We start from the raw sequence: 57,671 nt of genomic DNA, 5'->3' as shown, positions 1-57,671 counted from the left end.
TCTACTGTATGAATTAAGTGGCTGTATAATTCAATTTGGCGACGACCAATCACTTGTACTGAGCCAGGTTCACAGATTCGGGATTTGTCATTGCGATCGACATCAGTACACATCGTCAACTCAGCTTCGTCTTTGTGGGAGTTGAGTAAATGACGAATTTGCACTGCATCATCAAGAGCATCTTGTCCCCGGCTAATGGTACCACTAATTGGACAGGTTTCTACCCGCTTCCCTTCAACCCGCACAAACATTTCTGGAGATGCACCAATAAGATATTCTCCACCTAGATTAAAAATAAATCCATAAGGACTAGGATTTATTTCTTTTAAAGTTTCAAATAACTTGCTGGGTTGGTCTTCATAGCTTTCAAAAAAGTTTTGACTAGGAACAACTTCAAATAAATCGCCTCGGCGGAAATAATCGAGTGCAACCTCAACTTTTTTGGCATACTCCCCTACTTTATGGTCAGCAGTTTCATTTGGGATAAGATGTTTTCCGCGATAATCTACAGACTCACCTGTTCGAGGAAGATTCTTAGTACTACCATGCGCTGTTTCAAATTCATATTGGAGACGAAATGCGCGTTGCTGATAATAGTCAACCACTATCAATTCATCTGGCAGATAAAGCACTAAATCCCGCTGATCTGTAGGACGTTCCAAACGTTGGGTTATTGGTTCAAACTGGAAAACTAAGTCGTAACCAAACGCACCATACAATCCTAAATGCTCGTCTTCTTCACTAGAAAAAGTATATAGAATATCCCGGATAACAGTAAATGCTGAAGGTTGTTTACTACGTTCTTCTTCAACGAATAATTTTTTGGCAGGTTTAACAAAGCCTACGATATGGTTATTATCTTGGGTGACTTTCTCAAGTTGTTCTGACTGGGATAAGCGCTCTAAGAGGAATGGTAAAAGGACTTGGCCGCGTTCATTCAACGCTATCAAAGTAAAAGTATTCTCCTGTGTAGCCAATTCCAATGGTGGATTGACAAATCCGATCGCCCATCTTTTGTATCTCCCTGGATATTCGTAGCTGCTCCTTAGCAAGCCTCCACGCTGAGAATTTAAGTGAAACAGAATATCTTCGAGGGCAGTGTCTATCTTCACTTCTGTCATGGAGCGATAAACAGTTACACCACCAAATGTTTTGTAGCAATAGGAATCAAAAATCATGAGTAATTTCTCTGGAGTAGTTATTAATTAGTCATTATTTGAGAAAAATCATTATTATTTTTTTATAGATAAATAACAAAATTAGATGATTTTATTTCCATGTAATTCATTTTTTTTAATCCGCCGATTATTCGTAAAAAATATAAGTAAAGTTTTGTTTCTTATTTAAGAGTACTGGATATCAAGCAGACAATACATTGGATAATTTTTCGATTGGGTGTCAATTTATTCGGTTTTTATACTGCTTTTCTAGTACTTTTTCTAAAAACGCTATTTAAAAGTCTTCGCCTCCCTCAAAAGTATTAGATGCTCTCACAAGTTGGTAGCAAAAAAATTACCTTGCATCAAACCTCTGGATTACTCAACTACCCTGCGGAAAGGCGAAGTGCCTATACGTTTAAAATTCACCCCTCAATTTACCACTAAAAAGAACCCTAAAACTTCCGCAACAGCGATATTGCTTGCCTGTACAAAAACAAATCCGCCTCGTGAACTTCAATTCCTTTTCCAATGTGTTGTAACAGCGTTAAAGTCAATTCTCCACCCAAGTGTTCACGGAACTCGGTTAAACCCCGGAACAGACAATTAGGATGTTCCAGTTGTGATAACTTCTCATCCATTTCTGGCACATACAACGTGAAACCCAATGCCAACAAAGTATTTAATATCCGTTGCCATTCTAAACAATCCAGCAGTCCTAAAAGATAAGAATAGGTGCTATCCAAAGCAATACCGATCCCAACTGCTTCGCCATGACGCAAACGATAATCTGTCAAATGCTCCAGTTTATGAGCCGCCCAATGTCCAAAATCCAGGGGACGAGACGAACCCATCTCAAAAGGATCGCCGCTATTGGCAATATGTTCTAGATGTAACTGAGCGCAACGATAGATGATCTCTTGCATAGTGTCCATGTCTCGCTGCACAAGGGCTGCGGTATGGAAATGGATAAAATGAAAAAAGTTAGCATCCTTAATCAGCGCCACTTTAATTGCTTCTGCGATTCCAGAACGCCAATCGCGATCGTCTAGGGTTGTCAAAAAGGCAGAATCATTTATAACTGCATAAGGTGGCGCAAATGTGCCCAGAAAGTTCTTTTTACCAAAGGCATTGATGCCGTTTTTTACTCCAACCCCGGAATCATTTTGCGCTAACACCGTTGTCGGAATGCGAATCACGCGAATTCCCCGGTGAGCAGTTGCAGCAGCATATCCTACCAAATCCAACACAGCCCCACCCCCGATCGCTAATATGTAGGAGTGGCGACACAATCCGGCTGCTTCAATCTGTTGGTGGATTTGCTCTAGCAAAGTGGGATCATTTTTGGCAGCTTCTCCTCCCGTAATTATCATCGGTTGGGCTGCGATCGCTAGCACCTCTGCATAAAACTTGGTATACGCTACTAATTGCTCAACCAATTCAGGTTGATACTGCAATATTCCTGCGTCTACCACTGCAACTACTTTCTTGGGCTTTGTCTCCCCATCCGCTGTAATCACTTGCGCTAGCGTCGGGTTTTTCAACTCAAATAAATTTTGGGTGAAGTAAACCTCGTAGTTGAAAGTAACCGAAACACGTTGATGAATTGGTTGCAGATTGAATCTACTTTTTTGCTTGATCTCAACTACCATATTTTTGCTGATCTATCTATAAGTGCGGCACGATTCAAAGCTTGAAGAAACATTTCTACTGAGTGAGAACCATTTATCTTGACTTTGTTATTGATGATGAAGAACGGTACACTGTTGATGCCATTCGGCCGAGCAAATGTTGATTCAGCCACAAAGGCTTTAACCGCAGCATCATCATTTAATTGCAGCCATAATTCCCTATAATCCATTTTGTAAGCTGTACCTATGGCAACAAGAACGTCAATATCTCCGATGTTCAAACCGTTTTCAAAGTAAGCTTTATAAATGGCTTCTACGACATCGTTTTTTACATTTACTGGTGCGAGTGCAATCAGTTTGTGAGAAAGCTTAGTATTGACAGCCAAACGAATTTTGTCAAAATGTAGCTTGACTCCAGCTGCCTCACCTGCGCGTCGTGTAGAATCAAACAGAAGTTGCAGTTCTTCTGCTTTGATACCTTTTCTATTTCGCATAAAGCTGTAAAATTCGTACCCGTCAGCAGGAACGGCATTGTCGAGAATAAAAGGATGCCAGCGGATATCTACTTCTTTTTCTTGCCATTGTGCCAGTGCATCAAACAGATTCTTTTTTCCAATTCTGCACCAGGGACAAACAGGATCGTGAAAGATGTCTATCAGCATATTTTTTGTTCCTTAAATGCTAATATTTGTGTGCATCTGTGGTTTAAAATCTGGTTGTAGAGACGTTTTAGCTGTTGTATTTAAAGGCTGTAGCAAAGTGTTATTTTTATCTTCAAAAAAGGTTTGAGTATTTTCAAATTCTTGAATTAATGCGTCTCTATCTTTCCTCAACACCAGTTTCGCTAAACGGCTGTAAGTATTAGCTAAAGACCTAATTGCATCACACCTCTCTTCTGTAGCTAACATAATATCAACACATAAGTGAGGATTTTGAGAAAATAAACGTTTAACAATGTCAATTTCTTGACGGTAGTTAGGAGTTGACATTGTTAGACTTTGCTCTATGTTAACTCTTGTTTGTGCTAAGAAAACACCAAGACTAAATCTACAAAAATGCTGCGTTGCTTGAATAATCACCATCATTTGATCATGTTCTTCAGGCGTGCAAACAATCAACTCCCCACCTTGACTTTTAAGAAAATCTAATAACCATTGAAATGAATCATCGTTTCGACCTGGACACACTACCACTTTTTGTTCTAAAAACGATTTTATATTTGGCCCAAACATTGGATGTAAACCCATGACTGGGCCTGAATGGTGTTCGAGCATTGCCTGAGTTGGCTGAGTCTTTACACTTGTGATGTCACATAAAGCTGTATTTGGGGCAAGGTATTTAGCTGCACGCTTGATAACATCAACTGTATATTCAATAGGAACGCTTACTAGTACTAATTCTGCCTGACTTAACAGTTGATCTGCATATTCCCAATCTTCATGTTCGAGAACACTAACATTGTGACCTACTTGCTGAAGCTGCTCTTTAAATAATCTTCCCATCCTGCCACATCCACCGATGATGGTAATTTGTCGGGCGCTGAGATGATTTATTGCAGATTTAGGAATTAGAGTGGCATGACAACTATTTACTACACCTGCCCAAACAGACTCAGGAATACCAGCTTCAGCAAGTAGGGGAGCCACACTAGCCAGTTGTTCATCTAAAGAAGGAAATTCTGATGCTGCTAATAATGATAGGCGATCGCTCAGTAAGGCGATCAAGCTTTGGTCAGTTTTTTTAAGCTGATCTGAATAAGAGGATTTCAAAGGCATTTTTGCTGTCCCCAATTTTCAAATATCAACAAGTGATTCTTTAGAACTCATTTCGGGCAAGATATCCAAAGTTGTTGCTCCTTTGGCAATCACATCAGAAAATAACTCTTCATACCGATCTAATGCTTGCTCAAAGGAATAGTTTTCTACCGCAAACTTTCTTCCTCTACGCCCTAATTGCGCTGCTAATTCCGGCTGATTATATAAATCCAATACCGCCGCAGCCAAAGCATCTGCTGACTCTGGCTCAACGATAATGCCACCGTCACTTTCTCGGATAGCTTTGCCAGCAGTCCCAGTGGCGGGAACTGAAGCCACAATTGGGCGACCACTGGCTAACAGCAGTGGTATTTTAGAAGGCATATTGAAGGAAATCACATTGCGCTTTTGCACAATCAACCCGACATCTGTGGCTGCTAACATTTGTGGTAGTTTTTCTCGCGGTTGCAATGGTAAAAGCAAAACGTTATCTGCTCCACAAGCAAGACAATGTTTTTGCAACCTTTCGAGAGCTTGGGATTCGCCAGCTATGACAAAGACAATTTCTTTTAGATGACGCAAGTGAGCTGCTGCTTCTATTACTGTTTCCAAACCTTGCGTCAGAGCAATATTACCTGAGTAAAGCACTACAAATTTACCATCGAGTTGATGGGTAGCTCTCCAAGAATTCTTCTCCTTCGGTAAAGGGCGGATAAAATTAAGATTCACCCAATTGGGAATGCAGGCAATTTTATTAGCAGGTACACCTTTATTTATTAAATTATCTACAAAGCCATCGGCAATCACGCTAACGGTATGTGCAGTTCGGTAAGCAAATTTTTCTAGCGCTTCCAGAGCGAGAATCATTAACTTATTTTTAATTAACCCAACACGCACGGCAGCTTCTGGGAGGATATCTTGCACATTCAACACTACTGGGCAGTTGTATAACCAACCTATTAAGGTTGCAGGTAAGCAAACTAATAGTGGCGGTACTGTTAAGAGAATTACATCAGGTCGTTCGCCCTTGAGCGCTTGTGGCAAACTCGTAAAGACAAAGCTCAACTCTAGGAGTAGCCGATCTACAAGGTTGGGTTTAGACTTAATCCGCAGGTAACTACGCTGAATTCTGACACCATTTTTTTGTTCAGTAACGTATAACTTACCCTGATACCCATCGTAAATCTGACGCTGAGGATAGTTAGGCATACCTGTGATTACCCGTACTTGGTGCCCTCGCTTCACCAGCCCTTCTGCTAGTTCAGTCATCAAAGGTGCAATACCAATTGGTTCTGGATGATAGTTATATGAATAAATCAGAATGTGCATGAGCTAGTTAATGTCCTGGAAGCACCTTGATAATGTTGGGTTTGTTGTGTTACCCAGTTTTTATCTCCCTTGTTTTGAAAATTTCTTAGGGGAGCCAGTAGGGTGTGTTACCGCCGAGAGTACGGCACCAAAATTATTGAGATGGTGGGTTATACCCTTGGCTAACCCACCCTACGAAACTGTTACTCAAGCATCAAAACTCAGCACTGTTTTTGCAGTTCCTTCTCTAAACTGAGGACTGGCTTTTGTTGCCCACGTTTCTTCAATGTAACCGTAGCAGCCCCAAATCCAAGTAATGCTAAACCCAATATTGAACTAGATTCAGGTACTTGAGTTCTGCCTTCTACGTTTAGCACTTGGACGCGACCTTGGAAGAAATCGCCCACATAAAGCTTGTTATCTTTGAGGCTTGTGCCACCCGTCCAGTTAAATTTGCCTGGAGTGAGGTCGAGGGGATTGCCAAATGGGGGGTCAGTTAATCCTGGAGGCGGGACTGGTTTACCTGATGCATCTAGGGCTGGTTGACCATAAGAAGTCAAGAATTTACCGTTTTTATCAAATACCTGAACGCGGCTGTTGATAGAATCAGCTACATAAACATTCTCTTGGTCGTCCACTTCAATGCCAATTGGCTGAAGAAGCTGTCCAGGTCCGCTACCTGCTGAACCAAATGTGTACAGAGGTTTACCATTTGGATCGAGTACTTTAACGCGGTTGTTATACTGGTCAGCTACAAAGATATTTCCACTAACCGGGGAAATTCTTATACCTGCTACACCTTGAGTTTCTCCAAGTGCAGTGCCCACCTTGCCACCAATGACACCAATTTGCTTTCCGTCAGGTGTGAATTTAAGGATTCTTTCGCCGTTAAAATCACCAGCGTACACGTTGCCAGCTTTGTCAAATGTTACACCAGATGGCCCAAAGAAAATCCTACCTGGTATGAGACCGGTAAATTCTCCATTTGCAAAGGATCTAATAAATTTACCCTGAGAATCGAATTGATTAATGCGGTTGTTGTAAACATCACCTGCATACAAATCCCCTGTTACGGGATTAAAGTCTACAGTTGTTGGCTCGTCAAACTGTCCGGGCCCTGTGCCGCCGGAGCCAATTGCTCCAATATACTGACCGCTGGGACTAAATTTTTCAATTTTGTCACCGAGGTTGTAGTTAGGAGTACCATCCGGGTTAACACCGCGTCCGTTAGATATAAGGGTATTCCCTTGGCTATCCACCGCTATGCCTTGGGGAACAAACAGTTGCCCAGGGCCGAAGCCTGGTTCGCCGATACTTCTGTCGAAAGTTAATGTTACAGCCTTGGCTTGGGCTGCTGTTGCCAACACCAAGAATCCAGTACCGAGAATGCCGATTGACAAATTTTTGACTAAACCCATGAGTTTGAAGTCCTGGTTGTATGAGTTATACTTTTTCCTAGACTAATTTTGTTCCCAGTCCCAGTTTGGGAACCCTGGAATTTTGGCTGCTGCCTGTTGTTTGAAATGCAACTTTCTGTATGAGGCAGCAGCCTATTTTGTAAGCATTTTCTGACAGAGCCAGGGAAAGAGGAATTAGACAGTCTCTGCTTTGGCTAGCAACTCTTCATCCAACTTTTCTTGGCGTTTGCGCTTGGCGCGAGCAGCAGTTGCACCCACACCAGCAAGTGCTAATAAGCCAACTATTGAACCAGGTTCGGGGACTACTCGTGTAACAATACCATCCACCCGAACAACCTCTCCTCGCCCTTTGCCGACACCCTGATTGGTAATATAAATCTTGCCATCAGGGCCAATAGTAATTCCATCAGCCGAATCTAGCCCTTGACCAGCTGCAACGAGTGTTGTGCGAGTGCCATTAGGAGCAACTTCGATCAGAGAACCGGGTAAATCTGTGATGTCACCCCCTAACTGGGACTTGTCGCTGAACTGTAAAACCAGCAAATTTCCATTCTTATCAAAGGTTAAGTCTGTGATGTGCGTAAACCCATCTAGAAAAACTTCTGGTTTGAGATCATCGCCAATGCGGAAAATCCGTGATTTACCTGCTGGATAAGGAAAACCCGTATATTCACCAACGTATAAAGCTCCATCGGGACCAATTGTGCCACCAGTGGGTACTGATTGAATTGCTGTTTTTCCTCCTGGAAGCTGCTCTAATAGCCCAGGAGGTAATTGTAATCCTGGTGGCAAGTCGGAGTTACTAATGACGTTTTTAGGAATTGCGATCGCCTCAGACTTACTTCCGTCAAGTTTAATTTTGTAAGCAGCGTTCCCGCCCCCGTCAACCACATAAGCATTATCGCCATTAATAGTCAGGTCATAGGGATTGGTAACTACATCCCCTTTGTCTGGATTTTTGGTGATTTCATTCTTGGCAAAGTCAAAAATACTGTTGAGAGCTCCAGTCTTCAAGTCAACTTTGTACAGTTGTGCTAAAAGCGGGCTATTCAGTACTTTATCGGCTGTTGATGGCGGGAAACTACCAAGTTGATTTTGTGGGATAGGGGATTGAGTACCTAGTTTAAATGTTTCTGGATCACGGTTTCCTGGATAACCAGCATACCCAGTCAGAAGATAAGCATTCCCTTTAGAGTCGAATTCCACGTCTTCAATACCGGCCCCTTGATTGCCTGTAGGTTGTTCTGCTAGAGACTCAAAGTTATTAAGTAGACGCTGTTGGGTGCCGTTTGGTGAAACTTTGACGAGTGAACTAGTGTTACCAGCACAGATAGGCTGAAACAGCGTACTCGGAGATGGTTGGCAATTTCCGTTTCCTCCAATACCTGGCTCTGCTACGTAGAGACTGCCGTCAGGGCCAAAGCTAACACCCCGTGCATTACTGACTCCATCGACAACTGTCGTTAGCGTTGCAGCTTGCACAGATGGTATTCCACAAATAGCGGCAAAACAAAATGTAACAGATGTAAAAGCAAATGACTTGAGTTTCATACCTTTGGAGATTGAGAATTAAATAAGTGGAAACTTTTATGGTTTTAAAGACAACGAATCCCAGTCTTTGAGAAACGCAGAATAGACAATGCCCTTTTTAAGAGGCACTGATATTGGTTTGAAACTCTTTACTTGAGCGCCACAACTCTATCTATGAGTGGTTGGGTAGCTCTCTTCTTGTGCAACAAACCAACGCCCAAAGCCCCGATCGCTAATACACCTAAAGCAGAATCAGGTTCAGGGACAGATTTGGTATTTTCAATTCTGAGAACTTGTCCAAGTCCTGGGCGATCGCCTCGGTTAGTGACGTATACTGCACCATCAGAACCAATAGTCAGGGCGCTAGGTGACTCTAATCCATTGCCACTTAGAAGAGTTGTGCGTGTCCCATCAGTAGCTATTTTGATTACAGAACCATCAAAATTACCCTTCCAGGCTGACTGATTGGCGTACTGCAAAGCATATAAATTGCCCTCAGGATCAAATTGCAAGTCTGTGAGTTGGGTAAAACCATCGGCATATACTGTTGGTTTTCCATCAGCACCAACTCGATAGATTTTTGCCCCACCTTCTGGGAAGGGAAAACCAGTAAATTGGCTGACATAATAAGCACCATCAGGGCCTTTTGCCACACTTGAGGGTACTGCTTGAGTTGCAAACTGCGATTGCACCGCTTCACCTTGAGATGGCACCTGTGCTGGTTCATTGGATGGAGTACCAGAGGGTGGAAAGATGGGATTAGTCAATATGTCTTGGGGAAACGCGGTAATTGCCTGCAAATTACTGCCATCAGTGTTAACACTGAGTAAATCATTTGCGCCTGCATCAGATGCAACTATTTGCTTGCCATCTATTACCAAACCCAAGGGATTGCTATCGACATCACCACCATCGGGATTGTTGGCGAGTTCATAGTTAGCTAAATCAGCAATAGTCGTCCAGGAATTGGTATTAAAATCGGGAGCGATGATTTTACCGAGGTCAGTGTTACCTAAATTGCGATCGCGAAAGGCTGGATTAGCCCCATACCCAATCAGAACATAAGGTTTACCTGTAGCATCAAATTTGATGTCACGAGGCCCAGCGCCTCCACTACCATCCGGTAATGCTAAAGAAGGCAGTCCTGTAAGTATCCGCTCTGTCTTACCATTCTCAATTTTGGTAACTGCACCACTTCTGCCATAACATAAAGAACCCCCTTGACCACTTGGTGGTGGAACACAAGCTCCACTTCCCCCTATTCCCGCCTCTGTAACATAGAGATTACCATCAGGGCCAAAGCTCAGACCTCCGGCATTATATAGACCATCGGCGATTACCGAAAATGATCCAGCTGAGGCAGCTTTCATTCCAGAAAAAGTCGCAACACAAAAAGTGAGAAAAGTAATAGTAAGTGGTTTCAGTTTCATGTGTTGCAATACAGCTTTGAGTAAAATCGTGGGAAATTCAGGGGTAAATTTTAAACGCAGAGGGAAGCGCAGAGGTTTTAATTAGTAATTAGTAATTAGTGTTTCTTGAATTTTTGGCAGATAGCTCATTCCCCTATCAAATGATTTGAGATTGCCAGCTTTGGCTTCAAGCAAACGTTTGATGTTCATGCTTTCAGCGCCAAAATCTTCAATTTGAAGTTTGCCGTGGCTAACAGTTCCATCTGTTTTCCAGAATGTGATCCGATGTAGGATAAAACCAGAAGCTTCGGGATCAGCGAAAGCATAGGCGGTTGGGATGAGTAGCGCTACAGAACGCTGATAATATTCGTAGTCTGGATAAAAGTGTTCTTGTTCGATCAAGTAGTATTTACTCAAACTATGAACTCGCACAGAAACTTTTACTTTCTGGTCATATTCATCCTTGAATTCACCTGATTCAAGATTAATCTCACCATTTGGTCGCAGTAGATGCGCCCACTCATCTATGTTTTGTAAGTCTTTTAAGTATTCAATGCCGATTTCAATGGGAGCATCAACATAGATGGTGTCAGTATCGATAAAGTGGCTTCCTTTGGCTGCTGCGGTAAGACCAGTCTTGCGTTCCAAATTACCTTTTAAAGACCGACACTCGGAAGTGTGTACTGTGTGAATTCCCTGCATAATCATCTGAGTCTGCCGTTTTGGATCAACAAAACTCAACCAGTGAAAATACACACCTTTTTCATCTGTCCCAGGCTCAATGTAGTCTGTAGGAAACAGCAAAACAGGGTAAACCTGAAAATATTTCTGATACTCTAACCCGCAGTGCCACTCAATGCCGTAGAAAAGTGGGTTTTCTAGTTTTTTAACGTGATAATAGAGATTTTTGTGATAACCAGATGCAGTTCCCAGCCAGGTATCTTCATCAATTTGCTCTTTCATCCGGCTATAAAGCGTCCATTCATCCAAGTTCTTTAAACTACAAAGGTAGTCAAAGGCGTTCTCTGGTGAAGTAGCAATGTAAGCTGATGTTGCAAAGGTATTTTTTTCCACTTCTCACTCCTTAAGATAATAACAATTAAGCTGCGATCGCCTTAATCTTGTTTCGCTTACTGCCTTGAATGCGGTCTTCTGCTAATCGTTTGGCAGCATCGTTGGTAGTAACTCCCTGCTGTTTAGCAATATTAAAAATTGCTAATAGCGTGTCATAAATGTTATGCACTTGCTTGAAAGCTTTTTCTTCGTCATAACCAATCATTTCGTTGTAAACATTGATTAGCCCTCCGGCATTAATTACATAATCGGGGCTGTAAAGAATCCCTTTTCTGGCAAGCATTTGACTATGTAGTTGCTCATTTTCCAATTGATTATTAGCTGCACCAGCAATAATGGAAGCTTGTAGAAAAGGAATTGTATGACTATTCAGAATTCCTCCTAAAGCACAAGGAGCAAATATATCTACATCAAGAGCGTAAATTTCGGTTGGTTCTACAATAGTTGCGCCAAAAAGCCGTTTTACCTCTTCTGCTTTGGCTGGATCTACATCGCTAACAAAAAGCTTGACATCATGCTCATGTAAGTGTCGGCAGAGATTTTTACCTACATTTCCTAAGCCTTGAACTGCAACTTTCATGCCATCAAGTCTTTTGCTCTGCCAACGAGACTCCACAGCAGCTTGAATTCCGAGAAAAACTCCTAGTGATGTTATGGGAGCAGGCCCACCAGACTTTTCTGATACCCCAACAACATATTTAGTTTCTTGACTGATTGTCCGGACATCATCAGGGGTAATATTGACATCTTGTCCGGTAATAAAACGCCCATTCAGACTATTAACAAAACGTCCATAAGCTCTCAACAGATCATCTGTTTTATTTTCAGGATTAGCGATAATTACTGCTTTGCCGCCACCAGCCGGAATGTTGGCACAGGCAGCCTTATATGTCATACCACGACTCAGACGAAGCGCATCTTTTAAAGCAGCTTCTTCGTTGACATAAGGCAATAGTCTTGTCGCTCCCATTGCTGGGCCTAAGGTCGTGTCATGGATAGCAATAATTGCCTTAATTTCTGGATTTTTACCATGACAGAAGAGAACTTGTTCGTGACCCATTTCTCTAACAGTTTCAAATAGCAGCATTTTCACCTCTCGATATTGTTTGGGATTGGTTAGAGAAAGTAATGACCATTACGAAATATAAAGATATAGACATAAAAACACTCTCGAATATTAAGATAAGATGAAGTAAGGAAAGACTAATGTTCAAAAATCAAAAATTCCAGTTTTTTGGGCATAGTTGTTGGCTGGAATAAAGTTTTTGCTGCTTCTAAATTCATCCTTTAGGTTTTGCTGAATGGACTAATCCAAACTGCGTTGTAAATTCCGCGTTCTGGGAGTGTCTTAGTGTCTATAAAAATTGACTGAAATTGCAAACTTTTAAAATCAAATCATTGGAAATGAAACTTGCTTGGCTAAATTTTTAGCCGAGCTTGATTTAATTCCTTGTGCAGCCAAACTTTTATTACGTCCACCAGATGGTGCTGGTCGATCAGCGTCAATCACTACATCAATCAGAAAGGGAACTGTTGAAGCGATCGCTTGTTCTAATGCGGCTTCGATATCTGACTCTCTAACGACTACAATCGCTTCTGCTCCCATACCACGAGCAATCATGGCGAAGTTTGTTGGTGGAATTGTTGCGTCTGCACCCTTTAATCCCAAGATTTTCATCCCTTGATGACACATGTTGTAACGCGCATCGTTGAGTACAATCCAGATTGCGGGAATTTTGTATTTCACGGCTGTGCTGATTTCGTTATTCATCAGCATTGCTCCATCGCCGACAATCCCTACAGCCTTGCCATTGTTCGCCAGCGCTGCACCCAATACTCCAGTGACGGCGTGACCCATTGCGCCAACTCCGGTGCTGACTCGGTAACGATTGGCTTGGGCAAATTGCAGTAGATGCGTTGACCAAGTAAAGGAGTTACCGCACTCTGCCATTACTACTGCATCGCTACCCTCAACAATGATCTTTTGAATTGCTGCCATCAATACTTCTGGCCGCACTGGATAATCTACGTCTAGAACAGGTTCAATTGCTTTGTGTTCTGGATGAGGTAGCGACATTAGGGAACGAGGAGCATCTGGCAATTGCTGCAACAATTCTTGCACAAAGGATTTGATGTCAGACCGAACCCCGAAAGTTTCAACGTGTGGATACGCCACTCCTGGCACTTCTGGGTCAATATCTACATGGACAAAACCTCCTTTTGGAACCAGGGTCGAATTCCAGAAGGAAGTCGGTTCACCAAGGCGGGTTCCTAATACGAGTGTGCGTAGTGGAGGTTGATCTTCCATATAAGTCAAGACGGAAGCATGACCCCCTAAACCTGTGACACCCACAAATTGGGGATGATCTTCGGGAAAGATACCTTTAGCACGGGGTGAGCACATGACGGCTGCTCCAGTTTTTTCTGCGAGTTGGCGGATTTCGTCTGCTGCATCACGCGCACCGAAACCAACCCAGATAGCAAAGGGGCCTGATGATAATAACTCTACAGATTTAGCGATCGCTTCTTTTGAAGCAGTCATCGGAAACGGAGAAACATTTAGTTGGGGTAAAGCTATATCCTCAACTAAACTTGTTTGCACAGCGGTGGGAATGCTCAAATGGGCAACAAATCCACCTGGTTGCGCTAAAGCCAAAGCCAATTTGCGAAAAATCTGTGGTAATTGAGCCGCAGATTCAATAGTGATTGCATAGTTGAATAGCGCTCCTGGGGTAAAAATTCCCCCACTGGGCAAGGTATAAGTGCTAGTTTCTTGAATAGCCCAACGTCCACGCTGCGGTGCTGAGGTGCAAGCTGACAACAAAATCACCTTTGCACCTTCACCACGAGCCGCAAACAATCCAGTCAGGACGTTGGTGATCCCCGGCCCTGCTGTGGTAAAAACTACAGTGGGGCGATTATTGGCAAAGTATGCTTCGGTTGCTGCAAATGCTGCTCCTGCTTCGTGGCGGAAGTTCAACACTTCTATAGTGCTATTCGACAGCGCACCCCAAAGGCTTGCCATTGCACCGCCGGCAACACCAAAAGCGTAGCTTACTCCCAAATTTTCCAACATCTGAGCGATCGCATCGGCAACTGAGAGCGTTGGGGCTGTTTCGTTGGGTAAAAAAGGCTGAATTCCCCCGTTATTCTCCGATCCATCAAGCTGATGCGAAATGTCAGACACAGACTCTACATAGATGTTTGATGGAATTTCTTTGTATGGCTCAGTAGTGATTAGAGGAGAGTTTGAACCAGTATAGTTTTTACTCATTAGTTTCACATAATTACAGGAAGTTATACAAAAGCTTTTTAGTTTACAATCACAGCAATGGCAATATTTTATACAACTAACTATGTTGCTTTTACAGCTATGATCTAGCTTGGTCGATTGTAGAAAACGTTGATTGCTGCTGATTGATGCTTGTGAGCGCACCACCAAAAATTTTTGAAAAGCACACAGCAATAGTGTGCTTCTTGTTATCAGAATAAAGGAGATAAAGACTGTTGTGCAATCAAAAATCTTTTGATCAAAGGTGTCAAATTTTTCGCTGTTATTATGATGAGAACAGTGCTTAAGTAGGTTGGCAGGGAAAAATCAAACCATATAAAGGTATGTAAACGAGCAACTAAGCTTAATTCAAGCACATCTCATAATCTTTACAAAGCTTTACGTAGTTACCTTTAATTGCACCAACCTATTTATTTAAGCGCCTGTGGAGGTTTTTAACTTGTGATAATTGCTATGATTAAAAACCTATTTGCAATAGAAAATCTTTTGATCAGGGTGTCAATTCTTTCGCTTTTATCGTGATTATGACATTTCCAACTTAGTCATTCTGAAAAAATGATATTCTGCGATCGCAGAAATGGCACATTACCAAATTTACAATAGAAAATCTTTTGATCTGGTTGTCAATTCTTTTGCTTTAGGACTCACACAACTTTTCATCCGAATTAAAGCATGAGCCAATTTAGCGGTCTTTATATTGCTACCAAAAACTCTTTGGGTCAATTATTTGTAACGATAAAGACATAATTTCTTAACTTTTTATATTTTCTTTGAGAGATGACTAAGCATTCACTACGTAATTATTTTCTAAAATATGTTTTCTATGACATAAAATCCAGTAATATATGCTTAGTATAAGATAAAGTGTTTATTTTATCATAAATAAACACTACATTATACCTTTAAATATACGTATTTTTACGGCAGAATTGTACTTCTTACGACAGATGATTAAGCATATCCTGCTATAGTTAGATACATTAGAAGGAAAGTTAAGATAAATTAAGCAAATAACTTGATGAGTGAAATTTGTTTATTTAAGTCAGTCCCAGCACTGCACATCGCGTTTATGTTGAAAATTAAACGACTCTACATTAGTACTGCACGGTATAAATCCAGCTACCATCTCAATTAACCAGAGAAATAGGGGAAATTCATGAATTTCATTTCCTATACTCAAGTAATTAGTTAAAGGTAGGCAAACTTCCGCCACAGTGTACTTGTAGTTCGCTAAAGTCCTTAAGAGGGAAAAGTTAAAGGATAAAAATTTTTATTTTTTAACTTTTCCCAGTCGAAACCCAGTAATTTTAGATTAGGGTTAGTTAGTTCTGGTGCAGGGCTAGTACCGCAAGGCGGAAGTCAAAAGTCAAAAGCCAAAAGTCACGCATAATTGTATTCCAAGCTCTTGCGCCATTTGAAATGGTATGTTTATTTGCGCCATGTTGTACTACTTTAAATTTAAAATATATTTTCTACTTATAGATTAAGAGTTTTTAACTCTTATCTAATAAGGTTTATTGACTAATCTGGATTTGATTTGTCTAAATTTTGTGTTGCTATAAAAAGCTGTTTAAGTCAATAGTAAATTTTTTTAACCATTTAGTTTTTTTTTAAATTTGGTTCAATAATTTACACTTTATTGATATAATAATTTTTGTTAATATATTTGATAATTTGTAAGATAATAAGGTAATGAGGATTTTATTTTTTTACAGATGAAGAGTGCAGCAAAGATTTTAGTAAGTTATGACTGTTAACTCATTAATGGGTATGGTGCTGATTCATTACCAGGAGGAAGTAAGAATATGAATTCTGGCGAATATACACTAGCTAGATCAAACAATCAGTGGGCGCTACAACCAGAAGTAGAGATGAAGTTTGCTCACTTGCTGATAAATCAAACTGTAGATGCTGCCTTCTGTTTAGGAGCAAACGCGCAGTTTCTTTACGTCAACGATGCCACTTGCCTGATGACTGAGTATTCCCGTGAAGAATTACTTTCCATGAGGCTGAATGATATAGACGTAGACTTTTCTCTACACAATTGGTCAAATATTAGCTTACAGCGTTCCCTTACCTTTAAATCTCGCTACCGGACAAAAGGAGGTCGGATCTTTCTGGTAGAAATATCTATTAGCTATGTAAAACACCAAGATATCGAATTTGGCTGTGCCTTTGTTCGTGAGAAAGCTGATGAAATAGTTGAACTGAGTGTAGAAAAGTGGACTAATGAATTAAAGGATGCCAAAGACGATTTGCAACAGGAATTTTCTCAACTCAAGTCAAAAGAAGTAGAACTAGAAACATCTTTATCTTTACTTCGTTCTACTTTGGAATCAACTGCCATTGGTATTGTTGCAGTTAACTTTGAGGGAGATATTCTGAGCTTGAATCAGAAATTTGTGGAGATGTGGCAAATCCCGGAGTCCCTAATACTATCCAAGAAATGTCCTCAATCTAAAACCTTTTTTGAGAACAAACTTAAAGACCCACAAACCTTTAATCGGTTTATTTGGGAAGTGTCTAGCCAATCTGATTTCGAGAGCTACGACATTCTCGAGTTGAAAGATGGGAGAGTCTTTGCACACTACTCTAAACCTCACTTGTTGGAGGACAAAATTATTGGTAGAGTCTGGAGTATTTGGGACATTACTAAATCGAAACAGACTGAAGAAGCATTACGGCTGAACGCAGCTAGATTTCAGACTTTAGCAGAAACGACAGATGCCAGCACTTTTCTGATTCAAGGTACGCAACTTTGCTACATAAATCCCGCAGTAGAAAAACTCACTGGTTACACAAGAGAGGAACTGCTAACAGGCTTTGAACTGCGCCGACTGATTAAAAGCAAAAAACGTAGGCAGGTACGTAACCAGAGTGAAGCATCTAACTTTGAATACCAGGAGATAAATATTTTGACCAAAAACGGCACGGAGCGCTGGCTAGCCTGTGCGGTTGCCATGCTAGATGGAGTGTTGGATTTTGGAGGAAACCCAGTCGAACTGATTGCAGGTATCGATATTACCGATTACAAATATGCAGAATTAGGTCTTAACCAAGCTTTAGAACAAGCAAAACAACTTAGCGAACTTAGAGCGCGTTTTCTTTCTATGGTTTGCCATCAATTCCGGACTCCGCTGAATATTGTTTCATTTTCTAATAGTTTATTAAAGGAAGAAGTAGACAAACGCACACAAAAGAAAATCCAACCATTACTCGATCACATTCAAAAAGCCACCGAACAACTCGGTCAGATGTTGGATGATATTTTGTTCTTCTCTAAGGCAGAATCAGCAAAAATAAACTTTCAGCCAAAACCGCTTGAGTTAGTTCAGTTTTGTAATGATTTAATTGCACGAATGCAGATGAATGTTAACCAAAACTCGATTTATTTTGTAAGTCAAGATAAGTCACTAACAGCGTGTATAGATAAAAAATTGTTAGAGCCTATATTGAATAATTTGCTCGACAATGCAATAAAATATTCCTCCTCCAACATGGCAATTGAGTTGAAACTCTATTGCAAAAATGAAAAATTAATTTTCCAGGTAAAAGATATGGGAATCGGTATTTCAGTAGCAGATCAACAACGAATATTTGAGCCATTTTACCGTGGTAGTAATATTGATCATATACCTGGTACTGGACTAGGATTATCGATTCTTAAAACTCTTGTAGATTTACATCAGGGTCAAGTCTCTGTAGAAAGTCAAATATGTGTGGGCACTACGTTTACTGTGATGTTCCCATTAATCAACTCAGAGTTTACTAGTTCCGAGTTATGAATGTTGAAATTAAGATAGTTGTTAATTAATAACTTAACAATTATAACTCTGGGAACAAAGTAATTGTCTCATGCCTATTTACATATTTCCCAAAGGTCTAGTAAGCAGCTTCTGCAAAAAGTTCTAGTAATAGAAAATCATGTCCGAATCGTCAAATAAAATTCTTGTCATTGAAGATGACAACGTTACCCGCAATCTTTATTTAAGGGGTCTTGAGGCTAAAGGTTTTGATACGATAGGTGCTGACAACGGTCTTGCTGGTATTCAGCAAGCACAAAAGTGCATACCCGACTTAGTGATTTGCGATATTACGATGCCTGATATGGATGGTTATAGCGTTTTAACTACGCTACGCCAAGATCCTCTTACAGCAATTATTCCTTTCATTTTTTTAACTGGTAGTAGTACCAGAGCAGATGTTCGCAAAGCTATGGAATTGGGAGCAGACGACTATCTTAGCAAACCCTCTACACTAGACGAATTGCTCAGAGCGATCGCTACTCGCTTACAAAAGCAAGCTACCCTCCAATACTGGTGCAATATTCAATTCCAGAAAGCTACAAAATCAGTATTTGAAGATAATACTATATCGAGCGCTGGAGGCGTTGGCGTTGGCGTTGGCATTGGCGAAGCCTCTCGTAGAGAAGGCTTTGGTAGAGAAGGCTTTGGTAGAGAAGCCATGATCGCTGATAAGTCAATCTTTCCCTGCATTCCTGAATTAAAAGAAGTTTTCGACTTTATCGAAACCTATTATCATCAAGGAATTACTTTGTGTGATGTGGCTGCTGCTGTTGGTTACTCATCTGCTTACTTAACTAACCGAGTAGCAAAGCGGACAGGAGAGACTGTAAACTGCTGGATTGTCAAACGCCGGATGGCGGGAGCTCGTTCTTTACTCCAAAATAATAATCAAACAGTCGAGAAGATAGCGAAAGCATTGGGCTATCAGGATGTGTCTCATTTCTCCCGCCAGTTTCGTCAACATCACGGTTTACCTCCCCAGGCTTGGCGCAAAGAACATCCTCACTAAACCAAGAAGTTTTTCCCAAAGAGCGAATGTAAGGATTCAGGTCAAGGGGTATTGACAAGTATGACATCTGAGGCGGAATATCACAATTATGCGAAAAAACCTGCCTCTGAAACTAGAGCGTGAAACCCTTCTCCAGTTAGCTCCGGAACAACTGCTGGACATAATTGTTGAGCAGGTGATCGCCATAGAGAAAATGAATAAATCTTTCAGTTCTTGGGCAATTTCTTGGGGTAGATTTCCTGATAATGCGATCGCTTTTTTAGTCTTGAAATTGACTGTCCCAGTTTATCGGCCAGTTAAGCGTTCCACCCTAGCTAAGATTTTAAACCAGGCTCGTATAGACTTGGAAAGATTTTTAGATTTGTTGTAGCCAAAGATGGCATAAATAATTACTTCCCATCCTCCAGTATCAATGTAGACTCAGCTGTACGCCCAAATTCTTCTGGTGCATATTGCAAGTGAACTTGAGCACCAGGCCAAGAAAACGTACCAGGAGTAACAGAACGCACTAAGTAATGCAGACTATAAACTCCTGGTTCCAGGTGGTCGGCGTAGGCGATAATGCGATCGCGGTAGATATTTCTAAAGCCAAGTTCCCAGTTATCCGCTTTTGCTTGTAATGCGGCTGTGGTAGTTTGAAAACTCGCATCCACTGCCTCAAAACCTGATGGTAGCGGATCTTTAATCACCACATGATCCACAGGATGATCAGCGATGATTTCTAAACCAATATCAAACACCTGTCCAGAGGCTAAAGTCAAGGGTTTATCGAAAGCGTAAAGACCTGTTTTTTGTAAAATTTTCTCTTCATTTAATTTGCTAATTTCCCGTGTAACCCGTAAACCGTTAAACCTACCTGACTGATTTCCTTGCAAGCGATAATTATAAGCAACCAGATAGTGCAAAGTCCCATTACCTGATTTTTGCAGTGTTAAATCATTACGACCACGAGGTAATTGATTCATCGGCACATTCAGTTGTAAGCTAGGATTTTGATAACCATCAAAGCGATTTTCTCCTAACTTATTACCAGCTAATTGCACAGTGGCAACAAAATTAGGTGGTGTAGGTTGCAGTTGGCTATATTCTACCAAAGCTGTTAACGCTTGAGCATTATTATAGTTAGTTTGCCATGTACCATCGCGTCGTAATGCGAGAAGACTTTGGAATAACTTATCTATAACTTCGGGTTTACTCTGCTTGGCAATAAATAAGCGTAAAGCTTGTGCTTGCGTCGTGGTAGATGAACTCATCCATCCCCAACTAGCTGGTAAACTTACAACTGCTGTGCTACCAGTTTCATATATATTCTGTTGTAACTTGTTCACCAGTTGTTGAGATTCGTCTTGCCATTCTGGGAATTGAGATAAGTATCGTGCTAGTTTAATTTGAGTTACTACATCAAAATTATTGCGCTGTTCATAAATATCTGCGAGGAAAGTATTGCGTTTTTCTCCTATTTCTGATAAAGCAATTAAAGCATTAAGTTGCAGTTGCCTTTTACATAGTAGCTGCTTACAAAATTCGTATTCACCAGGATTCGCTAGTACTTTTTGCAGATAAGTTTTGAGGCGAGATAGCATTGCAGAATCGACTAAATTAGGGAACACCTGACTGGTAGCTAAAGATTCACCCACATAGGAAGAAACCCAAGGGTCGGATTTTTCTTGTCCAGGGAAAGCAGCAAAACCACCATCTGCTATTTGGAGTTTTTGTAATTTTTCAATTGCTTGATTTGCCTGTTGGCTAGGATTAAATTCTGCAAAGATCTGACCATATTTTTGTGTAAGATTTTGGAGATTAGCAGCAATGATTAACTGACTTGCAGCAGGTTCTGTAAACGGCAAATCATCATCTTCTAATACCTGCTTTGCTGGTGCTTTAATTTCCGTTATCAAAGTACTCGCCAACTGAATATCTAAACCTCCCGCATCAGGAAAGGTATTTTTATCAACATTCAGAGGAATCTTCACCTGTTTTTCAGTTACACCAGTTTCAACGACTTGTTCTGTAATTTCAATTGGCTTAATTTCCAAAGGTACTTCAAAAGCATCTGCGGCTGTACCATTTAGTTGAGTGGTAAAGCGAACTTTAGCAACTCCCACACTATCCGCCACCATCGGAAAGCGATAAGCATGAGTTGCAGATTCAGCTTTGGTTTGCAAAGCAGTAGTTGTGGGGTTTTTGTCAGTAAACTTCACATTAGTGCTAAGTTCGCCATTTATTGAGAGATTTCCTGGATTCCCAGTGTTGTTAGTTACGGATAAACCAGCAAGGATGCGATCGCCTGGACGGGCAAATTGTGGCAAGATGGCATTGGTTAGCAGTGGCTTTGTGGTGATAAACGTCGCGTCCCCATTCCCGAAACGGAGATTTCCATCGGTGGCGACAGCCATCACTCGCCATGTAGTTAAATCATCCGGTAATTTAAAGGTTATCTGTGCATCACCATTAGTATCGGTGAGGACAGAACCGTTGTAGTAAGCTAAGGCTTGAAAATCTGTGCGAGTGCGAGTATTGGCTGCACCAGTCGAGAAACCACCGCCATAACCCCAACCTTTGGGTTTAGCTACATCTTGTGGTTGTAATATTACATCCGGTCGATTATCGCTAAAGCGGGTAGATATTGGCTGTTCTGCATAAACTGTATCCACCAAATCTGGTGTACGATAACCAGAAAGTTGTAGCACCGCCTCATTCACCACCATGACTGTAAACTGTCCTTTGGTGGGATTGCCTTGATTATCCTTGAGTTCTAGCTGTATTGTTTCCTCTGCACCAGGTTCTAATGATGCTTGTACTGGCTTAACTTGCAGTTTTAAATACTTATCTTCTAAGTTAACTTTAAAAGGTGTAAAACCAATCTTCACCAAGTTATTTAAAGTTCCTGGTTCCACTTGGTTGAGAGGTTTACCTTGCCTTACTAATACAGCTTCGATGGCTGCATTTGGCAGCATTTCTGGGGTAACTTGAAACTGAATTCTTGGTGTGCCTCCCTGAACTTTGGTAATCTGCTGATAAAGGGGTTTGTCTTTAATTACAGCAAAGTATAATTCTGCATCTGGATAGGGAGATTGAATTAGTGCAGTAGCGGTATCACCTGGTTTGAACTGTTTTTTATCTAATTTAACTTCTAAGGCATCTTGTTCTCTAGAACCCCAAAATACTGGATTTCCTCCAGTTGCCCAAATTTGTAAATCTGTGGCACTTAATTCGCTTTTGGCATCATTAAAATTGGTTCTAATCCGATATGAACTAGATTCTGGTGCTGTTAAATTTACCGATTGTGGACTGCTACTAGATGTAATTTCTGTTTGTGCGACTGTCTTATATTCGACTTGATTTTTTGGTGTTTGGCTACCTTCCACTAACTGCGTGACGCTACTGTATTTAATCTGTTGTAATTCCAGACGCACCCGTTGACCTGTTATCGGTTTTCCTGTAGGGTCAGTAACAACCACTTCAACGGGAAAAGCCTTACCAGCATCAGTGATAAAATTACTTTTTAACCCGATGAGGCGATTACTTGGTAAGGCTGTAAAAGTTTTGGAATTCGCTACAGACAAATTAGAAACATCTGCAACTTGCACATCTACCTGGTAAGTCATCGGATATGGTAAATCCTTAGCCACTGTTACCGTTTGGCTGGTTGTACCATTAGCATCTAATTGGGCATTAGTTTGTAACACATCACTAGATATAGTAGGAGTTTCCTCCGGCCATAACCATTGCCGACCAAAAGTAAATTCGTCCCACCCTTTAGGGATAAAATTAGCCTGCTGGCGAGTAATAAAGTATTTTGCTTCCCCACCTTCTACAGGCGCACCAAATAAATAATTACTTTTAGCATTAATATCAATTTTCTCGTCAATGAGAGCAAATTCTTTATCTAAGTTGAGTTCGACTTTAAAGTTGGGTGGCTTAAACTCAGCTACCCGAAATTCTCCAGAAATTTCTTGCCCATTTTTCCCTTTCGCCTGGATTGTATGGTAGCCTAAGCGCTGAGTAGTCTTAATTGGCAACTCTAGAGAAAATGTACCAAATTCATTTGTAGTTTGCGTACCTAAATTGGTCTTTTGTCCATCAGGATTTACCAAAGTTAATTGGTAAACAGCATTTTTATCTTGCTGGATTGTGCCATTTTGTAAGTAGTCCGCAAACCCAGTTAACCAAGCTTTTTCACCTGGTTGATACAACTGTCTATCTGAGAAGATTACCCCGCGTGATTCTGGCTTACTAGCTTGCCAACCTGCATCAATGCCATATCCATAAACGCCGCTATATTCTTCAGTTCTGGCGAATGCCCAATCTTGATTTTCATGGGCAATTACTAATAATTGTGGTGATTTACTAGAGGTTTCATTCCCAGAATAACATTGCTGCAATCCTTCACGGACAATTCTAAAAGTTCCATTTTCATCAGTTTTACCTGTTGCACAAGGTAAAGGTTCGGGGCGAGATTTTGCCTGTAATTTTGATTGATAAATTTCAACAGCGCTATTGTTAACTGGTGAACCATCTGTAAGATGATTGACGCGAATTAAGCCTGACTCAGGAAACCACTGAGTAAATACGCCCAAATTCGTCAATTCAACCAAGCCATAAGTTGTCGGTTCTCGCCACAGTTCCTTACCATTCTCCTGATATTTATTAGTCCGGGCTTGCACTCCGTAAGCTAACATTCCCGTAGCAGCACTTATTTTTTCCCGGAGAGGAACAGCAATATCAACTGATTGATTTTTCTTACCTGATACTTTAAAGCTTTGCCAATCAGAGGGTTGTGGTAATAAATCATTACTATTATTAAAATAAACTAAATCTGTTGGTTTAACTACTCGATAAGCTGCTTGATACTTAGATTCTGGCAGATTTCCTGTACTAATATTTAGCTGTAAATCTTTACCTGCGGGGAAAATATTCAAATCTGATGCTACCCAAATATCCCCAGCTAAATCTCCAGTATCATATTTTAATGTGACAGGTTTACCCAAAGTTTGCCCAAACTTATCTTTGAGATTAGCACCTATAGTAATTGTATAAGTCTTGGCAGGTTCTAGCGCATAAGGATTGATACCGACAATTTTATCTTCATCGTTTACTTGCAGAATTCTCGAAATGGCTTTTGGGGCTGGATTAATGGTAATATTTTCTTTAGCTGAATCTGCTAATAAGACATTATTAAATTCTAGCTGCGGACTGCCTTTAAGAAATCTTCCAAAAGTTCCACCTGCATCTGGCTGTCCGTAAAAGTTAATTTTCTGAAATGCCAAAGGCGAATAAGTTGCTAACTTAGTGGCAAATTCTTTCTCTGTAGGGAGATTCCCATAAGCAGGACGTATTCCTGGAGCAAATACCAGGCGATAACGGGTTGCTTTTTCGAGATTTTGCTGTGGAATGAGGTTATAAATCCAATTACGTGCTGAAGGGTCAAATTTTTCTAAAGGGTCTTCATTTTCTTCTTTTAATGGTTTTTCTTCTTTGTTTAATTCAACTTTAAAACTTGTACCTTTATTTTTTCCTTCAGGAATTAACTGTAAATGTTCTTGTACAGAAGCTAAATCTAATTCTACATTGGAAGTAAACTGTATTTTTTGTTGTAAATCAATTGGTTCAACATCAGCCTTCTCAATGGGATTGACACCGGGTAAATTAGTCAGGTTAATAGATTCGGTATTGAAAGTCCAAGGTAAATCTTTGTCTAGGCGATGATTTTTTAAATCAGCTAAACCTGCTTTGAGAGTGACTTGAAATCTTGTCGCTATTGGCAATGCTTTCTCAGCTTGAAAACCTACCATCCGCGGTGTTAAAAAGCGAAATTGACCGGGTAAAGGCGGCGAAAGCGCAAATTTTTGTAATAATTTTTGCTGTTCTAGACTGTCAAGACTTTCAACTGGTATTAAAGCTTCTTTAAAACGGATGCGGATTTGGTTAAGAGATTTTGCATCTCCAATGGGACTAATTTGTTCAATCCAGTCTGGTAATTTTGGCGGTGTGAGTGGGGAAACTGTTGGAAGTTGTTCTTTGCTTGAGTTGATACCAAAAAAATTACACCCTGCGATCGCTAGTATAAATGTAAAGATAAAAAGAAACTGTATTGTTCTCTTCCGGCTCGAAGAATGGCTAATTTTTTTTAACAAACCGCCAAAGACGCGATAGGTAATCTTATGGTGGAAACGCAGTAGAACTCTGATAATCATCTTTTTAGTAATTCAAAATTAAAAATTCACAAATTATGGCTAACAAAAGTTTGCATTCCCTGATAAAGTGAGCAATGCCAACACTAATAAAGTCCGCCCATTGACTAGCTATTTATACTCAGAAGTTGGATTTGACTATGTTTATTTACATAGATAGCTAATACAGTGTGATTGTTCCAAAAAATAACTACAATTCTTAACTATAAAGAAGTATTTAAATTTCGCAAACATTAATTTAGATTTGCTAAGTTAGTAAAAATGAATTATTAAGGATTTGACATATTTACTGATGTAGATGTAAGTAAGTCGGCGGAAAAATTAAGGTAAGTTTTCTTAGACAGGGGATTCCCTGATGAAACTAATTTCACGATCGCTAACCAAAATTAAGCACAAACTGCGTAAAACTAGTAAAGTTATCTTAGCTGGGCTGCTCATATGCCTAGTTGTACGCTTACTACCTTATTTTGCGCCCCTTCGTGCCGCAGATATTGCCCAAAATCAGTTGGCAATGCAATTTAGCGATCGCAATGGTTTACCATTAGGAACACTGCTCACCCGTGACCAAGAGCATACATCAGTAATACCACTAAATCAGGTTTCTCCCCAGTTTATCCATGCTATTTTAGCCGCCGAAGATGGCAGCTTTTACGAACACGGGGCGTTGGATATGAAAGCTGTTATCCGCGCCAGTAAAGAAGCCATCCACGCGAAAAGAATTGTTTCCGGTGCTTCCACAATTACCATGCAATTGGCGCGGATGTTAGATCCTGTCCCTCGCAGCTTCTCTGGTAAAGTGAGTGAGATTTGGCTATCTTGGCGGTTAACAGCTGGAATGAACAAAGATGAAATCCTCTCTGCATATATCAATCGTTTACCAATGGGAGGGAATATATATGGTGTGGAAGCAGCTGCGCGGACTTATTTTTCTATCCCAGCTAGTGAGTTGAATCTTGCTCAAGCTAGTTTATTAGCTGCTATTCCCAATAATCCCACATACTTTAACCCTTATGAGCATTGGGAACGGCTGAAGCAGCGACAAAAATACGTCCTTAATCGGATGGTACAGTCAGGATATATTAGTGGAGCGATGGCTGCGCCAACGTCTGCGACGAACGCAGCCCGAACACACACTGAAAAGGTTGTGTTTCAGTCTCGCCAACAGGGAATTATCGCCGCACCACACTTTTTATTTTGGTTAGCCAATCAGATTCCCCCAACCCCCCTTGAAAAGCCGGGCTATGTTCCCCCCTTATTAACGGGTGCTAGGGGGGATCAATCCGTTATTCGCACGACTATAAATCGTCCTTTACAGCAGTTTGTCGAAGCACAGGTGCAGCAGGTAATTTCTTCCTTAGCCGCGAACAATGTCCATGATGCAGCTGCATTGGTGATTGACAACCGCACTGGTGAAGTTTTAGCTTATGTCGGTTCACCTGATTACTTTAATGAAGCAAAACTGGGAGGCAATGATGGAGTGCAGGCGCTACGTCAACCAGGATCTACTCTCAAGCCTTTTGTGTATGAATTAGCTTTAGAAAAAGATTTAATTCACCCAAATACCATTTTGGCAGATGTACCCGCCCATTATGCAATTCCCGGCGCGAAACTTTATAGCCCAACAGATTATACCGAACGCTTTCTTGGCCCAGTGCGGGTGCGAATCGCTTTAGCAAATTCCCTAAATGTACCAGCAGTGCGGGTATTAGAAAAGGTAGGCGTGGAAACTTTCTTAGAACGACTACATCAACTGGGATTTGAACACCTCAATCAAACACCAGAACATTATGGTTTAGGTTTGACTCTAGGTAGTGGCGAAGTCACTTTATGGGAATTAGCTAGAGCTTACGTTACTATGGCACGACTTGGAGACGCCATTCCTTTAGTAAGTACATTTTCCAATTCCCCAATCCAAAATCCCAAATCTAAAATCCGTCTTCAAAAGTTTGCTACGGAGGGAAACCCTCCTTACAACTTTTCCCAAAATTCGACGACGATATGGCAATTAATCACCAACATACTCAGTGACAGCCATGCTCGTGCCACAGCGTTTGGTGTAGACTCTGTGTTAAATTTACCCTTTCCTTCTGCTGTTAAAACTGGCACTTCTTCCAATTTTCGTGATACTTGGACAGTTGGCTTTACCACAGATTACACCGTCGCTACTTGGGTAGGCAATTTCAACGGTGAACCGATGCGACAAGTTTCAGGCGTTACAGGGGCAGCACCTTTGTGGAATCGGATTATGTTACACCTGCACGAACATCAAGAACCAGCAGGTTTTCCACCCCCAGAAGGTTTAGTGCAATTACCTGTTTGTGCAATTTCTGGGTTACGACCAACACCAGATTGTACCTCAGTAGTGCAGGAATATTTCTATCCAGAAGATAAAATTGCCTACGAACGAGAAAACAAGTTCAATTTACCATCAGAGTATGATGAGTGGTTGGCAAAACAACAGCAATCAAATTTTACTTCTACCAATTTGAGAATTTTATCTCCCCATAATGGCGATTTATTCTTACTGTATCCAGGTGAAGAAGCGAAGCAAAAATTGGAATTTAAGCTAGCGGGAAATAAATTTGCGCTTGTAGAGTGGTGGCTGAATGGGGAAAAATTAGATACAAACTCAGCTAATTCTTTATTTTGGTATCTGCGTCCTGGTAAGTGGACTTTGGAAGCGAGAAGTGGGGAAATGAGCGACAAGGTAAGTTTTCAGGTAGAGTTAGCTAGTCTTAAACCCACGCGTCGGGGATTTTCTATTAGTAATTCTTAAGGAGATAGGGTAAACGCCCAGAGATTGTCGGCATCATTTAGACCTGCTATCTGGTGTTAATATAGTTACTTCCCGTGTCTGCTTGATAGGAATCTCAATCACAAACTCTGTACCCTTACCAGGTGCAGAAATACAGTTGATTTTTCCCTTATGCTTATCTACTATAATCTGGTAACTAATAGATAATCCTAAGCCAGTACCTTTACCTATAGGTTTAGTAGTAAAGAAAGGGTCAAACAATCTAGTCTTAACTTCCTCGGTTATTCCTGATCCATTATCTTTAATACTAATAATCACCCACTCTTCATTTGTAATTTGAGTATGGACAATAATAGAACTATGGTGTTTTTTACCCTCTCCTTTTAAACACTCTGCTTCCCGTTCATATAAAGCATCAATAGCATTACTGAAGATATTCATAAATACCTGATTTAATCCTCCTGCATAACATTCAATAAGAGGCAAATTACCATAATCTTTGATTATTGCAATTTCTTGCTGTTTATGCTTTTCTTTGAGACGATGCTGTAAAATTAATAGCGTGCTATTAATTCCTTCATGAATATCAACAGGTTTCATTTCTGCTTCATCAAGACGCGAGAAATTACGTAAAGTTAGCACAATCTCGCAAATGCGCTCAGTACCAACTGCCATTGAGGATAAGATTTTCGGCATATCATCAATAATAAACTCTAAATCCATCTTCTTAATCAGACTAGTTATTTCTGGATTATAATTACAATATTGCTGATACAGTTTAATTAAAGTTAGTAATTGCAGACTGTATTCTTTAACATGGAGCAAGTTACCAGAAATAAAATTAACTGGATTATTAATTTCATGAGCAACACCAGCAACTAACTGACCTAATGAGGACATTTTTTCAGTTTGAATAAGTTGTACTTGAGTGTATTGCAATTTTTGCAGTGTTTGTTGTAGTTGAAAATTTTTGTATTTTAATTTTGCCGTTCTCTCCGCCACTTGCATTTCTAACTTACAATTTGCTTCTTCTAAAGCGGCTTGTGCAATTTTTTTAGCCTTTAAGTATTGCTGCAATAAATGCAATACTAAAAGCCATGCCGGAATCAGCATTGTTAAACTTATAATAGATTCTAAAACTGCCCAAAATATTCTTTTGTAATATTCATCAACTTTTTGCTGTAACTCAAGTGAGATATTACGGTTCCTTTTTGCAACACCATCAGCATAAATCTGCTTCTGAGTTTCATATTCGCGGTTAGAAAGTAGTAGTTGTGCTGTATCTTTGTGATTTTTCTTAACTAATTCAAAAGATTCATATTCCATTGTAACCAAGCGCTGATTAGCCACATCAATTTTTTTAGCATCCTCATTTTTATATGCTTGAGGAGCCAGTTTAATAGATTCTTTAATAGCAATGTCAAGTTTAGGTTCAAATTGGCGATATCGTTCCTCCCAAGTAGAATTACCTGTAGCAGCATTCATGCGGGCTGACATCGTTAATACTTCATCAAGATAAGTAATTTCATCACTCAGTGTTTGTAGTTTAAATTCATGTTTAGTAATACTATTGAAGTTATAATATGCTTGCCAGTTGAGCCAAATTTGAGGAAGAAACAAGAGTAATGTCAGCAGTACTGTTACAGTTACTAGTTGAGAGGCAACGAATCTCACTTTATAAGGTAGGTGCATTTTAATAGTATTCTTTAGATATTATCTTAAAAGTAGATAGTAACCAAATTTAATCCGATTACATAAGTTTTATATACTTAGTATTAATCCCAAAAAAGTTTCTCAAATATCCTACAGTTTCAGTTTTATAAATTTCAAAGTCAATTTTATTTATTTGTTTTGTTTTAATGCTTTTGCCATATATAAAACCTAAATTAAAAATTATTAAATCTGACGTAGAAAAATTATAAGGATATGGATATATAAATTTAGCAAAAAATTTATATATGAATAAATCTAGTTTATTAGTCTTTAAGTCATTACCCATTGTAAATCCAATTACAAAAGCTTCATCTTGAGGAGAAATACCTCTACCTAAAAGTATGTGAATATAATCATGATGGCGCAGACTAATTTTTCCAGGTAACGCCAATAGACTATTAGGGTTCTCTAGTAACCAAATTACAAAAGGAATTTTAGGTTTATGTAAACTAAATACTACTGAATGTACTTCATTTAAATTCATTTGAGCTATATCTAGTTGAACAATTTCATCTAAATCAAAAGCCATATGTCTATTTGTAACAAAAGAACTAACTTATTAATATTTCTTTTTCTTCTAATTTGTCTATATTTACCAAAAAAATTATTTTTATTTTCATATTATATATAATAACACCTAGTTTTTGCAAACTTTAAGTGTTATTACTTAGAATTTAATAGGGCAAAGACATCTAAATGAGGAATTATCGACTGATAGAGATTGCTGCAATTCTGCTGTAAAAAACTGCCTAAAATAATAATGATGAAGAACTAAAGCAATCTACTTACACTTGAGAAGATAAGGAAGTGCAAGTAAACAATAACTGTAAAAGAATAAGCTATATGCTATCCATCTTTTGAAAGGGGAAAATCTAGTTTAGTTTTTTCAAGCAGCGATCGCCTTCCAATCCCCAGTTCCACTCCAGAACCCGAAATCTTGACTTCAGACTTACAACATCCGAACAAAACAGTCTGAAACTTACCCTTCTGAACTCCAAGCTTCACTCTCAGAACTGCACATTTGACCCTGTGAACTCGAAACTTGGACTTCAGAAGCTCAAACATCCCCTTCAGAACTCGAACATTTGACTTCAAAACCTAGTTGAGGTTGAAATCATTAAAATATCACTAGTACAACACGGGAAAAATAACGCCACCATCTCAATTAACAAGATTTGGGGCTAACAAGTTGCTCACAGCAACTTGTTAAAGGTAGGCAAACTTTCGCCACAGTTTACTAGTCCGATCACAGACTCTCGTAGGTGAGCTCCGCATTTGCCCAGTTGGTTTCTGCCAGAAATTCCCTAAATGTGGTCAGAAGTCCAGGAAACTCCTCTTCTCGTAAACGCTGGACATCGGCTTGATAACCTTGTTTGCGATACCACTGAATCAAATCGAACAGTTCCCTTTGCAGCAAGAGTAAGAAAATCCAGGCGGGTGTCTCTTTGTGGACAACTTTCATCCCCTGCGCTTGGGAGAATGCCTCTGCCATCTGAAGAGGAGTCAGCACATCGCCAGCTAGCTCAATTTCTTGACCAATATACTTGGTGGGATGTTTAATTACGTAGGCAGCAACGCGGCCCATGTCCTTCGTTGTAATTAGATGAAGCGGCTTGTCTTGCTGAATGGAAAATGGGAAACTACCTTTGAGGATAGAAGGTCGCGTATACTTCTTCCAAAACTCCTCCATAAACAAGCAAGCTCGCAACATAGTAGTCGGTAAGCCAGCTTCTTTGAGAATTTTCTCCACTTGGTACTTTTGCTCAATGCGGGGGATTCCTGAATTCCTATCGGCCCCACCTGCGGAATTGTAGACAAAGTGTTTGATGTCAGCAAGTTTTGCAACTTGTGCAACTCGCTTTGCCCTCTCCACCTCTAGCGGGTCAATTTTAGGAGAGTCCGCAGAAGTAGCATGGCAATAAACAGCCGAAATTCCTGCAAAGGCTGCTACGAGAGAGGCTTCATCGTCGAGGTTGGCTTTTACCAGTTCAACTTTGGCATCGTTGAGCTTTACAAGAGTTGGACGATTAAGATCAATTTCTCTAGTGATGACTCGCAGGTTGGTAACTCCCTGTTCGAGAAATCCCTTGACGACATTTCCACCTGTGCCGCCAGTAACTCCGATGAGTAAGACTTTATCGGTGTTTGACTCTGTGCGATCGGGGAAATTTGACATTCTCTCTTCTACCTGGAGTTCTTTATTTAAATTAAGTTTATACAAAGACAGGAGAAGCAAACAACAATTAAGTAGCAACCTGATTTAAACAATCTAATTATCCTTGCTGGTACAGTTATCACAAGATCAAAGACTAGGACTTACGCACAGATGTTTTGATCTGAATTGACAGATAAACTTGTACGATCGCTCTGGGGTGGCGTAGGCGTAGCCCGCCGTACCCCTACGGGGAAGCAAGCTACGCAAAGCGTCTCCAAGAGTTGGCATCGCATTCTATAGAATTGGTGAGGAATTTTGGACAATAACACCGATAATCTCAACTCATTCCGGGCCTTGGCACTCCAAGTTACGTGCCATGCAGTCAACCAAGCAAGCGATCGCCACGAAGCGCGATCGCTCATGCAAAACTCCATCAATCGCCTAGCTCAACAAATTGCTGCCAGTATCGCTTTCATTGGCTTTGATTGTCGTTTAATTGTACTGCCAGAATATTTCCTGACTGGTTTCCCGATGGGAGATTCTCTTTTAGGGTGGGCAGAAAAAGCTGGTGTGGAGATGGCTGGTGCTGAGTATGAGGCACTTGGTAAAATTGCCCAAAAGCATAAAATCTTTTTGGCTGGTAACGCCTACGAAGTTGATCCCAACTTTCCCGGATTGTACTTCCAAACCTGCTTTATTCTTGACCCCTCTGGCTCAATTGTCTTGCGGTATCGACGGCTGAATTCCTTATTTGCTCCCACACCCCATGATGTTTGGGATAAGTATCTTGACTGCTATGGTTTAGAGGGAGTTTTCCCCGTAGCCAAAACGGAGATCGGTAATTTGGCAGCTTTAGCATCAGAAGAAATTTTATATCCAGAAGTGGCGCGGAGTCTGGCGATGCGAGGAGCGGAGATTTTTGTGCATTCCACCTCAGAAGTGTATAACAAAAACCTCACCCCCAAAGACGCGGCAAAAATCACTCGCGCTGTCGAAAATATGGTATACGTAGTTTCAGCCAATACCGCAGGCATCGCTAATATTGCCATCCCCATCGCTTCCGCTGATGGTGGCTCTAAAATCATTGACCATCGCGGAATCGTTTTAGCAGAGACAGGTGCAGGCGAGAGCATGGCAGCATTTGCAGAGATTGATTTAGGAGCATTACGCCGCGATCGCCGCCGACCGGGGTTAAATAATTTACTTGCACGCCAGCGGTTTGAGCTATACGCCGAAAGTTACCGCCAGTCACACTTTTACCCCGCTAATACTATGCTGGAGGGAGAAGTAGACCGCAAACACTTCCTCCAAACCCAGCAAGCCACCATTGAGCGGTTAGCCAAACTGGGAATAATTTGAATTTGGGAATGGCGCATTGGGGAGCCACTGCGTTGTCCGGGTTCCCCCGCTGTACCCCGTAGGGGATCTTGCTAGCAAGAGCGTCTCCTGTCTTGAGAAGCAAGTGGTGTCATTGGGGAGCCTACTGCGTTGCCTGGGTTCCCCGGTTGTACCCCGTAGGGGATCTTGCTACGTGCAGCGTCTCCTGTCTTGAGAAGCAAGTGGCGTCATGGGGCATTGGAATACAAAAAAATAACTCCTGTAGAGACGCGATTAATCGCGTCTCTACTCCTAACTCCAAACTCCTGCCTCATGACAAAACCAATAGAAGTCCGCAATCCCCGAACTGGCAAATTTGACTACGTAATTATCCCGCCGCCCCCAAGGCTGCTGGCACAGCAATGTAAGCGTACCCGCAGGGCGCAAGTTCGCTGGCAGCAGTTGGGTTTAGAGGGGAGAATTGAAGCCTTACAGCAGTGGAAACAAGCTATATTATCTGGACGCGATCGCCTCACGGAAGCTTTGGTAAATGATACTGGAAGATTATCAACCTCGATATTAGAAATAGACTCCTTCCTCTCTAGCATTGATCGCTGGTGTAGATTAGCGCCGGAATTGCTGCAAGAATCTGCAAAAAATACAGCTATTCCGTTTATCGCCTTGCAACAAACATCTGTTCCTTATCCCCTAGTTGGGGTAATTAGCCCGTGGAATTTTCCGCTGTTGCTGTCTAACATTGATACCATTCCGGCATTGCTGGCGGGTTGTGCCGTGATTGTTAAACCCAGTGAAATCGCTCCCCGTTTCGTAGCACCACTGACAACAGCACTCAACGCCGTTCCCAAATTGCGCGAGGTCTTAACTTTTGTTGAAGGAGCAGGCGCAACCGGATCTGTTTTGATTGAAAATGTAGATTTGGTATGTTTTACAGGCAGTGTAGCGACAGGGAGAAAAGTGGCAGAAGCGGCTGCTAAACGGTTTATTCCAGCTTTTTTGGAATTAGGAGGAAAAGATCCTGCGATCGTCTTGGAATCAGCCAATTTAGAATTAGCAACCTCAGCAATATTGTGGGGTTCCGTCGTCAACACCGGACAGTCATGCCTATCGATTGAGCGAATTTATGTTGCTGAATCGATATTTGAAAAGTTTTACCATCAACTAGTAGCCAAAGCTTATCGCCTTGAGCTAGCCTACCCTACAGTCGAAAGTGGAGAAATTGGCCCCATCATCGCCGAAAGACAAGCAACAATTATTAGCGACCATCTTCTAGATGCAGTTGAAAAGGGAGCAGTAATTCACTGCGGCGGTGTAATTGAAGACTTAGGTGGAGGTTGGTGGTGTCGTCCGACAGTTCTCACCCAGGTTAATCATTCCATGAAAGTGATGACCGAAGAGACTTTCGGCCCGATTATGCCAGTCATGCCTTTTTCCACAGTAGAGGAAGCAGTCTCTTTAGCGAACGACTCAATTTATGGATTAAGTGCTGCTGTGTTTGCCGAGTCAGAAGCAGAAGCCTTAAAAGTTGCCCACCAGATAGATGCAGGTGCCATCAGTATCAACGATGCTGCACTCACCGCCCTCATGCATGAAGGAGAGAAAAACGCCTTTAAATTCTCTGGTTTGGGAGGGTCACGCATGGGTGCGGCAGCGTTGAAACGGTTCATGCGAAAAAAAGCTATTTTGATCAAAACTAACGCTACTAATGACCCTTGGTGGTTTGATAGTGAAGCTTGACACTCTCAGTTAATAAATTCAAATGTAGGGTGCGTTATCTCTGAGAGTACGGCACCGTCAACAATTCAAGGTGCGTTAGCCTACGGCATAACACACGCTACTACAAATTTATGTGGATTCATATACATTGAATTTTTCTTGCCGACTTACTTAATGCATTGACTCACAATGGCATTGTATCAACTCACAATGGCATTGTATCAACTCACAATGGCATTGCATCAACTTACAATGTTAATGTATCGACTCACAATGCGATTGTATCGATTCACAATGGCATTGCATCAATTTACAATGTTAATGTATCGACTTACAATGCCAATGCTAATATTCAGCAGTTTTTGTAGGGTGAGCATTGCTTACCCGCTCAAACTGTTATTTTTACCTTGTGTTGTACGCTTTACCTATGTTTATTGAGAGGTGAATTGCAATGTCAAATATTCGAGAAGGAATGCCCGTACTTGCCCGTCATGAAGGAGATTGGGTAGGAACTTATACATTAATTGATACAGCGGGAAAAATCCTTGACAAGTATGAGTCTCACTTAACTTGTCAATTTCCAGAAAATGGCCCTCATCCCTACTACCAAATCAATCGCTACAATTGGTCTGATGGTAAACGAGAAGAGTATGAATTTCCGGGAAGCTATAAAGATAATAAGCTCTGGTTTGACACCGATCGCATTCAAGGAAAAGCTTGGGAAGTAGATGATTCAATTGTTATTTTATGGTTTGCTTATAAGACAAGCCCAGAAATGACCTTATATGAAATGATCTATATTAGCCCTGACAATAACAATCGTGCCCGCACTTGGCATTGGTTTAAGAATAATCAAATCTTTCAACGCACCCTAATTCAAGAAGAACGGCTAAAATAGTAATTTCTCCCCTCAGAGATAACCACTCATTTCTTTATTTCTTTATTTCTTTATTCTCCAGTAGTTTTGTAGGGGAGCCAGTGCGTTGCGGAGGCTCCCGACGCTCGTTGCGCTAAAGCGTCTCCCCTTCTCACATTGGGAGAGGCTAGCGCCAAGGGAGATGACTCGCTCTAAGCGAACGCAAGAGCGTCTCTAAGAGTTGCCATGCCGCAGGCTTTACGCTGCGCTATCCGTTGTAGCAACTGGCGTTGTGTTATGCCGCAGGCTAACGCACCATCCTAGATTTTGGTGCATTAAGACTAATGTCGATAACCCACTCTACCAGATTAGTAAGGTACATGCATGGCAAAAGGTGACAAAATAAACTTTTCGACTCCTAGCGGTTTTCCAGAATTTCTACCTAGTGAAAAGCGTCTAGAATTATATTTGCTAGATATCATCCGTAGAGTTTTTGAAAGTTATGGATTTACGCCCATCGAAACACCTGCTGTAGAACGTTTAGAAGTGCTGCAAGCTAAAGGGAATCAAGGCGATAATATCATCTATGGCATTGATCCCATCCTGCCACCAAATCGACAAGCTGAGAGAGATAAATCGGGCGAAACTGGTTCGGAAGCAAGAGCTTTAAAGTTTGATCAAACAGTTCCTTTAGCGGCTTATATTGCCCGTCATCTGAATGAGTTAACCTTTCCCTTTGCCCGCTACCAAATGGATGTAGTTTTTCGGGGAGAACGGGCAAAAGATGGACGTTTTCGTCAGTTTCGTCAGTGTGATATTGATGTAGTTGCTCGTCGTGAACTTAGCTTGCTCTATGATGCTCAAATGCCTGCAATTATCACTGAGATATTTGAAGCAATTAATATTGGTGATTTTCTGATTCGCATCAATAATCGCAAAGTTCTTACTGGTCTCTTTAAGTCAGTGGGAATTGCCGAAGACAAAATTAAATCGTGTATTGGTATTGTTGATAATCTAGAAAAAATTGGTGAGAATAAAGTAAAACAAGATTTAGAGAAAGAGGGTGTTTTAGCAGAACAGGCTCAAAAAATTATTGATTTTATTAAAATTGATGGTTCGGTTGATGAAATATTAGATAAGCTTAAGCACCTCGCAGAAAATCTATCAGAAACTGAGCAATTGAGCCTGGGAGTTACCGAATTAGAAACGGTAATTGCAGGCGTGCGTAATCTCGGAGTTGCCGAAAATCGTTTCTGTATTGATTTATCTATTGCTCGTGGTCTTGATTACTATACTGGCACAGTTTATGAAACAACCTTATTAGGACATGAAGCCTTAGGTAGTATTTGTTCTGGCGGGAGATATGAAGAATTAGTCGGTGTATTTTTGGGTGAAAAAATGCCTGGTGTAGGCATTTCTATTGGCTTAACTCGCTTAATTAGCCGTTTACTAAAAGCTGGTATTCTTAGTACTTTAGCTGCAACACCAGCCGAGGTGATGGTAGTGAATATGCAAGATGATTTAATGCCAACTTATTTAAAAGTTTCTCAACATCTGCGTCAGGCTGGAATTAATGTTATAACTAATTTTGATAAGCGTCCTTTGGGTAAACAATTTCAGCTAGCCGATAAGCAAGGAATTCAATTTTGCGTAATTATTGGTTCTGAAGAAGCAGCAGCGCAAAAGTCCTCATTGAAAGATTTGAAAACAGGTGAGCAAGTAGAAGTGCTACTAGTAGATTTGGCTGAAGAAGTTAAAAGAAGGCTTGGCGAATAAACTTTCAAGATGACTTATAAAATCTCTTTTTCTCTCTGCGCCCTCCGCGTCTCTGTGGTTTAAAAGTTTTTTATTTAACCACAGAGGCACAGAGAACACAGAGTCAAGAAGTTAATGTTTTTAGCTGATTTGCTTATTGAGAAAAGGTTATAGTCCGTTTTAACATAATACAGTTCAGTTAAGGATAGTTGTAGGTTGGGTTGAACGTTTGTGTAGCATCCCGTAGGGAAGTGAAACCCAACAAAGCATGAAAAATGTTGGGTTTCGTTCCTCAACCCAACCTACAATTTGAAATTACGAATTACGAATTAGGAATTAGCCCGATCGCAATACACTTTACCAAAACTATGATCAGCATGAATCTCAATCACTAGATCAACCCCTGTTACATCTTTTACTAACGGCTTGATGAATAATTCCGGGTGAAGCGATCGCCAAAAATAATTGACAAATTTCTCTATCTCTGCATTACTCATCCCCGATTTACCCGCAGCAATCATCTGCTGTTCCGCCTGTTTGCGCCACTCCAAAGAATAGCGATAATCGGTGGGATATAGCACAATTAAGCTATCTAATCGCTCCCACAGTGGTAAATAATCGTGGAGGCGAAGATTAATATCACGGGCAAATGCTCTATCCTCATCTGTGATAATTGGCGGTGGTGCAGTATCAAATACATTTGGGTCAATTGGCCGCACACCCACAAACCAACCTTCAAATAGTACAATATCTACATCTGTTACCATTTCTGGAGTCGTGCGATCGCCAGCGCCTCCATAGGCAGATTTATCAAAGCGGGGAACCATAACTGGACTTTGCAACTGGCGGATTTGATCTAGTACATTTAAGCCTAAATCTACATCGTGGGTTCCTGGTGGGCCGCGCCAAATTAACCGGGGATCTTGCTGTGTTAAAACCAAGCGATCGCTGTAAGTTTTATACAAGTCATCCAAAGACAAACTCAGAGTCCGGCATCCCAACTGATTGAGAATCAACTTGAGAACATTGGACATTGTGGTTTTCCCAGTCCCTTGTCCTCCCAATATTCCCTGAATCAGGGGGCGTCCCAACTGTTGGCGCTGCGATGCGAGTTTGATCCCCAAAGGAAGCCACAAGTCCCACAATACCTGTAACATTTTTTGGGGTTCTATCTGAAGGCTAGTTAGGCAGAATTGACTAAAGGCTGGGAAGACAGATTTTAGTAAATGCGATCGCTTTTCGAGCACTTGATCGACATTTTCCGGCGTGATCCCAAAAGCTTTAGCTTTTAACGTATCTGCCAGCGCAGCAACTCTAGCTTGCTGCTGCCAAGTTTTACCCACTGCATCCGTTGCCAAAATTTCATCCACCCACAAATTCATAAATTCCCCATCTCACTACGATCCCAGCTTAAAGGCTTCGAGAAACAGGCTGTAGATGAAACCAATTTTGAGGAAATTTAGTAAGTCTACCAAGAGCGATCGCTTTTCCAAAAAGCTGCGACTATAAAATATCCTACTAGTAATTTCTGTCAGCAGTACTAAAAAAGCAGCTACCACAATGTCGAATACACCCTCTTGACCGGCTGTAGTGGAAACTGCGTTTCCCAGAAAAAAACCGAACAAAAAACTAATTATCAGCAACGATAGTCGCCGCCAAGGATTTAAAAACCATTGCCCCAAGCGTGTAGCAATGGCATCCAACAAGTTATTCAGACGAGTGTTTTGCATCAAATAGACTTCTGGGCAAAAGTCAAGATATCTTGAAATATCTTTATATTCAAAGAGGATATTGGTTTGAGCCTAAGCTTGTTTGTTAATATTATAGATATGTGCTGGGCTTCCAGTATTGATTTAAATTTGCACATCCGATCATCTTTAGGGAAGTACATGTCCTTAAAAGGGTGGTTATTATAACGCAACATGAAATATACATCTTAGATTTATCTAAGGTTTAGCAAAGGACGCTTTGTTGAGGCCGCTAGCGGTTTTAGGAAGCTTTGATTTTTTTATCCAAATGAATTGGCTGGCTCGGTTTCTAATTTTCTTGTTTTTATCTAAGCCTACGTCAAGATACAAAATAGTAGGTGTTTATACTCATTATTTGTCATCAAGGAAATAATTTACTCCGAATATTTTCTACTACAAATGATACTTGTAATACATTGGTATCCCTAATTTTAGGAAAGTCTATATTAGGCTACTTTCTATGATTGCCGTTTGTGATAATAGGCTACTATTTGGTCAAGCCTAGACAAAATATTTATTTCTAAAAATTATCAATATGAAATCTTCAGTGTATCGCAACGTCGGTGTTACAGCTTGTTGCTTGGGACTGCTTGTTACTCTAATGGGATGCTTTGGAGTGAGCGTATCCTTAGAGTCCACAAACCCAGATACATCTTCACAACTGCCAACTGAAACTACCCAGTTGGAGACAACTTCGTCTACACCCGTTTCACCTGAAAAAGGTATTTCCACTAGTCTATCGACTCCAGGAGCGACCCCAACCAATCAAGTAGAACATAGCATTAGAGAGAATACTCATTCTGTCTTGGCAGATCGTGATAAATCAGCAAGCATTGCCAACGATCAAGGGACTTTGCGAATGAGTAATCAAACAAATCAGCCTGTGCGCCTGGCTCTACTGGCGCGACAGTCGGTAGCAAAAGGTGGTACTAAACAGACTAACTATGATCTACCGGCACATTGGGATTTTGCTCCCCAAGAAGGTAGTGATAAAGGACTGATTCTATCCCTACCTCAGAATAATTTAAAGCTGGAGAAGGGAGATATTTTAGTTGCTTTTGCACAAGATGGCTCCCGTCGTTACTGGGGCCCCTATGTTGTTGGGGAAACTCAATTACCTAAGTGGAATTCCCAAAACAGAGAATGGCAACTAGTGCTGAGTCCATAGTTGATATTTAGTAGTACTGAATAAATAGTTCTAGCAAGCGCGTAAATTCAGCTACCATTACCTATATAAGGCAATACGCTTGGGTTAGCGTCAAAAACCATAAACTGCGTAAGTTGGGTTGAACGAAGTGAAACCCAACAAACCACTGAAAATGTTGGGTTTCGTTCCTCAACCCAACCTACGATTCTCCTTAACCCAAGCGTATTGCCATATAAGGGACTTAGACAAGGGGCAAAATCCCCTTATCTAAGCTAGGTAAACCTATAGTGTACTAGTGTGTTGGAGAACTTTCTCTAGTGACTTTTGACTTTTGACTTTTGACTTTTGACTTCCCCGTTCGCGTAGCGTCCCGTAGGGAAGGGGCTGACTTGGAGCAACTGTCGTTACTGAACGGGAAAAAGTGTAGAGTACTGAGTAGAAGAAAATTGTTGAATTTAAAACTCCGAAGAACAAAAGATAGATAATCAACGACTATTGATTAGTGATTGTTGACTATTGACTAATGAGAATGAAATTGAGTGTTAAGCACACTGTTGATCAGTGGTTCAACAAAATAGCAAAGAATCCAGCCCTTGGTGTAACTGTGTCGATTTTGTGGTTGATATTGATTGGCTGGATAGCTTTTGGGTCGAATTTGGGCAACACTGGCTTGGTTGATGAGACAGAGCCGCTATTTGCCGAAGCTTCCCGCCAGATGTTCGTCACAGGTGATTGGATTACCCCATTTTTTAATGGTGACACTCGTTTCGATAAACCTGCTTTAGTTTACTGGTGTCAGGCGATCGCCTATGCAATTTTTGGGGTGAATGAGTGGGCAGTACGCCTTCCTTCAGCGATCGCAGCCTTAGGCTTAATTTGTTTAGCTTTTTACACCATCCAGTGGTATACGGCTAAACAAGACGAATTAGAGCGAGTTTCACGTCCTACTCGCCGCTATTTAACATCTTTTTTGGTGGCAGCGCTCATGGCACTCAATCCCGAAACTATTATTTGGGCGAGAACGGGTGTCTCTGATATGCTGCTCACTGGATGTATGGCATCAGCTTTGTTATGTTTCTTTCTAGGGTACGCAGGCAAGGAAGGGAGCAGGGAGCAAGGAGCAGGGGGAAAAAGAGAGCAAGGGAACAGGGAAGCAGAATTAATAACCAATGCCCCATTCCCTAATAAGTGGTACTTAGCTTTTTATGTGCTGATTGCAGGCGCAATTTTGACTAAAGGCCCAGTGGGAATTGTTTTACCAGGGCTAATTGTTGCAGCCTTTTTGCTTTATGTGGGAAAATTTCGAGAGGTGTTGCGGGAAATGCGCTTTCTTATGGGTATACTGATAATTTTAGGTTTATCAGTACCCTGGTATGCTTTAGTAATTTGGCGCAATGGCTGGAATTACATTAACTCCTTTTTTGGTTATCACAACCTGGATCGCTTTACAGAAGTAGTTAATGGTCACTCAGCACCCTGGTATTTTTACTTTTTAGTCGTGCTGCTGGGTTTTGCGCCCTACTCAGTGTATTTACCAGTCTCTATAGTAAGACTAAAGTTTTGGCAACGATCGCACTGGCGATCCCTTGAACGTTTTCAGCAGTTTGGTTTATTTGCCTGGTTTTGGTTTGCTAGCGTCTTTGGCTTTTTCACCATTGCTGTTACCAAACTCCCTAGTTACGTCTTGCCTTTAATGCCAGCAGCGGCAATCCTGGTAACCCTGTTGTGGAGCGACCTTTTACCAAAAACAGATAATCCAAATGACACCGCGACACAAGGACACAAAGACACGGAGAGAGGATTTAATCATCTCCCAGCGTCTTCTTCCATCCCCCCCTTACTCCTCTGGAGTGGTTGGGTGAATGTAGTGTTTTTATCATTTTTGGCAACAGCACTGTTTAACATCAGCCACATATTAGGTACTGATCCAGCTATAAGTAACTTCCACGAATTAATTCAACGATCTGGTTTACCACTAATAGCCGCCGTAATTTGGCTGGTTTGTGCTGTTTTAGTTGCAGGTTTATTACTGAGTCGCCGTTGGAACTACATTAACAGTATTAATTTAATAGGATTTGTGGCGTTTATAATTTTTGTCTTAACGCCTACTTCGTTCTTTATTGATCGAGAACGTCAATTACCCTTAAGGGAGTTGTCTGCGATCATCCTACAAGCAAAACAACCAGATGAAGAATTGATCATGCTTGGCTTCAAAAAGCCTAGTGTAGTTTTTTACAGCCACATTCATGTAAATTATTTAGGATTTCCCCAACAGGCTGTAGAACATATTAAAAACCAGGCTGCTAAAGGACTAAAACCTCCCTCAGTGCTGGTGTTGGCTGAACAGAAAAAGTTTTTACAAATGGACTTACAGCCAGATGATTACAAGAGTTTATCAACCAAGGGTGCTTATAACTTGGTGAGAATTCCTTTTAAGAAAAAGAAAAATGAAAAAATAGATATATCATAATTGGGCATTGGGCATTGGTTATTAATTCTGCTCCTCTGCCCCATTCCCCATTAACACTTGTGATTGTAACCATTGACAGCTAAAGCTTGATTGATTTGGTTTAAAAGGTCTTCCATTGATATCGATCGCGGTAATATTTGGGTAGCGATCGCACCCACAACAGTTTCTATAGATTCCAAACCATTCTTCTTCTGCTTGTCAATTTTCTTGTAAGCTACCCCAGGCTGGGAAATAGTTTCCGGGCGATTTAATCGCTGATTAAGTACCAAAATTGGTGGTAACTTCTCAGGCGAATCTCCCAATGTTTTCAGTGCTTTTAGCACGTCTTTATGGATAGCGGATTCTCCTAAACAAATTAGCAGTAAGTCAACGCTTTGGTGGCGAATTTGTTGTAACACTTCTGCCCAACAGGGACTGATCGCCGCTTTGAAGCCTGCTGTTTGTAGATACTGAATTAAAGCTTGGAACCACTCAGACCCCCGTTTAGCAGTTTCACTACTAATTGAGCAATTTTTTTCTGTCTGATAACCGTTAACTTGCTTGCGTCTTCCCTGTGGAAAATCACGCAGCATTGTCAAATCCACTACCAAGATATTGGCAGGGCAGCAAATACCAGAAGCAATTTGCAGTACTGATAGTAAGGCATCTGTTTTCTCGGTGCGACTGCTTTTGTCTTGAGCAAATGGTGTTAAGTAAGGAAATACAGATAACCCTGGTATCTTAGAAGCTATTAGTGTAGTTGCAACATCGCAAGTAACCAGTGGTATAGCCGCCAAACGTGGATGCCCAATTAATTGTTGCAAATAAATTTGGGCAGTGGTACTTTCGACATCTAGCAAAATTACATCAAACTGCCATACCCGCGCCAAGAGTTCTGCCTGATCTAGGTCATCTACTTCAATCACCCGGTGTTCTCGAAGTGAGGGGTGGGGATTGACCGATTCCAAATGGGGATTCACCAACCTGAGAATTCGCAGTGGAGTCTTAGTTGGGATAATTGCGCTATTGTCTAACCCTAGCTGCAAAATTGCTTGTGCAGTACATAATTTTTCTAGAACTGGTGCTAATACCTGATGCTCTACTGGCAAACTTAAGAAACCATCGGCTCGGTTAGCAAATGCTTGCTCCTTTTCGGCTGCTGTCGCTGTCACAATTACAGATATATGACGGGTTGCGCTGTCAGATTTCAATAAAGTCAGCACATCCCAGCCTGATAGCAGGGGTAGCAACGGATTCAAAAATATCGCTATTGGTTGCAAGCGCCGAGCTTTTTCGACTGCTTCTGTCCCCGATCGGGCAATCACTACCCGATATCCTAAACTTTTGAGTTTTTCGGTCAAGTCTTCAATATATCGAGCTACTGCCTCGACTACCAAGACCAACCGTTGTGAACTAGCGGGATGATGCTGTGTGGGCGTACTGACATGCTGACGATCTGCCACAGAGTTTTCCCGTGTCTTTTGGTGTTGCATCTGTTCGTCTTCTCTGATTCCCACATCTGGCTCAGAAAACCCTGTTTTCGGCGGACTGGGCGGCAGAAGTAGTGTAAACTGGCTACCTTTACCTTCACGAGATAAGAAGCTGACATCTCCTCCGTGGAGGCGAGCCAGGGCCCGAGTTAATACCAGCCCCAAACCAGTGCCTTCAAATTGGCGGGTGAGGGGATTTTCTAGTTGTTGAAATTTTTGAAAGATTAAGTGTTGCTGGTGTTCAGGAATACCAATGCCTGTGTCCCAAATTGTAAAAGCAATCCATCCTTCCCAACGACTCACCCGCAGCCCAATTTCGCCAGATATTTCGGTGAACTTAAAGGCGTTGGAAAGTAGGTGTACTAGCATCTGGCGCAAGCGCAATTCATCTGCCACTATCTGATCTAAGCCTAGTTCAATGGAGAGGCTGAATTGGGAAGCAGATGAACGGGCATTTTGTTGAGTTTGGGACGTAGCTTTGCTAGGTTGGGTGTGGATGGCTTTGGCTTCTGATAGGGCGCGATCGCACACAGCCTGAATTTTTACTGGCGTCAGTGTCAGATCCATTTGTCCCGTTTCCATGCGGGTCAAATCTAAAATGTCATTAACTACACTCATCAAGTGCCGTCCGCTTTGATGAATCAGTCCCGCATAACGGGCTTGACGCTCGTTAAGTTCTCCCAATTGCTGATCCACAAGCAACCGTGATAATCCCAGAACCGCAGTTAGGGGAGTTTTGAGTTCATGACTAATACAAGCTAAAAATTCATCTTTCAACCGATTTAGTTGAATTAAATCAGCATTCTTTGCTGCCAGTTCTTTGCAAAGCTGTTGTTGCTCAGTGACATCAGTAGCTAAAACCAACCACAAATCATTGCTGAGTGCAACCTCTGACCCAGCACTCATGACTTTAAACTCAGGACTATCTAATGGAATTTTGGCAAACTGCCAGATTCGCTCCTGACCATTTTGCACTTCGACAACGCAGGTACAAGTACCCACCTGACTATCCAAATAGCAGCGACTGTATACAGCATCTGGTAATGCTTCTTGCTGGGTCGGTTCCTCTGTATCACCATACTCATTCTCCCTACCATTGGGATGAACCGTGATTGCTCGTTGAGTGACATATTCGGGTTTTTCGGAGGGCTTCGGCACAAGTATTGCCTCCACCTGTTGCCTAACTCCTTCTGGATCTTTCAAGACTCCTAATTGCTGCCACCAGGCGGGATTTCGTGCTACCACCTCGCCAGTACCCGTTTGCAACATCAAAGGCCAAGGCAGTCTTTCCAGCAACTGTACTAGTGGCTGGTGTCCCAATGATTTGGGTTCATTTGGTGTCTGCACACTAGCATCATACTCATGGCGATGCTCACCAGACGACCTCTGGATGCCTGAGCTTAGTGACCCAGCTATGCGTTCCTTAGCCAATAATCGCAACAGACGTGAACTATCCAGCAGCCCCAAATATTGACCATCAGAGTCAATCAACGCCCAATCTAAGGAGGAGTGTTTTTCGGCTTGTTGATAACCCAAGCGCAAGCTCAATTGCTCTACAGGCTCAGAACCTAATATTGTCTGTATTGGCTCAATTAGACCTTGACCCCAGGTAGAGAGTGATTGGTGTAAATTTAGATTTTTATCGTCACTATGTGCTAATAATATTTGGATTAAACGGGCAGAATACAGCAATCCTATGGGGCGTTGCTGTTGATTCACTACTACCAAGCGATCGCACTGCTCTTGCTCAAAAATCTCCAGCACCACTGCCAGAGAACTTGTTTGGGGGCAGCTAGGTACGGTTGCCTGAAAGTCATAAAGCGGGTAATCTAGCATTAACATAGGGCTTTGGGGGTTCTTCTTCCTGTGGAAACCTCCGGCATCTCCATCTGCCAACTGTTGATGGTCTTTTCGCCTGAAGCCATATCCTCTAAGAAGACTCATATAAGCAACTCTGGTTATTTCAACGCTATTAAAACAACGGGATTTCCCCTCACGGACACTTACTTGCGAACGAGTGCATTTTTTCAAGAGGCGACTTTTCCTTTTGCCGCTTCTCATTTCTAGCAACTAGCCTCCCCGGTGTCTTACTGGTATTTAAACTCCTCATCGATAGCGACGGCTACAACAATTATGGCCCCAAAGGTTCGCTTTAGAACCTTGAGGAATTATAATGATTTAGAATGCGACAATCCTTTAAGTTCGTTTAAGTATCTTATCAAGGAGCAAAATAAAAAAATTTATCTATTTATTTATTTATATATATAGATGAGATACAAATAATAAATTAGCTACTCTGTCTTGTTATGCCGACAGATACCTGATCATCAAAGACCTACTAAGTCCTAACACTCAGTTGCTGCACTAGGTTGTTGAGTGGCTAGCACTATCTGTTAACACAGAGCGTTATTTTTTTGGGGTGGAATCACCAGTTTACTCTACACCCCGTATTACCCTAGAAGCGTTAGCCAAACTTATCAGCCCACGTTTCTTGGTCAGGGCGATTAAGGAGATGTATTCAAAAATAGATGTTATTACCGATATTAATTCTGCAACCTGATGTTAATAAATGTTTAGATAATCCAGTTGACTTAGACAACCAAAAAGGTTTGAGCAGGTGGGTGTGGAAATTTATTGACGAGATTATTGCCCAATTTTACTACCTACTTATTGTTGCAACTACCTCTGGAAAAATCAACTATTTACCAAATTGGCTGCAACCAAATCCGAATAAGGCATACGCTGACAAGTACGTCTATGTATTTGCCAGCCACACCCAAAAAAGCCAACAGCATTTTCAGGAGATGACTCCAGCAGAACGGCAAAGATTATTAAGACAGCTTAAGTCAGATTACAGCCTAATTCTTATAAATTATTTTACCACAGACAAAACACTCAAGGAAAAAATTGATAAATTTATCAATATTATATTTTATACTAATATTCCTGTGCCACAAATCATCGAAATTCACATGGAGGTAATTGAAGAATTTTCTAATCAGCTAAAATTAGAAGGAAGGAGCAATGAAACGTTACTTGATTACCGCCTAACGTTGATAGAGATCCTGGCTCACCTGTGCGAAGTCTATAGGAGTTCGATTTCTAAATAAATTAAATTTATTGATGTTTAACTTGGAACAAACTACTGCTGTTAGTTAGTTCCAATGCGCGATCGCATCTTGTATTTCTATTATAATGACTAGGCATTAGGTATATGAATAAAGCCAACAAAAACTACGTTCTCAAGCTTTACGTAGCAGGGAACACCCCGAATTCAGTCCGGGCATTAAAAAGGCTCAAAGATATTTTAGAACAGGAGTTTGAAGGTGTTTATGCTTTAAAAGTGATCGATGTACTGAAAAGCCCACAACTGGCGGAAGAAGATAAAATATTGGCGACGCCGACATTATCTAAAATTTTGCCTCCACCTGTTCGCAAAATTATCGGGGATCTTTCAGATAGAGAAAAAGTATTGATTGGATTAGATTTGCTCTATGAAGAACTGAGTGAAGATGATTTTGAAGAGTAAAATAATTAATGATGCAAGAGACCATTTCTCCATTTCTAAAGTAAATTTTAACTGTGTAGGGTAGGGTGTGTTAGAGCGTAGCGCAACGCACCATTTATCTCGTTACCTGACGGCAAAATAATTTACTTTCGCTATCTTGAATCAGATTGTGCCATAACACACCCTACTTAATATGAAAGTTTATAAATAGTCTCGAAAAAATTGAGTCCAAACTTTAGTAATAAAAAAACAGTTTTTAATCCCCTTTTGTTATCAAGCAATGAGTGAAAACGAGCAATTAGAACCAAAGCAACCACCGAGAATTAGGGGTGTAGAAAAAATTCGCACGATGATCGAAGGGTTTGATGATATTACTCATGGTGGTTTACCACTTGGTAGAACTACCTTGATTAGCGGTACATCTGGCACAGGTAAAACTTTATTATCTCTTCAGTTTCTCTATAACGGTATCACCTACTTTGATGAGGCAGGAGTATTTGTTACTTTTGAAGAATCACCCAGTGATATTATTAAAAATGCCCATATTTTTGGTTGGAACTTGCCACGCTTAATCGAAGAAGGCAAGTTGTTTATTCTTGATGCATCTCCCGATCCAGAAGGTCAAGATATCGTTGGTAATTTTGACCTTTCTGCACTAATTGAGCGCTTGCAATATGCCATCCGCAAATACAAAGCTAAACGAGTTTCAATCGACTCAATAACAGCGGTATTTCAGCAGTATGAAGCGATGGGAGTAGTGCGGCGCGAGATTTTTCGCCTAGTAGCACGTCTCAAACTACTGAGTGTCACCACTGTAATTACCACTGAACGTAGTGAAGAATATGGTCTTGTTGCCTCTTTTGGTGTGGAAGAATTTGTTTCCGATAATGTAGCAATTGTTCGCAACGCTTTAGAAGGAGAACGCCGCCGTCGCACAATTGAAATTCTCAAGTTGCGCGGCACAACTCATATGAAAGGCGAATATCCTTTCACGATTACTAATGAAGGAGTTAACATCTTCCCACTGGGAGCAATGCGTTTAACTCAACGGTCTTCCAATGTCAGGGTATCTACTGGTGTCAAAACCTTAGATGAAATGTGCGGTGGTGGTTTCTTTAAAGATTCAATTATTTTGGCAACAGGAGCCACAGGTACTGGCAAAACCCTCTTAGTCAGTAAGTTTATTCAAGATGGCTGCCTCAATGGAGAACAGGCAATATTATTTGCTTATGAAGAATCACGCGCCCAACTATCTCGCAATGCTTCCTCTTGGGGGATTGATTTTGAAGAATTAGAGGATCAAGGTTTACTCAAAATAATCTGTACTTATCCTGAATCAACTGGTTTAGAAGACCACTTACAAATTATTAAATCCGAAATTGCTGTCTTCAAACCAGCTCGCATCGCCATTGATTCTTTATCAGCACTAGCTAGAGGAGTGAGCAATAATGCATTTCGGCAGTTTGTGATTGGTGTGACGGGTTATGCTAAACAAGAAGAAATTACTGGTTTCTTTACCAACACAACTGACCAATTTATGGGAGCGCATTCGATTACTGACTCTCATATCTCCACGATTACCGACACAATTATCATGTTACAGTACGTAGAAATTCGCGGAGAAATGTCGCGGGCAATTAACGTGTTCAAGATGAGAGGGTCTTGGCATGATAAGGGCATTCGTGAGTATAATATCACTGCTGATGGTCCCGATATTAAAGATTCTTTCCGGAACTACGAACGGATTATCAGCGGTGCTCCTACTCGCGTTAGTATCGATGAAAAGGCGGAACTTTCTCGCATTGTTAGACGTTTTGAAGACAAACAGAGTTCCGAACCCTGAATTTAGTATCGTAGTATATTCTTTCCTAAATTTAGTATCGTGCTATATTCTGTGGTGAAGAAAGGTTTTCTGCCGCTAGATTGATTTTCGTGTGAGGGATGCGGTGAAAGGACAGCAATTATTCTATAGCTTCTTGCCTGGTGTGACGGCAGCGGTCTTAACAACTCAGCCTGTTTGGGCTGGTACTGCGAAACTAACTAAGGTACATCTGGTGTCTTCTCCTGGTGTTTTGACTTCTACTTATGGTCAAGACTCGGTTGTGGACATTATGAATACCCAACTGCCTAACGGTGCAGATGTTAGTACTCCAACCCAAGTACCTGCTTTTGGTTTCACTAAACTTAGCATGAAGCCTTTAAGTAATAACAGTATTCCAGTGTTCACGATTGGAAATACTGTTGTGCCAATAAAACAACTACTTAAGAAAGATGAAGGTAGATTTTTCAGTTTGACACCTACCTCTAATCCTTCGCAACAGCTTGATGTCAGTCGTTCTGCTCCAAATAATCAAAAACAGAGTAATTCAAGCGCTTATGGACATAAATCAAAGAGGATAGTAGTTCCCAACTACACTTCAAAATCCCCTTCTGTCCAAAAAGAAATTTTGTCCCTGTCTTCTACACAGCAGCCAGTGGTTCAAAAGATAAATACTGTTACTCAGTTGCAGACATTTTTACAAACTTCAGCTATAGGTGTAGGAGCAGCAAAACTGCTGTCAGCGCAGAGGTGTCCACAGGAGTTGGGAAAAAGTAAGACTGACTCTTTGGCTAATTTGCTACTGGACTCAAGCGCCTGCTTACAAAAAAGTGCTATTGGCCGCCTGGCTCAGAGTAATACTCCGATTCCGACAGATTCGACGCCAACTTCCACTGTGCCAGAAACCGTAACTCCTGTACCAGGGGGTTCAGTGCAACCTCCCATTGTGCCGACAACCGTAATTCCTGCACCAGGGGGTTCAGTGCAACCTCCAACTGTGCCGAGAACCGTAACTCCTGTGCCATCAGGACCGGTGCAAATTCCCGATAACCTGATTCCTAGCTCAAATCCTCTGCAATTTCCCACCAAACCAGAGGAAGTGACATTTCAGGGAAATCAGCCGATTACTTTGGCACAGGCTCTGGAGCTAGCACGGCGGAATAATCGGGATTTACAGGTATCCCAATTGGAGCTAGAACGCAATAAAGCGGCTCTACGCGAGGCGCAAGCTGCTTTATTGCCCACTCTGGGAATTAACACTGATATTACTCGTAGTCAGTCTGCTAGTAGTCAGCTCTCGTCGAAACTTCAAGAACAACAGACGGGTATATCATCCCCAGATAAACCCAGTACATCTTTTTCTGGGCAAGCACAACTGTCATATAACCTTTATAGTTCTGGGAGAGTGCAAGCACAAATCAGAGCGGCTGAAGAACAGGTACGTTTCTATGAGTTGGCTGTAGAAACTGAGTTTGAGACAATCCGTCTAAATGTTGCCACTGACTACTACAATCTGCAACAAGCGGATGAACAAGTACGTATTGCCCAGTCGGCTGTGCAGAACTCCCAAGCTAGTTTGCGTGATGCAGAAGCTTTAGAGCGGGCTGGGGTTGGTACTCGCTTCGATGTGCTACGCTCTCAGGTCAATTTAGCAAATGCCCAACAAGATTTGACTAATGCTAGATCGCAGCAGGCAATTGCCCGTCGTCAATTAGCAACTCGGATAAGTTTGCCGCAGGCGATAAATATCAGTGCAGCCGATCCTGTACAGTTAGCTGGTCTTTGGAACCCAACGTTAGAACAAAGTATTGTGCTGGCTTATCAAAATCGTCCGGAACTGCAACAGCAGCTAGCACAACGCAATACTAGTGAGCAACAGCGTAGGCAGGCCCTTGCGGAACTGGGTCCTCAGGTTAGTTTGGTCGCCAGCTACGACCTGTTAGATCAGTTCAATGATAATGTTAGCGTTACTGATGGTTATTCATTGGGAGTTAGGGCAACCCTAAATTTGTATGATGGAGGAGCAGCAAGAGCAAGGGCAAATCAGTCAAAAGCTAATATTGCGATCGCAGAAACTCAATTTGCTGAACAGCGTAACCAAATTCGCTTTCAGGTAGAACAAGCCTATTCTACCCAGCAATCTAGTTTGGAAAATGTTCAAACCGCTAATACCGCTTTAGAACAAGCTAGAGAAGCTCTACGTTTAGCGCGTTTGCGATTCCAAGCTGGTGTAGGGACTCAAACTGATGTGATTAACTCTGAAAACGACCTCACACAAGCTGAAGGTAATCGAGTCAGAGCAATTTTGGATTACAACCGCGCTTTAGCTCAGTTGCAACGGTCTGTTACCCTCAGAGCACTACGCTAATTAGCCGAAACTCAACTGTCAATACTTTTGACTGCTGTTGTATTTTGTAATGCACTTTGCACCTGCCCTCAAGGCATTACAAAGTCCAATAGTGTTTCTGAGCAAAAGTTCCCACAAGCCTCATTTTATCAGTAAACATATTGATAAAATGAGGCTTTTTAGTAATAAAAGCAGTAGTGGAAATTTTTATTTTTTAGGAGTCCTTTAGCGATCGCTTGTGGATGATAACTCAATACAGTTTAATTAAGAATTTCTTCCTTCTCTTTGCGACAGCAGGGCGGTTGGGGGGATCTAAGACTTTGAAAACACGCCCTACGTTTACGCTTAAACCTTTAGCAATAAGCAAGAGTTAATGATATTTTTTCCAGTCTATTGAGAATAGACTACTATTATTGATATGATGCAGCCGCCCTGCAATGGTTTTGGGTTGACAAAAGGATTCGTTTGCGATCGTGTACCTACCTAAACTAGGCAATCGCAGGAGAGTTTAGTTGCAAGAAAGTTACTCGAAAAGCAAATTTTATTCTGGTTCTCAACACGCTGTCAAAAACGCCACTATTCATAAAAAGTCTTAAACCAAGACTTTTATCAACAGGGCTATTGGATTAGTCAAAATTGGACTAACATAACTGAGTGTTCGATTGCTCGCCTTGTCAAAGACTCATGACTAAAGTAACATCTCAAGAAATTGCACAGTTTCGCTCTCAATTGGCAGATGATCCCAGCGATATGGAAGCGCTGGATTTGATTGAAGACTGTGATGGAGATTTAGAAGATGCGGCAATGACGCTAGCTATCCGAGCCGGACAACAACCAGAAAGAGCAAATTCCGAGTGGTTAGATGCCTTGGCTAGAAAATGGCGTGTGGTCATTTGCGAACAAGAATATCGAGAAGATTTGCTTAATACTTCACTTCAAAAGATGATGGAACATCTAAAAGCGACGCCGACGTTTCCTAAGATTTTGGCAACGCCAGTTTTGATTTATGTCCTCAAGCAAGGCGTGAACAATTTTTGTGAGCCACTAGATTCGCTAAAGTGATCAGCCCATGTATATTTAAGTTGTATTATTACGGTTTGCAGTTGAGTTCAACACAGACCTAATCCCCAACCCCAACCCTTGTAGCGTTGGGGAGTAAGAATCAAAGCCTCTCCAAACTCCTGTACAGACAAAGATTTTCGCGTCTCTACTCCTACCTAATGCAAGATTGATTCCACCAGGACTGATACGCTGTTAATTAAGGCAAAACTTCTATTAGACAAATTGTAAAATCAATGAATTACCTTGTTGCCGTATTACCAGACCGCATTCAAGCCGAAGCTGCTTACTTAGCTTTAGAAGAAGAAGGCATAAACAGTACTATCCTGGGGAAGGGATATAAAACGGCTGACGAGTTTGGCTTAATTGACCCCAAAGACCAAGCCAAAAACCAAGCACAACTGATGGCAACCTGGCTGATACCATTTGGCTTTTTTGCAGGTTTTACATTCAGCCTGATCACTGGTTTAGATACTTTTGCCTGGGCGGGTGAAGTTGGCAATCACATCATTGGTGGACTGCTAGGTGCTGCTAGTGGTGCTATGGGTGGTGTTTTAGTGGGTGGCGGAGTCGGTTTACTCGTGGGTAGTGGTGATGCATTACCTTATCGCAACCGCTTAGATGCAGGTAAATACTTAGTTGCCGTTCAAGGTTCTGAAACTCTCACTCGGCAAGCAACCCGAATATTACGTCAGTTTGATCCAGAAAATATCCAAGGTTATGCTGACACAAGTAGTGTGTAATGAATCATAGTTTACACATTACGACACAGCGACTTGAGTTGCTTCCCTGTTATTGGTAGATGATCTTTCCCAGTTGGGTTGGGGTGTCTGGCGAATGATTCATATGCCGATTCTACTTTAATTGGCGATTTGGGTTTTATTGACAAACCCGATCAGACAGGAACTGGAGAAATCGGTTATGAAGGGCTATCAGCTTATCGCCAGCAGGGATTTGCTTTTGAGGCAGCAGAAGCACTGGTCGATTTTGCCTTTACTCAGCGAGAACTTAAGAGAATTATCGTTCATTCTCCAGACAATCATGCTGCCTCGATTCGCATTCTGGAAAAATTAGGAATGTAACAAATTGGTAGAGATGAAAACCTGCCCAAATGGGAATTAAAGTTAGAATCAAGACAGTTATAGCAGATTAATTCTCAATTCATAACTCATAATTTTTAAGAATGTTGCCACGAGAAGAACTTTTAAAAGGTGTTGAAAATCGAGATAGTGTAGCTCGTGTAATTGATCAAGCCCAGCAAGCCATCAAAACTTGGGAAGTGGTTTTGACAGATTTTCTATCTCCCCCAGAATTGGTGGAAATTCAACGGGTGTTTAACCGATTAACAGAAGTGCAATTAGTTGTGTGGGGTGGATATCCGCAAGCTGAACGCCAAAGAATTGCGATCGCTCGTTCGGAACTTCCCTTAGATCAATCTCAAGTCAGCCTTGTAGCTGTAGAAATTGCTGGTAATTTCCTGTTTGATACCGCCTCTCACCGCGACTTTTTAGGCGCAATGTTGGGGACGGGAATTGTTCGTGAAAAGACGGGAGATGTGATTGTCTTGGGAGAACGGGGGGCGCAGGCGATTGTCGCACCAGAATTGGTGGAATTTTTGGAAATGAGTCTTAAACAGGTGCGATCAGTTCCTGTGAAAACTCAACAGATTGAGGTAACTGAATTAAAGGTTCGGGAACCAAAGAAAAAAGAATTAACTACTGTGGAGGCTTCTTTGCGATTAGATGCGATCGCATCTGCTGGTTTTGGCATGTCCCGCAGCAAAATGGTTGATTTCATTGATGCTGGTGATGTCCGCGTCAATTGGAAGGAAGTTACCCAAGCTAGTTCTCAACTTAAATCCGGCGACTTAATCGCTATTCGCTCTAAAGGGCGTTTAGAAGTTGGAGAAATCGCCGTTACAAAAAAAGACCGCTACCGAGTTCAATTAACAAGATATATCTAATAAGTCAGGAGTAAGGAATAAGTAGTTAGAAGTGAGGAGTGAGGAGTGAAAAGTTAGGAGTTTTAAATTTACCACTTTCTTTAACTCCTAACTCCTGTACAGACAAAGATTTTTCGCGTCTCTAACTCCTAACTATATACTTAGGCTTTAAAATGTTTTGCTAACATATTCAGCAGAAGTTTGCGCGGTACGAGCCGAGATAATTTGCTTCTAAGTTGAGTGTTAGTATTAGAACTAATAACGGTTGGATACCCTTTTTCCAAAGCCTCTAAAGATTCTCGAACCACTTTTTCACAAGAATACACTTTATCTGTACTACTTGCCAGCGCTGGAGGAAAATTAGCTTCTGCAAAAAAGTTTGTTTCTATTGGCCCTGGACAAGTGACTAAAATACGAACACCATATTGACGATTTTCTGCCCATAGTGCTTCACTAAAGCTGAGAATAAAAGCTTTACTCGCAGCATAAACAGAAAGGTATGGTATCGGTTGAAATGCAGTAATAGAGGATACGTTAATAATACTTCCAGAACCACGTTGCCGCATCAAGGGAAGAAATTTATGTGTTAAATCTACCAATGCCAAAATGTTTAATTGTACGATTTTGACTTGTCTTTCTCCATCCCCTTCAGCAAAGTCGCCATAGTAACCAAAACCAGCATTGTTGATTAATAAGTCAATGGTTAATCCCTTTAGTTTAGTGGCATCAAATACAGCAGATGCTGCATTAGGTTCTGTAAGGTCTTTGACTATAACATCTACTTGAATTTTGTACTGTTCTTGTAATTGTTTGGCTAATTGGCTTAGTTTCTCTTCGGAACGAGCAACTAGTACAAGATTTGTCTTGCGTGCAGCTAGTTCCTGGGCAAAAGCTTTACCAATACCACTAGAGGCACCAGTAATCAAAGCAGTTGGCATTATACATATTAAGATAGTTTTTAGGCACCTTATAAATCTTAGCTATGTTGGCTATAAGTTTTAACTACCCAAAGTGATATATCCAAAAGGGTAAAAGTTGCACCGTCTTTGTCAGGAGAAGGGTACATAACTTTCAAAGACAGAAGTTGAAACATAGATTTACCATCTTCCCAATCTCAAAAAATGGTTTGTAGAAATTTTTACTAAATCAGCCTAGCCATACGATCATTCTTGTCGTGGAGTTTTCTTTAAGCATAATTATCACTACTTCGCGTCTTTTTTCTCAAGTAGGATGTCCCAAATAATTATTTTTCTGATGACAATTCAAATTCATTTTAAATTGTTAATTACCATTTTTCATACCAATAGATAATTTCTGAAGCTGAACTATTAATAGCAACGCCGTAGCTATCTCCATGATTCCACTTGAAGCCAGGTCTACCTTTGTTATCTGCATTTAATACCAGTATTTCATAAGTAGCTGGAAAAGATTCCGCATGAGAGTCACTGGTGTAGAAGAAAGTTGTCGGCACACCGTTAGGCTGGTTTATGTGGTCGTTTGTATTACCACCCTTATATTTGTGCTTTGCACTATTTCTGTATTGTGAAAGTAATTTTTCTATCTTGTTTGGTGGCTGTTTCAGCCTAATTTGAAAAAAACTACTTCCTTGCAAAAATTCGGGAGAGTAAGCAATGTGAACGCCTTTGGCATCAGTGGGAATCTCATTAGGAAAATGTTTTACTTGGTCATTATTGGACCATAGTTGATTACGAATTTCTTTATAACGTGATGTATCAGTTATTATTTTAGGTTCGCTAGTACTACTAAAACTTCTTCTCATAAAAAAGCTTCCCCCGACAATACTAAAACTAGCAAGGGCCAAGAGAAATTGCGATCGCTTCATTGAGTTGGGTGCGCCTAACTTTCATAGTCATATACCCAACTAATAAACTAAATTCGTACTATTGCGGATATAGCATCAGAGATATTAACAGAAACTTTGTGTATTTAGCAGAAATTCGGGGTAATTGTAAAATTACTGTGAAGTTAGTCAATGATTACCTAGTCAAAAACCGTAGGTTATCCTGATTGAGGCTAGTACTACCCTTATGGCTAACAAAATCAATTCCACAGCCATCCATTTTTTTTTCAATTCTTCCTGATGTAGGAATAACTAAGGCGGATATATAAATAGTAGATGCACCTTAATTAAATTATAGCCCCTAGCTTTTAGCTGAGGGCTTTTTTTATTGCTGATATTTTTTAAGATGGCAATAAAATTTATTTTATTATTATAAGTCTAATTTTACCGGATATAGCAATCAATAAAGCGGATTAATAAATGGTAGATGCACC

The 57,671-nt window shown here is 41.1% G+C and carries 38 protein-coding genes (1 of these 38 cut by a window edge); 18 read left to right on the top strand and 20 right to left on the bottom strand.

The window, feature by feature from the left end:
- From Q0541_RS13130 to scyA, 11 genes are all read right to left on the bottom strand, one after another.
- Nucleotides 1-1,178, bottom strand: partial view of an anthranilate synthase gene (locus tag Q0541_RS13130; RefSeq protein WP_298910894.1) — the 5' portion only. The gene continues 1,024 nt to the left of window position 1, outside the view; 1,178 of the gene's 2,202 nt are visible here — the first part of the coding sequence; its start codon is at nt 1,176-1,178; its stop codon lies beyond the left edge, outside the window.
- 434 nt (nt 1,179-1,612) lie between these two features.
- Nucleotides 1,613-2,809, bottom strand: a complete 1,197-nt coding sequence (locus Q0541_RS13125) for a 3-dehydroquinate synthase (RefSeq protein WP_298910891.1) — start codon at nt 2,807-2,809, stop codon at nt 1,613-1,615.
- Nucleotides 2,803-3,450: a DsbA family oxidoreductase gene (locus Q0541_RS13120; protein ID WP_298910889.1), complete on the bottom strand. Its 648-nt coding sequence runs from the start codon at nt 3,448-3,450 to the stop codon at nt 2,803-2,805. The genes Q0541_RS13125 and Q0541_RS13120 overlap by 7 nt, the downstream gene beginning before the upstream one ends.
- A 12-nt stretch (nt 3,451-3,462) precedes the next feature.
- A complete protein-coding gene (tyrA, locus tag Q0541_RS13115) occupies nt 3,463-4,563 on the bottom strand; it encodes a bifunctional chorismate mutase/prephenate dehydrogenase (protein ID WP_298910887.1) in 1,101 nt (366 codons plus the stop codon).
- Between the two features lie 18 nt (nt 4,564-4,581).
- Complete coding sequence (locus Q0541_RS13110; RefSeq protein WP_298910884.1) at nt 4,582-5,871, bottom strand: glycosyltransferase family 4 protein; 1,290 nt, start codon at nt 5,869-5,871, stop codon at nt 4,582-4,584.
- A gap of 200 nt (nt 5,872-6,071) precedes the next feature.
- Nucleotides 6,072-7,268: a scytonemin biosynthesis PEP-CTERM protein ScyF gene (gene scyF / locus Q0541_RS13105; protein ID WP_298910880.1), complete on the bottom strand. Its 1,197-nt coding sequence runs from the start codon at nt 7,266-7,268 to the stop codon at nt 6,072-6,074.
- A 174-nt stretch (nt 7,269-7,442) separates the two neighbouring features.
- A complete protein-coding gene (locus tag Q0541_RS13100) occupies nt 7,443-8,819 on the bottom strand; it encodes a ScyD/ScyE family protein (protein ID WP_298910877.1) in 1,377 nt (458 codons plus the stop codon).
- A gap of 128 nt (nt 8,820-8,947) precedes the next feature.
- Nucleotides 8,948-10,228 carry a ScyD/ScyE family protein gene (locus Q0541_RS13095; RefSeq protein WP_298910873.1) on the bottom strand — a complete coding sequence of 427 codons (1,281 nt, stop codon included), beginning with the start codon at nt 10,226-10,228 and terminating at the stop codon, nt 8,948-8,950.
- Nucleotides 10,229-10,309: 81 nt separating this feature from the next.
- Entirely contained in the window at nt 10,310-11,281 is a 972-nt protein-coding gene (scyC, locus tag Q0541_RS13090; protein WP_298910871.1) for a scytonemin biosynthesis cyclase/decarboxylase ScyC, read from the bottom strand.
- A gap of 25 nt (nt 11,282-11,306) precedes the next feature.
- Nucleotides 11,307-12,368 (bottom strand): tryptophan dehydrogenase ScyB, encoded by a 1,062-nt coding sequence (scyB, locus tag Q0541_RS13085; RefSeq protein ID WP_298910870.1) that lies wholly within the window; start codon nt 12,366-12,368, stop codon nt 11,307-11,309.
- Nucleotides 12,369-12,671: 303 nt separating this feature from the next.
- On the bottom strand, nt 12,672-14,555 hold the full coding sequence (gene scyA, locus Q0541_RS13080) for a scytonemin biosynthesis protein ScyA (RefSeq protein WP_298910868.1): 1,884 nt from the start codon (nt 14,553-14,555) through the stop codon (nt 12,672-12,674).
- Nucleotides 14,556-16,378: 1,823 nt separating this feature from the next.
- Between scyA and Q0541_RS13075 the strand changes: the two genes are divergently transcribed.
- The 3 genes from Q0541_RS13075 (at nt 16,379) to Q0541_RS13065 (ending at nt 19,758) form a co-directional block, all read left to right on the top strand.
- A complete protein-coding gene (locus Q0541_RS13075) occupies nt 16,379-18,358 on the top strand; it encodes a scytonemin biosynthesis sensor histidine kinase (protein ID WP_298910865.1) in 1,980 nt (659 codons plus the stop codon).
- A 139-nt stretch (nt 18,359-18,497) separates the two neighbouring features.
- A complete protein-coding gene (locus Q0541_RS13070) occupies nt 18,498-19,388 on the top strand; it encodes a response regulator transcription factor (RefSeq protein ID WP_298910863.1) in 891 nt (296 codons plus the stop codon).
- 88 nt (nt 19,389-19,476) lie between these two features.
- Nucleotides 19,477-19,758, top strand: a complete 282-nt coding sequence (locus Q0541_RS13065; protein ID WP_298910860.1) for a hypothetical protein — start codon at nt 19,477-19,479, stop codon at nt 19,756-19,758.
- 19 nt (nt 19,759-19,777) lie between these two features.
- Here the strand turns inward: Q0541_RS13065 and Q0541_RS13060 are convergent, their stop codons facing one another.
- Complete coding sequence (locus Q0541_RS13060) at nt 19,778-25,585, bottom strand: alpha-2-macroglobulin (RefSeq protein ID WP_298910859.1); 5,808 nt, start codon at nt 25,583-25,585, stop codon at nt 19,778-19,780.
- A 352-nt stretch (nt 25,586-25,937) separates the two neighbouring features.
- Here Q0541_RS13060 and pbpC point away from each other — a divergent pair, with 352 nt between their 5' ends.
- Nucleotides 25,938-28,358, top strand: a complete 2,421-nt coding sequence (gene pbpC / locus Q0541_RS13055) for a penicillin-binding protein 1C (protein WP_298910857.1) — start codon at nt 25,938-25,940, stop codon at nt 28,356-28,358.
- Between the two features lie 33 nt (nt 28,359-28,391).
- Here pbpC and Q0541_RS13050 read toward each other — a convergent pair whose 3' ends face one another.
- The 3 genes from Q0541_RS13050 to Q0541_RS13040 all read right to left on the bottom strand — a co-directional run bounded on the left by Q0541_RS13050 (nt 28,392) and on the right by Q0541_RS13040 (nt 32,226).
- On the bottom strand, nt 28,392-30,029 hold the full coding sequence (locus tag Q0541_RS13050; protein ID WP_298910855.1) for an ATP-binding protein: 1,638 nt from the start codon (nt 30,027-30,029) through the stop codon (nt 28,392-28,394).
- A 58-nt stretch (nt 30,030-30,087) separates the two neighbouring features.
- Entirely contained in the window at nt 30,088-30,579 is a 492-nt protein-coding gene (locus Q0541_RS13045) for a hypothetical protein (protein WP_298910853.1), read from the bottom strand.
- Between the two features lie 717 nt (nt 30,580-31,296).
- Complete coding sequence (locus Q0541_RS13040) at nt 31,297-32,226, bottom strand: NmrA family NAD(P)-binding protein (RefSeq protein ID WP_298910851.1); 930 nt, start codon at nt 32,224-32,226, stop codon at nt 31,297-31,299.
- 294 nt (nt 32,227-32,520) lie between these two features.
- Between Q0541_RS13040 and Q0541_RS13035 the strand changes: the two genes are divergently transcribed.
- From Q0541_RS13035 to hisS, 4 genes are all read left to right on the top strand, one after another.
- Entirely contained in the window at nt 32,521-33,564 is a 1,044-nt protein-coding gene (locus Q0541_RS13035) for a nitrilase-related carbon-nitrogen hydrolase (RefSeq protein ID WP_298910848.1), read from the top strand.
- 291 nt (nt 33,565-33,855) lie between these two features.
- Entirely contained in the window at nt 33,856-35,277 is a 1,422-nt protein-coding gene (locus tag Q0541_RS13030) for an aldehyde dehydrogenase family protein (RefSeq protein ID WP_298910845.1), read from the top strand.
- Between the two features lie 430 nt (nt 35,278-35,707).
- A complete protein-coding gene (locus tag Q0541_RS13025; RefSeq protein WP_298910842.1) occupies nt 35,708-36,154 on the top strand; it encodes a DUF3598 family protein in 447 nt (148 codons plus the stop codon).
- A gap of 342 nt (nt 36,155-36,496) precedes the next feature.
- The gene (hisS, locus tag Q0541_RS13020) at nt 36,497-37,888 is read left to right on the top strand and encodes a histidine--tRNA ligase (RefSeq protein WP_298910840.1); all 1,392 of its coding nucleotides are present in this window, start codon (nt 36,497-36,499) and stop codon (nt 37,886-37,888) included.
- Nucleotides 37,889-38,196: 308 nt separating this feature from the next.
- Here the strand turns inward: hisS and Q0541_RS13015 are convergent, their stop codons facing one another.
- Both Q0541_RS13015 and Q0541_RS13010 read right to left on the bottom strand, forming a co-directional pair.
- The gene (locus Q0541_RS13015) at nt 38,197-39,249 is read right to left on the bottom strand and encodes a glycerate kinase (protein ID WP_298910838.1); all 1,053 of its coding nucleotides are present in this window, start codon (nt 39,247-39,249) and stop codon (nt 38,197-38,199) included.
- Nucleotides 39,250-39,264: 15 nt separating this feature from the next.
- Nucleotides 39,265-39,597: a DUF565 domain-containing protein gene (locus Q0541_RS13010; RefSeq protein WP_298910836.1), complete on the bottom strand. Its 333-nt coding sequence runs from the start codon at nt 39,595-39,597 to the stop codon at nt 39,265-39,267.
- Nucleotides 39,598-40,150: 553 nt separating this feature from the next.
- Between Q0541_RS13010 and Q0541_RS13005 the strand changes: the two genes are divergently transcribed.
- Together Q0541_RS13005 and Q0541_RS13000 are read left to right on the top strand one after the other, a co-directional pair.
- The gene (locus tag Q0541_RS13005) at nt 40,151-40,783 is read left to right on the top strand and encodes a hypothetical protein (protein WP_298910834.1); all 633 of its coding nucleotides are present in this window, start codon (nt 40,151-40,153) and stop codon (nt 40,781-40,783) included.
- Between the two features lie 502 nt (nt 40,784-41,285).
- Nucleotides 41,286-43,232, top strand: coding sequence for a glycosyltransferase family 39 protein (locus Q0541_RS13000; protein ID WP_298910832.1), 1,947 nt, complete (start codon nt 41,286-41,288; stop codon nt 43,230-43,232).
- Nucleotides 43,233-43,282: 50 nt separating this feature from the next.
- Here the strand turns inward: Q0541_RS13000 and Q0541_RS12995 are convergent, their stop codons facing one another.
- A complete protein-coding gene (locus tag Q0541_RS12995; protein WP_298910900.1) occupies nt 43,283-46,543 on the bottom strand; it encodes an ATP-binding protein in 3,261 nt (1,086 codons plus the stop codon).
- Nucleotides 46,544-47,229: 686 nt separating this feature from the next.
- Here Q0541_RS12995 and Q0541_RS12990 point away from each other — a divergent pair.
- The 8 genes from Q0541_RS12990 (at nt 47,230) to Q0541_RS12955 (ending at nt 55,397) form a co-directional block, all read left to right on the top strand.
- Complete coding sequence (locus Q0541_RS12990; protein ID WP_298910830.1) at nt 47,230-47,811, top strand: KaiA family protein; 582 nt, start codon at nt 47,230-47,232, stop codon at nt 47,809-47,811.
- A gap of 104 nt (nt 47,812-47,915) precedes the next feature.
- Complete coding sequence (kaiB, locus tag Q0541_RS12985) at nt 47,916-48,230, top strand: circadian clock protein KaiB (RefSeq protein WP_298910827.1); 315 nt, start codon at nt 47,916-47,918, stop codon at nt 48,228-48,230.
- Between the two features lie 259 nt (nt 48,231-48,489).
- Entirely contained in the window at nt 48,490-50,052 is a 1,563-nt protein-coding gene (gene kaiC / locus Q0541_RS12980; RefSeq protein WP_298910824.1) for a circadian clock protein KaiC, read from the top strand.
- A 103-nt stretch (nt 50,053-50,155) separates the two neighbouring features.
- Nucleotides 50,156-52,396 carry a TolC family protein gene (locus Q0541_RS12975; protein ID WP_298910821.1) on the top strand — a complete coding sequence of 747 codons (2,241 nt, stop codon included), beginning with the start codon at nt 50,156-50,158 and terminating at the stop codon, nt 52,394-52,396.
- A 663-nt stretch (nt 52,397-53,059) separates the two neighbouring features.
- The gene (locus Q0541_RS12970) at nt 53,060-53,437 is read left to right on the top strand and encodes a hypothetical protein (RefSeq protein WP_292770842.1); all 378 of its coding nucleotides are present in this window, start codon (nt 53,060-53,062) and stop codon (nt 53,435-53,437) included.
- A gap of 233 nt (nt 53,438-53,670) precedes the next feature.
- Nucleotides 53,671-54,177 (top strand): hypothetical protein, encoded by a 507-nt coding sequence (locus tag Q0541_RS12965; RefSeq protein ID WP_298910816.1) that lies wholly within the window; start codon nt 53,671-53,673, stop codon nt 54,175-54,177.
- Between the two features lie 129 nt (nt 54,178-54,306).
- Complete coding sequence (locus Q0541_RS12960; protein ID WP_298910813.1) at nt 54,307-54,516, top strand: GNAT family N-acetyltransferase; 210 nt, start codon at nt 54,307-54,309, stop codon at nt 54,514-54,516.
- Nucleotides 54,517-54,617: 101 nt separating this feature from the next.
- The gene (locus Q0541_RS12955) at nt 54,618-55,397 is read left to right on the top strand and encodes a photosystem II S4 domain protein (protein WP_298910810.1); all 780 of its coding nucleotides are present in this window, start codon (nt 54,618-54,620) and stop codon (nt 55,395-55,397) included.
- Nucleotides 55,398-55,537: 140 nt separating this feature from the next.
- Here the strand turns inward: Q0541_RS12955 and Q0541_RS12950 are convergent, their stop codons facing one another.
- On the bottom strand, nt 55,538-56,314 hold the full coding sequence (locus Q0541_RS12950) for an SDR family oxidoreductase (protein WP_298910807.1): 777 nt from the start codon (nt 56,312-56,314) through the stop codon (nt 55,538-55,540).
- A 347-nt stretch (nt 56,315-56,661) separates the two neighbouring features.
- A complete protein-coding gene (locus Q0541_RS12945) occupies nt 56,662-57,219 on the bottom strand; it encodes a hypothetical protein (protein WP_298910804.1) in 558 nt (185 codons plus the stop codon).
- Nucleotides 57,220-57,671 lie beyond the last annotated feature (452 nt).

Origin of the sequence: uncultured Nostoc sp. (assembly GCF_937863485.1) — a bacterium.
Taxonomy (GTDB): Bacteria; Cyanobacteriota; Cyanobacteriia; order Cyanobacteriales; family Nostocaceae; genus Nostoc.
This window is presented reverse-complemented; position numbering and strand designations above follow the sequence as displayed.

Coding starts and splice junctions, on each gene's coding strand:
- Q0541_RS13095 (WP_298910873.1), bottom strand. CDS start 10,228: ATGAAACTGAAACCACTTACTATTACTTTTCTCACTTTTTGTGTTGCG.
- Q0541_RS13015 (WP_298910838.1), bottom strand. CDS start 39,249: ATGAATTTGTGGGTGGATGAAATTTTGGCAACGGATGCAGTGGGTAAA.
- Q0541_RS12990 (WP_298910830.1), top strand. CDS start 47,230: ATGTTATTACCGATATTAATTCTGCAACCTGATGTTAATAAATGTTTA.
- pbpC (WP_298910857.1), top strand. CDS start 25,938: ATGAAACTAATTTCACGATCGCTAACCAAAATTAAGCACAAACTGCGT.
- Q0541_RS12955 (WP_298910810.1), top strand. CDS start 54,618: ATGTTGCCACGAGAAGAACTTTTAAAAGGTGTTGAAAATCGAGATAGT.
- Q0541_RS13070 (WP_298910863.1), top strand. CDS start 18,498: ATGTCCGAATCGTCAAATAAAATTCTTGTCATTGAAGATGACAACGTT.
- Q0541_RS13050 (WP_298910855.1), bottom strand. CDS start 30,029: ATGCACCTACCTTATAAAGTGAGATTCGTTGCCTCTCAACTAGTAACT.
- Q0541_RS13060 (WP_298910859.1), bottom strand. CDS start 25,585: ATGATTATCAGAGTTCTACTGCGTTTCCACCATAAGATTACCTATCGC.
- kaiB (WP_298910827.1), top strand. CDS start 47,916: ATGAATAAAGCCAACAAAAACTACGTTCTCAAGCTTTACGTAGCAGGG.
- hisS (WP_298910840.1), top strand. CDS start 36,497: ATGGCAAAAGGTGACAAAATAAACTTTTCGACTCCTAGCGGTTTTCCA.
- Q0541_RS13065 (WP_298910860.1), top strand. CDS start 19,477: ATGCGAAAAAACCTGCCTCTGAAACTAGAGCGTGAAACCCTTCTCCAG.
- kaiC (WP_298910824.1), top strand. CDS start 48,490: ATGAGTGAAAACGAGCAATTAGAACCAAAGCAACCACCGAGAATTAGG.
- Q0541_RS13005 (WP_298910834.1), top strand. CDS start 40,151: ATGAAATCTTCAGTGTATCGCAACGTCGGTGTTACAGCTTGTTGCTTG.
- Q0541_RS13030 (WP_298910845.1), top strand. CDS start 33,856: ATGACAAAACCAATAGAAGTCCGCAATCCCCGAACTGGCAAATTTGAC.
- Q0541_RS13110 (WP_298910884.1), bottom strand. CDS start 5,871: ATGCACATTCTGATTTATTCATATAACTATCATCCAGAACCAATTGGT.
- Q0541_RS12965 (WP_298910816.1), top strand. CDS start 53,671: ATGAATTACCTTGTTGCCGTATTACCAGACCGCATTCAAGCCGAAGCT.
- Q0541_RS12945 (WP_298910804.1), bottom strand. CDS start 57,219: ATGAAGCGATCGCAATTTCTCTTGGCCCTTGCTAGTTTTAGTATTGTC.
- scyA (WP_298910868.1), bottom strand. CDS start 14,555: ATGAGTAAAAACTATACTGGTTCAAACTCTCCTCTAATCACTACTGAG.
- Q0541_RS12995 (WP_298910900.1), bottom strand. CDS start 46,543: ATGTTAATGCTAGATTACCCGCTTTATGACTTTCAGGCAACCGTACCT.
- Q0541_RS13045 (WP_298910853.1), bottom strand. CDS start 30,579: ATGGCTTTTGATTTAGATGAAATTGTTCAACTAGATATAGCTCAAATG.
- Q0541_RS13000 (WP_298910832.1), top strand. CDS start 41,286: ATGAGAATGAAATTGAGTGTTAAGCACACTGTTGATCAGTGGTTCAAC.
- scyF (WP_298910880.1), bottom strand. CDS start 7,268: ATGGGTTTAGTCAAAAATTTGTCAATCGGCATTCTCGGTACTGGATTC.
- Q0541_RS13025 (WP_298910842.1), top strand. CDS start 35,708: ATGTCAAATATTCGAGAAGGAATGCCCGTACTTGCCCGTCATGAAGGA.
- Q0541_RS13100 (WP_298910877.1), bottom strand. CDS start 8,819: ATGAAACTCAAGTCATTTGCTTTTACATCTGTTACATTTTGTTTTGCC.
- Q0541_RS12950 (WP_298910807.1), bottom strand. CDS start 56,314: ATGCCAACTGCTTTGATTACTGGTGCCTCTAGTGGTATTGGTAAAGCT.
- scyB (WP_298910870.1), bottom strand. CDS start 12,368: ATGCTGCTATTTGAAACTGTTAGAGAAATGGGTCACGAACAAGTTCTC.
- Q0541_RS13075 (WP_298910865.1), top strand. CDS start 16,379: ATGAATTCTGGCGAATATACACTAGCTAGATCAAACAATCAGTGGGCG.
- Q0541_RS13010 (WP_298910836.1), bottom strand. CDS start 39,597: ATGCAAAACACTCGTCTGAATAACTTGTTGGATGCCATTGCTACACGC.
- tyrA (WP_298910887.1), bottom strand. CDS start 4,563: ATGCCTTTGAAATCCTCTTATTCAGATCAGCTTAAAAAAACTGACCAA.
- Q0541_RS13120 (WP_298910889.1), bottom strand. CDS start 3,450: ATGCTGATAGACATCTTTCACGATCCTGTTTGTCCCTGGTGCAGAATT.
- Q0541_RS13040 (WP_298910851.1), bottom strand. CDS start 32,226: ATGTCAAATTTCCCCGATCGCACAGAGTCAAACACCGATAAAGTCTTA.
- Q0541_RS12970 (WP_292770842.1), top strand. CDS start 53,060: ATGACTAAAGTAACATCTCAAGAAATTGCACAGTTTCGCTCTCAATTG.
- Q0541_RS13125 (WP_298910891.1), bottom strand. CDS start 2,809: ATGGTAGTTGAGATCAAGCAAAAAAGTAGATTCAATCTGCAACCAATT.